We start from the raw sequence: 56,715 nt of genomic DNA, 5'->3' as shown, positions 1-56,715 counted from the left end.
GCTGGAGGCCCGCCTCCACGGCCGCACCCACCCGCTGTGGCTGCTCTTCGCGGGCAACGGCACCTACCACCGGATGGGCGTGATGTCCGGCCGCCGGATGGATCTGGCCGACGGGCAGCTGGACGTCCGGGTGGTGCACGGCGGCCGGCGTCCCGCGCTGCGGCTGCTCTCCGCGGCGCTGGCCGGTCCGCTGACCCGCTCCCCCGCGCACGCCGCGGTGCAGGTGCCGTACCTGCACATGGACCAGGTCTCCCCCGGCACCCTGCTGGCCTACGACGGTGAGGTGACCCACGTCGAGGGCAGGGTGACGCTGCGCAAGCTGCCGCGCGCCCTGACGGTCTACCGTCCGATGCCCTGACCGCACCGCCGGGCGGCATCTCGCCCGCATCGTGAGACAGGTATCTCATGATGCGAGCGCTGCGGATACCGTGACGGCTTCGGCACGGTTCTTCGCCAAGGGGGCGCGGCATGGGCAGGGCTCAGGAGACGGCGGTCTACACGCACGGGCACGGCGAGGCGGTGCTCCGCTCGCACCGCTGGCGGACGGCGGCCAACTCGGCCGCCTACCTGCTGGGTTCGCTCCGGCCGGGGATGCGGGTGCTGGACGTCGGCTGCGGGCCGGGGACCATCACCGCCGACCTGGCGGAGCTGGTGCCGGGCGGCGTGGTCGTGGGGCTGGAGCGCGCCGCGGCGGTGCTGGCCGACGCCCGCGCCGAGGCCGCGCGACGAGACGTGCGCAACGTGGAGTTCGCGGTGGGCGACGTGCACGCGCTGCCCTACCCGGACGGCGCGTTCGACGTGGTCCACGCCCATCAGGTGCTCCAGCACGTGGGCGACCCGGTGACCGCGCTGCGGGAGATGCGGCGGGTGACCCGCCCGGGCGGGCTGGTGGCGGCGCGGGACTCGGACTACGGCGCGATGAACTGGACGCCGGCCGCCGCGGGGCTGGACGAGTGGCAGGCGCTCTACCGCCGCACGGCACGCGCCAACGGCGGGGAGCCCGACGCGGGACGTTTCCTGGTTGGCTGGGCCCGTGAGGCGGGGTTCGACGAGGTCGCCGCCTCCTCCTCGGAGTGGGTCTACACCGGCGCCGAGGACCGTGCGTGGTGGAGCGGCATGTGGGCGGACCGCACCCTGGCGCCCGGCTACGCGGGCCGGGTGCGGGAGCTGGGGCTGGCCGACGGGAAGGCGCTGGAGGCGGTGGCGGCCGCGTGGCGGGAGTGGGGGAGCCGGCCGGAGGGGCGGTTCACGGTCCCGCACCAGGAGATCCTCTGCCGCCGCGCGGCCTGAACCTCCGAGGACCCGCCGCCGGCCCGGGCCTCGGTCACACGCCCGACGGGGGCCGGGCCCCAGGGGACCGGCCCCAGGCTCCGGGCCTCAAGGCCAGAGGCCTCGTTCGGGGACCGGGACCGGGGCCTGGACCGGGGAACCTGCGCCTCGGGGCGGCTCCGGCCCCGCCGGGCCGGCCTCAGCCGCCTCCGCCGAGCGCTCCGAACGAGTACGGTGCCCAGGGGCCGGTCAGGTGGATCCGGACGCCGCCCTCCGGAAGGTCCTCCCGGGCCTTGTCGACCATCTCGACGAAGCCCCCGGACTGCCGGCGCGGCACCAGGTAGGCGGCGTCCAGCACGTTGCCGCCCCAGGCGCGCTCCTCGGTCTCGGTGACCTTGAGGGTGCGGTGCGGATGCAGCCGGGTCTCCTCCGCGGCGGCGCGCAGTTCCTCGTGCAGGCGGGTGGCGAGGCGCTCGGCCTCCGCCCGCCGCTCGCCGCCCGCGTAGACGCGGACGCTCCACTCGACCCGGCCCGCGAGCCGGTCGAGGACGGCGCGGATCTCGGCGGCGTGCGTCTCCAGCAGGACGCGCACGGCGCTGTCGTCGGGCAGCACGGTGGCGAACGGCAGCGGGAGCGGGGTGGTGACGGTGGTGAGGGCGTCGATCACCTGCTCGTGGGCACGGGCCGTCGCGGTCAGCCACGCCCGGTCCTCCAGGCGCTGCCGCAGCGGGCCCTCGTCGAACTCGACGGCCGGGACGGTGCTGACCACGGCCACCAGGCCCTGGTGGTGGACGGCCGTGGGCGGGCAGCCGGCCACACCGCCCAGCTGGGCCTGGAGCGCCGCCTCGAACGGGCGGCAGACCGCGTAGACGTACCGCAGTCCGCTCATCGTCTCTCCTCCTCGCCGTGGGGCCGGGCGGGGCCCGGGCGTGCGGCCGGGGCACGGGGTCCGGGCACGCGGTCCGGGCGTGGAAGCCCGTACCTCCACCCTGCCCGAGCCCGGGCCCCCGCTCCAGTTCCCCCGCCCGGGACACGGGTCCCGGGCGGCGCGGCAGCCGGCGGGGGCGGGGGCGGGCGCTCAGGCCGGTTCGATCTCCTGGCGGCCGCCGCGCTCGGCGGGCAGCTCGTCCTCGTCGGCGTCCGGGTCGCCGTTCCCCGCGCGGGCGTCGTCGTCCGACCCGCGGGTGAACATCTTGCGGACCGCCGAGTCGTCCCACCAGGCCGTGGCGGCCCCGGCGGTGCGGACGCCCTCCATCAGCAGCCGCCGCCCCTGGCCGGCCAGGTAGGCGCGGGGCTCCTCCCGGCCGGCCAGCACGATGGCGACGGCGACCACGAGCGGCAGCGTCCGGGTGCGCCCCACGACGTAACCCGCGGTGGCCGCGAGCCCGAGTTCCCAGCGCCGGGCGGCGTTCATCCGAAGCCACCTCCCCGCTGCTGCACCCCGGCCGCGGCCTCCAGCCGCTCGAGCAGTTCGTCCTCACGCCGGTCGAACTCCTCGTCGTCGATCTCGCCTGCTTCCAACTGCTCCTCCAGACTCGCCAGTTCGGCGCGGATCGTGGCGGGGTCGTAGTAGATGCGCTCGGCCTCACGCATCACCTGGCGGATCACCCAGGCGCTGCCGCGCACCGGCGCGAGCGGCAGCAGCAGCACCTCGGAGAGGAGTCCCACCGTGTCACTCCACGGCCGTGCCGGCCGCCTGCCCCGCACCCTGCGGCGCGTGGTCGGCGGGACCGGGCTCCACGAAGCTGTAGGGCGGCAGCGGCCCGTTGACGCGGAGCTGGAGGTGCGGGTTCTCCTCGCGGAACCGCTCGACGGCTCCGAGGAACTCCTCGGCGGAGTCGGCCGCGACCAGCAGGGACAGGTTGGTGATCCAGCCGGTGGACTCGGCTCCGGTGGCCACGGCCGTGGCCGTGGGCTCCAGGGCCTGCTGGAGCAGCGCCGCGTCCACGTCCTCGCGGGCCTTGACGGCGGACACCACCAACTCGCCGAGCCTCAGCTTGTCGTCGTGGGTGCCGCCGCCGGCCTGGCGGTTGGCCTCGGCCATGGCGCGCAGTTCGGCGTCCTCGCCCATCACCAGGTGGAGCACGGCCTGCTCGTCGTGGTTGGCCTTGACGTTGTACTCCGCCTTGCCCTCCAGGGCGCGCAGCCGCTCCGTGTAGTGGCCGGCGCGCTCCGCGAGCACCCGCAGGACGGAGTCGTCGTCGGGGGCGACGTTGCCGAAGCGCATCGGCAGCACGGTGCCGCCCGCGCCGGCCTCGGCGAGGATCGTCTGGTGGGCGAGCAGGTCACGCCGCTTGGGGCGCAGGTCCTCGGGAGCGTCGCCCGCCACCGCGACCAGGTCGCCCTCCTTGAGCAGCCGGACCGGGTTCGGCGGGTCGCCGACCCCGCCCATGCCCTCGGGCAGCGACGGGTGGGACGCCGAGGCGATCCCGTAGACGTAGGTGCTCACTCCTTCTCCTCCTTACGCCGCGCGGTCGCGGGCTCCTTGCGCTCCTCGCGCCCCTGACGGAAGGCGTCGGAGATGGTCTCGGCGGCTCCGGAGAGCGCGCCCTTGGACTTGCCGCGGGCGCCGGACTCGGTCATCTCGCCGACCAGGTCGGGCAGTCCGGGGTTCTTGCGCGGGCCGGACTCCAGGTCGAGGCGGTTGCAGGCCTCGGCGAAGCGCAGGTACGTGTCGACGCTGGCGACGACGACACGGATGTCGATCTTCAGGATTTCGATGCCGACCAGGGAGACGCGGACGAACGCGTCGATCACGAGGCCCCGGTCGAGGACGAGTTCGAGAACGTCGTAGAGGCCGCTGCTGCCGCCCCCACCGCCGCTCTGCTGTGCCGGTACAACCGTCACGGGTGCTCCTCACTGTTTCCGGGCACGGCTGACCGCCGTCGCGGGCAGACCTGCCCTGTCACGGGAAGTCGGGCGGACGTCTGTGGCCTTCGAACCGCCTTGTCAGCGGCGGTTGCTGTCCGAACGTCCGCGTTCGTAGCGCCGGATGCGCTTGTAGCCGGTGAGCATGCCGTCCGGGTCCAGGTCGACCCGGTAGGTCGACAGCAGGCTCATCGTGTCGGGGACGCGCTCGAGTTCGAGCACCTCCACCTCCAGCGACCAGCCGTCCTCGGTCCTTTCGAAGGACGACACCGACTCGGCGGCCATCCCCGTCAGCTCCTCGAGCTGGGCCCGCGCCTCACGCAGCACTTCGGTGGGGCGCGGACGGCGCTGATCCGGTTCGTTCTGCTCGGTGTTCTCGGCTTTCTCGGTGTTCTCGGTGTTCTCGGTTTCTGACTTCTGCTTCGGTGTGTTCGTCATGGCCACCTCTGTGAGTGCGGATGACCGGTGACCCTGACGCCAAACCTCCCGATGCACACCGACCGATCTTGTCCGCGTGCTTCCCGTGACAACCCCATGGCGGTCCTTCACGCATGGGTGGGGGCCGTGCCGGCCGGGTGACGGCGCGACGCCTCAGGCCGGCACGCCCTGCCCGGTCAGGAGCCGCACGGAGGCGGCGATCGACCGCGCGTCGACGCCCGCCTCGCGCAGTTGCTCCTCAGGGCTCGCCGACCCCGGCATGGAGCGCACCCCGAGCCGGACCAGCCGCGGCACCGGCGACCCGTCGGTGAACGCGGAGGCGACGGCGTCGCCGATGCCGCCCTCCTCGTGATGATCCTCGACGGTGAGCAGGCACCCGGTCTCCGCGGCCGCCCGACGCAGGGTCTCCCCGTCGACGGGCTTCACCGAGTACAGGTCGACCACCCGCACGGCGATGCCCTCCGCCGCGAGTTCGTCCGCGGCCCCCAGCGCCTCGTGGACGGTGACGCCGGCCGCGACCAGGGTCAGCCGGTCCTCGGCGGAGGAGCGCAGCACCTTGCTGCCGCCGACCGGGAACTCCTCGTCGGGCCCGTAGAGCACGGCGTTCTTGCCGCGCGAGGTGCGCAGGTAGCGGATGCCCTCGAGGCCGGCCATGGCGGCGACGAGCTTGGCCGTCTGGTTGGCGTCGCACGGGTAGAGCACGGTCGAGCCGTGCACCGCGCGGAACATCGCGAGGTCCTCCAGTCCCATCTGCGAGGGACCGTCCTGGCCGATGGACACGCCCGCGTGCGAGCCGACCATGTTGATGCCGGCCCCGCTGACCGCCGCCATCCGCACGAAGTCGTAGGCGCGGCTGAGGAACGCGGCGAAGGACGAGGCGTACGGAATCCAGCCGCGGGCGGCGAGCCCCACCGCGGAGGCGACCAGCTGCTGTTCGGCGATGTAGCACTCGAAGAACCGCTCCGGGTGCTCCTTGGCGAACGCCTCGGCCCGGGTGGAGTCGCTCACCTCGCCGTCCAGGGCGACGACGTCGTCCCGCGCGGTGCCGAGCGCGGCGAGGGCCGCGCCGTAGGCGTCCCGGGTGGCGACCTCCTCGCCCTCGCTCCAGCGCGGCAGCCGGGGCGTGCCGGTGCGCGCGGCGGGCCGGGCGGCGGCCTGCCAGGGCTCGCGGACCCGGACCCGCAGGTCGCGTTCACCGCCCAGCTCGGCGATCGCCGCCTCGGCGTCCTTGAGCGGCTTGCCGTGCAGGCCCTCCTTGTCCTCGGCCGCCGCCACACCGCGCCCCTTGAGGGTGCGGGCCAGCACCACCGCGGGCTGCCCGACGGTGGAGCTCGCCTCGCCCAGCGCCCTCTCGACCGCCTCGACGTCGTGGCCGTCCACCTCGACGGTGTGCCAGCCGAACGCCTTGAACCGCCGCGCGTAGGCGTCCAGGTCGTGGCCGTGGCGGGTCTCCCCGCGCTGTCCCAGCCGGTTGACGTCGACGATCGCCGTGAGGTTGTCCAGGTGCTCGAACGAGGCCTGTTCGGCGGCCTCCCACACGGACCCCTCGGCCAGTTCGCTGTCGCCGCACAGCACCCACACCCGGTACGGGGCGCGCTCCAGCCTCTTGCCGGACAGCGCGATGCCCACGCCGACGGGCAGGCCCTGGCCGAGCGACCCGGTGGCGGTCTCCACCCAGGGCAGCCGGCGCGGGGTGGGGTGGCCCTCCAGGCGGCTGCCGTGCTCGCGGAAGGTGAGCAGCTCCTGGTCGTCGATGGCTCCGGCGGCCTTGTACGCCGCGTAGAGCAGCGGCGAGGCATGCCCCTTGGAGAGCACGAAGCGGTCGTTGCCGGGGGCACCGGGGTCGGCGAAGTCGTACCGCATGTGGCGGGCGAGCAGCACGGCCATCAGGTCGGCCGCCGACATGGAGGAGGTCGGGTGGCCCGACCCGGCGGCCGCGGAGGCGCGCACGCTGTCCACCCTCAGCTGTTGTCCCAGTTCGGCGAGGTGGGCCAGTTCGGCGGGATCGGGAGCTCGGTCGTCGGTGTGCATGGGTCCCCTCGGGATCGCGTTCCGCGTGACCCCCTCCGCGTCCCCCCGGCCGGGTGGCCGAAACGGCCCCGGCCCCACGGGCGGGCCGCCCGGCCACCGCGCCCGGGCGGTCCCGGGCCCCGGCGCCTCCCCCGGCCTCCCTCCCCGCGGCTCACGCCCGGGACCCTCCGCGGGACCCACGGCCGGGCCCTCCCCGGGACTCGTTCCGGGACTCGTTCCGGGACTCGCTCCGGGCGCCCTTGCCGGGGCTCACCCCGGGCTCACTCCGGGGGGCGCATCCGGAAGTCGAGGCGGTCCGGCAGCGGCTCGTCGGTGCAGGCGGCCCACAGCCGGCTGATGGTCTCCGAGCCCTCCCGCAGATCGGCGACCTCGAAGCCGTCCTCGAACACGGCCCGGGCGTCCGCCGCGCGCCCCTCGGCGAGCAGCAGCTCCACCTCCAGCAGCCGGAACCGTCCGCGCGCCCGCGCCGTCCCGGGCAGCCGCTCCCACACCTGGCGGGCCTCCGCGGCCCGTCCCACGCCGAGCAGCGCCTCCAGCGCCTCCCGCCCCAGCGCGGCCACGGCTGCCTCCCACCGGCCCGGGTCCGTGCCCTCGGCGGCCACCCGGCACAGCGCGTCGAACGCCTCGCCGTAGCGGTCCGCCGCCCGCTCGGGGTGGTCCTCCTCCTGGTCCGCCACCGCCGTGCACCGCAGGAAGGCCCAGTGCCCGGGCGCGAGCTTCAGGCCGCGCTCCCAGCTGCGCACCGCCTGCGCGCGGTCCCCGGCGTGCCACTGGGCGAGCCCGAGGTGGTACTCGGCGGTGGCGGTGGCGTCCGCGGTCTCCAGCATGTCCCGCCAGTGCGGTGCGACGAGTGTGGCGTGCGGCGGTCCGGCGTCCGGGTCCTCCTCGGGCAGCGCGCCCTGCCGGAGCAGTTCCAGCCAGGGCCGCTGCTCCTCCCCGAGCGTCTCGGGGGCGAACGGGGTGCCGGGCAGGGCGAAGCCTGCGCGCAGCACCTCCAGCGCGCCCCAGCCGGAGCCGGTGGCCAGCCGCTCGCCGGGCTCGGTGTCCGCGCCGGCCGCCCACGCCGCGTAGGCGGCGTCGACCTGGGCGCGCGGCAGCACCGCCTCCAGCCGCGTCTCGGCGGCGTCTAGGGCGGCCGCCCAGTCCTCGCCGTGCGCCGCCCCGGGGTCCACGTCGAGCGGGCCGTACGCCTCCAGCCAGGAGACCTCGCTCTCCGCGTCGAGCCTGACGTGCTCCAGCTGGGTACGGGCGAGCCCGGCCTGTATCTCGCAGTAGCCGCCGGTGCCGGGTTCGGTCAGCCACTCCTGCCAGCGGCGACCGCCGGGGCCGCCGCCCCACACGAAGAGCTTGCGGCCGCGCAGCACGTCCGTGGACGTCTGGGCCAGGCCGTGGCCGGCGTCGTCGAGGGCGGCGATCCACCGGCGGCGGCCGTCGGGGACGTCGTAGAAGTAGTCGGCGGGGAAGACGCTGTTCAGAGGGCGGGTCCGGTCCACGCCCTCGTACGCGGGCACGGTCACCTGGCGCAGCCGGCGGTGGTAACCGAAGTGCCAGGCCGAGTCGGCAGGGGCGAGCACCCGGCGCTCCTCGGGGACGGCGATGTTGGACCACCAGTAGGTGGGCACCGGGCGCTCGTGCGGGTTGCGTATCCGTACGCCCACGTAGAGGAAGTCCGAGCCGTCCGGCAGCCACAGGTCGACCTGGAACGGCAGGTCGCGCAGCCGTTCCCACTCCCACAGCCGCAGCATCACCCCGCCGTCGGGCGCGGTGACCCGGGCGGCGTGCAGCGGGGAGCAGGAGAGCGCGGTGTGGCCGGTGGCGCCGATGTTCCACTCGACCCCGCCGGAGTACCAGGCGCCGTTGAGCGCGAAGCACGCGGGCTGGAGCACCGGGTTGCGGTAGAGGAGTTCACGCCCGGTGGGCTTGTGGACCAGGGAGGCGATCCGGCCGCCCAGGGTGGGCAGCACCGTCGCGCGGAGCCGGTCGTTCTCCACCACGATGGCCTCCACCGGCCGCGGGGCGCGCCGGCGGTCGTAGCCGTCGCGGACGCGCTCCGGCAGCAGCCCGGTGAGCGGGGCGTATCCCATCTGCCGGGCCATGTCCCGCGGCAGACCCTGGCGGTCCCGGTCCTCGACCTGGTGCACCTCGTCCAGCGGTCGGAGCGGCGGAAGCGGGTTGTCGGGGCCCAACTCGGCTGCGGGCAGCGTCAGTACCTCACGGCGGATCGTCGTCACGCGACCATGGAAGCGGGCGGACGGCGATCGCGCCAGAGGCCGGCGTGCTCCGGTCCCGGTCCTCTGGCCCCGGGTTCGTCACCTGGGGACCATCTCCGCGGTGATCGCCCAGCGTTCGTGGTCGCGCCACGCGCCGTCGACGTGGAGCATGCGCGGGGAGAAGCCCTCCTTGGCGAACCCTGCGCGGCGTGCGAGGGCGACGGAACGGGCGTTGCCCGGCTGGACGTTGATCTCCAGCCGGTGGAGGTTGAGCGGTGGTGCGAAGGCGTGCCGGACGAGGGCCTTCAGGGCGTCGGTCATCAGGCCGCGGCCGGCGGCGTGCGCGAACGCGCCGTAGCCGAGGGCGCCGCTGCGGAAGGCGCCGTGCACGATGTTGTTGATGTTCACGTAGCCGGCGATGGCGCCGTCCGCGCGGTCGCAGATCAGGTACCCCTCCTTGTCGGGGCTCTCGATCAGCCGCGTCGCGTAGTCCAGGTACGCGGAGGGGCTGTCCGGGGGGAACAGCCACGGGCGGTGCAGGTCCCGGCTCTGCCGCGCGCGGGCGGTGAACTCGGCCTCGTCGGCGAGGGTGAAGGGGCGCAGACCGATCCGGTCGGTCACGGCCAGATAGGACACCTCGGGCATGAAGATCACCTTACCGCCGCGACCGGCGTGCCCCGGCCCGGCCACACGTTTCGCCTTCACCTGTACCGGCCGCGACATTTGGCGATTCAACCGGAAGGGGCGTACGGGCAGCGCCTTTGAGGGACGTGCTCGCGCGCCTACTGTGGAGGAAGGGGCCGAAAACGCCATTCGCGTGACCGACGGGAGGACCGTCATGACCGAGGCCTCTTTTCCCAGGAACACCGCGACCGCCGTGTGGTCGCAATTCTGCGCCGTCAGCCCCAGTCCGGAGGTGCGGGAGAGGATGAAGGAGGAGCAGCGAAGGCTCCAGGACGTGTCGCCGGCGGCCCGGCAGTTCGTGCCCGCCGGACACCCGCGGATGCGGGGATTCGACGACAACATCATCCTCCCGCCCGAGATGTTCACGGCCGGCACCTCCTCCGGGGCCCTTCGCCGGGCGGCAGCCGAACGCGCGCCGCTCAGGGGCGCGGTCCGGGTGGTGGCGGTGCTGGTGGACTTCCCGGACAAGGAGATGACCGCGGGCAAGGAACACTTCGAGAAGCTCCTCTTCTCCGAGCGGGAGCTTCCGCACGGCAGCGTGCGTGACTACTACCGGGAGGCCACCCACGGCCTGGTCGACATCGTCGGCGAGGTCATCGGCCCCATACGGATGCCCCGCAAGCTCTCCTGGTACGCGAACGGGAACTTCGGCATCGGCAAGCCGTCCGGGGACCCCCGTGCGCACTTCATGGCACGCGACGCGGCGGTGGCGGCCGACCCGCTGGTCAACTACGCGCCCTACGACAACGACGGCAACGGGTTCGTCGACGCCTTCATGGTGATCCACGCCGGGTCCGGCGGCGAGGCCACCTGGGATCCGGGCGACATCTGGTCCCACAAGTGGGTGCTGCCGAACACCCTCCACGCCGACGGCGCCAACATCTTCGCCTACCTCACCATCCCCGAGGACGCCAGGATCGGCGTCTCCGCCCATGAGCTGGGGCACCTGCTCTTCGGTCTGCCCGACCTGTACGACGTCGACGGAACCTCCGAGGGCGTGGGCAACTGGTGCCTGATGGGCGGCGGATCATGGGGCGGCGGGGGTGACGTCCCGACCCATCCGTCCGCCTGGTGCAAGCTCCAGCAGGGCTGGGCCGACCAGGTCGACGTCACCGGGGACGGCAGTGTCACGCTGCCCAACTCGCAGGTCAGCCACCAGGTGCACCGGGTGTGGACCGACGGGATGCCGGACCAGGAGTTCTTCCTGCTCGAGAACCGCCAGCAGATGGGCTACGACGCCTCGCTGCCCCACCACGGCCTGCTCATCTGGCACGTCGACGAGGGGCAGCCGGACAACACCGCCGAACCGCACTACCTGGTGGGTCTTGTCCAGGCGGACGACGACCACGCCCTGGAGACGGGCGCCAACCGTGGCGACGGCGGCGACCCGTACCCCGGGGACAGCGCCAACACCTCGTTCACGGCGGCCAGCCGGCCCAGCTCCGCGTCGTACGACGGAGTGCCCACCCAGGTGGCCGTGACGGACATCTCGGAGTGCCGCACCCTCGTCACGGCGTCCGTCTCGGTGACCGCGGCGCCCGCGTTCGAGGCCGCGGGGCGGCCCGCGGGCGCCCGCGCCCGGACTGCGGAGCCCGGGCTGCCCGCACTGGCCCGGGACCTCGACGACCTGCAACGACGCCTGACCGATCTGGAGCAGACGGTACGGCGCTACCCGTGGGAGAGCGTCGAGGCCTACCTGAGGGAGTCGTCGTACTCCGCCCCGGCCAGGAACGAGCCGGCCGAGGCGGCGAGCGGCGCCGCTCCCGGACGCGCGTCCCGTTCCGGCTCCCTGCGCGGCCGCTGACCGGCAGGGGCGGTACGCCGTGGTCCAGGTGATCGAGAACCGTACCGCCCTGACCGTGCGGTTGCTCTCCAGGGAGGTCCACCCCCGCCTGGCGGGCTGGGACCGGGTGGTGACGCGGGTCCTCGCGGCCGGGCCGGTGCCGGGCTTCGCCGACCTGCTGTCCCGGCACGTCGGGGAGCGCCTCGAGCTGGCCGTGCGCGGTGAACTCCTGGCCGACGCGCGGCCCGGCGACACGATACGGCTGCGGGCCCGGGTGACCGGGCCGGGTCAGGTGGTCGCCGAGAGCGGCCCGGAGCCCGGGGACTCCGCCGTCGAACCCGGGTAGACCTCGCCTCTGTCTCCCTCTCCGTCTCCGTCTCCGTCTCCGTCTCCGTCTCCGTCTCCGGGCGGAAGGTTTTCCCCTTCGGAACGCGCGCGGGAGAACCCGGCGCGGAAAGCGTCACCGGATCGGCGCACGCGGTCCTTCCCGGGTGAAGGAAAGGGCCAGAAGCGTGGTTCTCGGCGACTCCTTTTTCGGGACACCCGCGCCGCATCGGGCGTGGTTAGCGTGGGCCCGTATCCCCTTCGCCGAAAGGACACACGGAAATGACCCAGCCGATTCCGCCGGAGAACTGGGGCTCGGCCCTCGACCCCGCGGCGTCCGCGCTGCAGGCGACCGAGCACAGTTTCCCGCCCCGGCCGGAGGTGGTCGTCGTCTCCGAGACCGACCTCGCCGGGCGGGCCGAGGGTCAGAGCGCGAACGAGCCCTACCGGCCCGACGGCGCACCCGTGCGGCCGCTCCCGCAGCTGCTGCGACCGGAGGGCGTCCGCGCCCCGCTGTGGAACCGGGCGCCGGGCGCGCAGGACGAGCGGGGCGAGCCGACCACGGTGTACCCGCCGGACACCCGCACGGTGATCTACGACACCAGCTATCCCTGGCGGACCTGCGGGCGCGTCGCCGTTCCCGGCGGCTCGGGATCCGGGGTCATGGTGGGGCGCCGCCACATGGTCACCGCGAGCCATGTGGTGCCCTGGCGGGCGGGCGGTGGCGCCGACTGGATGACCTTCACCCCGATGCAGTACGACACGAGCGCCCCCTTCGGGTCGGCGCACGTCACCCGCATCTACTCCTGGCAGCGGGTGAACGACGCGGACGGCATCTCGTCCAACGAGGCCGCCTTCGACTACGTGGTCTGCGTGCTGAGCAGCCCGCTTGGGGACGCCACCGGATGGATGGGCAGTGCGCACGACTACGCGCCCGCCTGGAACGACCAGGCGCTGTGGTCGCACATCGGCTACCCCGGTGACATCGGTGCCGGTGTCCGCCCGGTCTACACCTCGAACGGGGCCATGTACAGCGTGGTCAACGAGACCTTCGCGGGCCGGACCGGGCTGCGGATCATGCACCGCAACGACGTCCGCCGCGGCCAGTCCGGCGGCCCGTACTTCGGCTGGTGGAACGGCGAGGTCGGCCCGCACGTGGTCGCCGAGCAGAGCGCCGAGAACTGGGGCATGGCGGGCGGACCGAACGCCGCAGGAGGCGGTCCCGCCCTGAGGGAGCTGGTCGCCCACGCCCGGACGGTCGAACCCTGACCCCCGCCGCCGCCCGGAAAGCCGTCAGCCGCGCGTCGGCTCCCCCTTGTCGTCCCGCTGCCCGGGAGGACGCCGCCACCCGGGCCGCGGCTCTTGTCCGGGCCCCGGCTGCGGCACCGGCCGGGGCCGCGCCCCTTCCGGCGGTCCGCTGCCCGGATGTGCGGCGTTGCGGTCCTCGGCACCACCGGTGTCCCCGGTGTCCCCGGTGTGCCCCGTGTCCTCGGCGTCTGCGACATCCTCGGCGTCTGCGACGTCCTCCGGGCCCTCGGTCCGGGTGACCTGGACGACGTCCGGTCGAGGAGGCGCGGTGTCGTCGGGCGCCGGCCGGGGGCCGGAGCCGAAGTGCTCCTCCCAGTCGGCGGGCGGAACGGGATCGGACATCGTCGCCTCCTGGGGGATGCGGGGCCCGCGTCGGCCGGCGTGCCACGCGTACGATTCCAGCGTAGTGACGGACGTGCCCCTGCCGACGGGCCCAGGTCGCCGACGCGCGCCGCGGCGGGGCGGCGTCAGGCCAGGGCCGGGCGGTCCAGGGTGAGGGTGCGCGCCTCGGTGTCGAGTTCGGCGCGGACACCGAAGGGGATCGTCAGCGCCCCCTCGAGGTGGCCGAAGCCGAACTCCTCGGCGACCGGCACGCCCAGGCCGCCCAGCCGGTCGGCGAACAGGGCCCGCAGCTCCTCGTAGGGGCCGCACTTGTGCCAGGAGCCGAGGGCGACACCGGCCACCCCGTCGAGCCAGCCGGCGCGCAGCAACTGGGTGAGGATGCGGTCGAGCCGGTAACGCTCCTCGTCGATGTCCTCGATCATCAGCAGCCCGCCCCGCGCCCCCGTCCGCGCGTGCGGGGTGCCCAGGTCCGCGGCGATCAGGCTGACGCAGCCGCCCAGGGTGACCCCGCTCGCCCGCCCCGGCACGAGGGCTCCGCCAGAGCCCTGGATCACGCGCGTCGACTCCGGTGCGAAGAGGGTGGCCCGCAGGTGCTCGCGGGCGTGCTCGTTCTTCAGGAAGTCGATCGCTCCGGCCATCGGGCCGTGCAGGGTGACCAGGCCCATGCGGGTCGCGAACGCCTCGTGCAGCGCGGTGATGTCGCTGAACCCGACGAACACCTTGGGCCCCGCCGCGCGCAGGGCGGACCAGTCGAGGAGGTCGACCATGCGCTGCGCGCCGTAGCCGCCGCGGGCGCAGATCACCGCGTCCACGTCCGGGTCGCACCAGGCGGCCTGGAGGTCGGCGGCCCGGTCGGCGTCGGACCCGGCGAGGTACTCGAACTCCGGGTGGCGTCCCAGCACATGGGGCATCACCACCGGATCGAGCTCCCAGCCGCGCAGGAGCTCCAGACCGGCCTGGACCCTCTCCTCCGGCACCGGTCCGCTGGGCGCGACGACGGCCACCCGCGCCCCGGGCGTCAGCCGCTTCGGTCTGGTCAGCTCCCGCACGTCGTCCCCTACTTCCGCAGTTCCAGCACCGGCACGCCCGGCGCCTCGAATCCGAACACCTGGGCGTACAGCGAGAGTTCCGACTCCAGGGCGCGGATCATGGTCTCCGCGCGCCGGAAGCCGTGGCCCTCGCCCTCGAAGGCGAGGTAGGCGTGCGGGACCCCGCCGGCCTCACGGATCCGGTCGAGGAACCGTTCGGTCGCGGCCGGCGGGCAGACCGGGTCCTCCAGCCCCTGCAGCAGCAGGAAGGGTGCCCGGATGCGCTCGGGGTGCTCCCCGGGCGAGCGCTCCCGGTACCGCTCGGGCACCTCGGCCAGCGGCCCGACCAGCGACTCCAGGTAGCGGGACTCGAAGTCGTGGGTCTCCCCGGAGGCGAAGGCGGTCAGGTCGAGGACCGGGTAGATGATGGTGCCGCAGGCGTAGACGTCGGTGGAGGCCAGCGAGGCGGCGGCGGTCCAGCCGCCCGCGCTGCCGCCGCGCACGGCGAGCCTGCGCCGGTCGGCGGTGCCCTCGTCGGCGAGGGCGAGCGCCGCGGCCGCGCAGTCCTCGACGTCGACCACGCCCCACTGCTCGCGCAGCCGGTTGCGGTACTCGCGGCCGTAGCCGGTGGACCCGCCGTAGTTCACCTCGACGACGCCGATGCCGCGGGAGGTGAAGTAGGCGATCTCCAGGTCGAGCACCATGGGCACCCGGCTGGTGGGGCCGCCGTGCACCCACACCACGTACGGCGGCAGCTCGCCCTCGGGGCCGGTGACCTCCGGGTGGTGGGGCGGGTACACGTGGGCGTGCACCTCCCGGCCGTCGGCGGCGGTGAAGACCCGGGCCCGGGGTTCGGGCAGGTAGGCCGGGTCGACGGAGTCCTGGTGGGCGGAGCCGATCACCCGGGCGCTGCCCAGGCGGGTGTCCAGCTCGACCACCTCGAAGGACCGCGCCGGCCCGCCGCCCACCGTGGCGACCCGGTCGCCGTGCACGGCCAGCGTGGACGCGAACTCGGTCCAGGGGCCCGCGGCGTCGACCACCTCACAGGTCTCCGGGTCGAGGACGCCGAGCACCTGCGCGCCACGGCCGTGCAGGACGGCGACCAGTCCGCACTCCAGCGGTGCGAACCAGCGGCTGCCCGGCACCCACAGCGGTCCGCCGAACTCCTCCTCGCGGGGGCAGACCGGCTCGCCGTCGCGGTAGAGGTTCCACCATCCGCCGCGGTCGCTGCTCCACAGCAGCCGGCCGTCGGCGGTCCACTCGACCTGGGCGACGGACTCCTCCTCGCCGCCGGCCACGGTGCGCGGCGCGCCGAGGACGCCGTCGGCCGTGAGGTCGGAGACGAGCAGTTCGGTGCCGTCCCAGGGCATCCGGGGGTGGTCCCAGGCCAGCCAGGCCGCCCGGGTCCCGTCCGGGGAGATCCGCGCGCCCGTGACGAACCGGTGTCCGTGGCCGGAGAGTTCGCGCAGGGCGGCGCGGTCCTCGGCGGCCGAGCCGTCCAGCGGCACGGCCACGTGGAGCCGGCGCACGTCGGAGGGGCCGTCGCCGGTGAACTCCTCCAGCACGCACCAGACCTCGTCGCGGCCGTCCCGGCCCGCCCGTACCTCGGGCTCGACCCAGCGCAGTCCGCCGCCGACCGCGGAGAGCGGCGTGAGCGGCTGCGGCTCTGCGCCGCCGTCCGGATCGTGGCGGTAGAGCCGCTGGTCGGCGAAGTTCACGAAGACGATCACGGCCCGGCCGTCCCGGACGGTTCCGGTCCAGGGCAGGCCGCCGTACTCCATCACCCGGCTGCGCACGTTCCACGGCGGGGGCAGCACCGATTCCTCGGTGCCGTCGGCGCGGCGGCGCACCAGGGCCCGGCGGCCCCCCTCGGCGGGCCTCGGCTCGGTCCACCAGACCTCATCGCCGACGAAACCCGGGTACTGCGGCGCTCCGTCGTGGTCGGCGGCGAGCGCCGCCCCGATCGGCGAGGGCCATGTCCCGTAGGCCTGTGTCCGCACCTTGTCCCCCATCTCTGTCACGCCGTCCGCAGGAAACGGTCCAGCACCCGGACGCCGAAGTGAAGTCCTTCGACGGGAACCCGTTCGTCCACTCCGTGGAAGAGCGCCTGGTAGGCGAAGCCCTCGGGCAGCCACACGGGGGCGAAACCGTATCCGGTGATGCCCAGCTTGGCGAACTGCTTGGCGTCGGTGCCGCCGGACATGCAGTACGGCACGGTGTGTGCCTCGGGGTCGAACTCCTCGACGGCGGCGCGCAGTTTGGCGAAGGTCGGGGAGTCCACCGGGGCCTGGAGGGCGCCTTCGCGGTGGTAGTACTCCCATTCGACGTCCGGGCCGGTCAGCTCGTCGAGGGTGCGCTCGAAGTCCTGCTCGCCGCCCGGCAGGAAGCGTCCGTCGACGTGGGCGCCCGCCTCGCCGGGGATCACGTTGACCTTGTAACCGGCGTCCAGCATGGTCGGGTTGGTGCTGTTGCGCAGCGTCGGCTCGACCAGGGCGGCGGCCGGGCCGATCTTCACCAGCAGCTCGTCGACCTGGTCGGAGTCGGCGAGGTCGTACCGGGAGGCGTCGATGCCGTAGAGCGCGGCCAGTTCGGAGACGGCCGCGCGGACGGTCGGGGTGAGGTGGAGCGGCCAGCTGTGCTCGCCGAGGCGGGTGACCGCGGCGGTGAGGCGGGTGACGGCGTTGGAGCGGTTGACCTTGGAGCCGTGCCCGGCCCGCCCGCGCGCGGTCAGCCGCAGCCAGCCGGTGCCGCGTTCGCCGGCGCCGATCGGGTAGATCCGCCCGCCGGAACCGTCGTGGAAGGTGTAGGCGCCGGACTCGCTGACGCCCTCGGTGCACCCCTCGAACAGCCCCGCGTGCTGGTCGGCGAGGAAGCCGGAGCCGTCGACGGCGCTGTCCTCCTCGTCGGCGGTGAAGGCGATCACGATGTCGCGGCGGGGCCGTACGCCCTCGCGTGCCCAGGAGCGGACCACGGACAGGATCATCGCGTCCATGTTCTTCATGTCCACCGCGCCACGCCCCCAGAGCACGCCGTCGCGGATCTCCCCGGAGAACGGGTGGACGCTCCACTCGGCGGCGTCGGCGGGCACGACGTCGAGGTGGCCGTGGACGAGGAGGGCGTCCGCCGAGGGGTCGGTGCCCTCCAGGCGGGCGACCACGTTGGTGCGGCCCTCGGTCCGCTCCAGGAGGGTGGGTTCGAGGCCGGCCTCGGCGAGCCGGGCCGCCGCGTACTCGGCGGCGGGGCGTTCGCGGCAGTCGCCGCCGCCCCGGTTGGTGGTGTCGATGCGGATCAGGTCGGACGCGAAGGTCACGACCTCGTCGAGGGCCTGCTGGTCAGCCATACGTCTCCTCCACCGCGGCCGAGACGATCGTGGTGACCGCCTTGAAGGTGCGGATTGCGTCGTACATGGTTCCTTCCGTGTAGGCGACCTTGCGTTCTCCGACACGGCCCACGCCCGGAACGACGGTCGCGGCATCGGCCAGATGCTCCGCGTCGAACTCGACGGCCACGGTGTGCGGGCCCGCCGTCACCGGCTCGTGACGGACGGCCAGGGACACCGCCTCCTTGGCGGCGGCCCGGATCTCCCCGTGGGTGCGGGAAGGGGTGCGGCACACCGCCGCGTAGCGCGAGACGTGGTCCTTCACCGCGACCTTCCGCGCCTCGGGTGCGTATCCGAGGGCGTCCTCGCAGGCCACGTCGTCGCCGGTCACCAGAATGACCGGTACCCCGTATTCGGCCACCACATGGGCGTTGAGCAGGCCTTCGCTCGCCCGGACGTCGTTCAGCCAGACCCCGGTGAGCTGGTTGGCGAGGTAGGTGTGGGCGAGGACGCCCTCCATCCCGGCGCCCGCGTGGTAGCCGATGAAGGCGATGCCGTCGACGTCGCCGTGCTGGACGCCCTCGACCATGGAGAGCGCCTTGTGCCGTCCGGTGAGCATCTCCACGCGCTCGTCGAGGCGTTCCAGGAGCAGGTTGCGCATGGTCCAGTGGGCCTCGTTGACCAGGACCTGGTCGGCGCCGCCGTCGAAGAAGCCGAGGGCGGCCGCCTGGACGTCGGAGGTGAACAGGGACCGGCAGCGTTCCCACTGGGGTGTGCCCGGCAGGACGTCGGCCGGCCAGGTGACGCCGGTGGCGCCCTCCATGTCGGCGCTGATGAGGATCTTCACCCGTCGCTCCGTTCTTCCGGCCGCACGCACGCTTGGGGCGTGAGTGTAGACCGAGGCGGCGGCGAGGTGATCTTTCACCGGTCCGGACCTCTGGCGCCGGGGCCCGCGGACCGTGTCGGCCCCGGCGCCGGAGGTCCGCCGTTCAGTCCTGGTGGCCGAGCTGCAGGTCGCGCTCGGTGCGGCCGCCGCCCGCCACCTGGAGGACGGTGGCGACCGGCGGGTAGCCGGCGGCGATCACCGTGTACTCGCCGGAGGACAGGTCGACGAAGCGGAAGGTGCCGTCGGAGCCGGTGGTGAGGGTGTCGACGACGTTCCCTGCGGCGTCCAGCAGGGTGACCCGGGCCTCCTCCACGGGCCGCCCGCCGCCGCCGCGGACCACGCCGCGCAGCACCGCGCCGCCCGCGAGCTCGATGTCCTGCCGGGTCTCCCGGGAGGCCTGCACGGTGACCGGCAGGGCGGTGGGCCGGTAGGCGTGGGCGCTGGCGGCCAGGGTGTACTCGCCGGCCACCAGGTCGCTGATCACGTAGCCGCCGTCGTATCCGCTGCGGGAGGCGGAGACCACCTCGCCGTGGACGTTCGTGAGGGTCACGGTGGCGTCCCGGACCGGGGTGCCGTCGGCGGTGGTGACCGCCCCGGCCAGGCGTCCGGCCCCGCCGAGGACCACGTCCATCTCGACCGGCCGCTCCCCCACGGTGACCTGCACGGCCTGTGGCTGGTGCCCGCCCGCGGCGGCGATCAGCACGTAGGAGCCGGGGCCCGGGGTGGCCAGCGCGTAGCGGCCGTCCTCGCCGCTGGCGCCGCGCCCGACCTGCTGCCCGGCCCCGTCGATCAGGGTGAGCGCGGCGCGCGGCACCACGGTCCCGTCGGCGTGCCGGACCGCCCCGCAGACGGCGATGCCGCCGCCGTAGGGGGCCCGGGCGCCCGGCACCGAGGCGGTCACCTCCACGGTGAGCGGCGCGGACGCCGCGTAGGCAGCGGCGGCGGCCGGGGCGGCCGCGGGCTGGGACTCGTCGGCGGCGGGGGCGTTGTGGGACACCAGCGGTTTCTCCTTGAGGAAGAAGGCGATGATCAGGCCGAGCACGAGGACCGGCACCAGGTAGAGGAAGATGCGCGGCATGGCCTCCGCGTAGGCCGCGATGTAGGCGTCGCGCTGGGGCGCGGGCAGCGCGTGGACCATTTCCGGGCTCACGGACTCGGTGTGCGGCGCCGCTGCCGCGCCTCCGGGCAGTTGGGGCAGGCGCTCGGCGAGGGCCTCGGTGAACCGGTCCGCGAAGAGGGTGCCGAAGACGGCGGCGCCGACGCTGCCGCCGATCTGCCGGAAGTAGTTGTTGGCGCTGGTGGCGGTGCCCAGGTCGGAGGGGCGCACCGAGTTCTGCACGGCGAGCACCAGGACGGGCATCACCAGGCCGATGCCCGCCCCCAGCACGAACATCCAGACGCTGTAGGTGACCCGCCCGGTGCCGGTGTCCAGGAACGACAGCAGCAACATGCCGACGGCGGAGAGGAGGCCGCCGAGGATCGGGTAGATCCGGTAGCGGCCGGTGCGGCTGATCAGCTGCCCCGAGACGACGGAGGCTCCCACCACCCCGCCCATCATGGGCAGCATCAGCAGGCCGGACTCGGTGGCGGTGGCCCCGTCGACCATCTGGAGGTAGCTGGGCAGGTAGCTGGCCGCGCCGAACAGCGCGATGCCGACCACCATGCCGGCCAGGGCCGTGACGTTGAAGACGGAGTCCCGGAACAGCCGCAGCGGGATGAGGGGTTCGGCCGCGAACCGCTCGGCCACCACGAAGAGCGCCGAGGAGAGCACGGCACCCGCGGCCAGGCCGAGGATCTCGCGGGAGCCCCAGGCGTACTCGGTGCCGCCCCAGCTGGTCAGCAGCACCAGGCAGGTCGAGGCGGTGGCCAGCAGCACGGTGCCGAGGACGTCCAGCCGGGGCCGGACGGCGGGCTTGGGCAGCTTGAGCACGAAGGCCACCACGACCAGGGTGACCAGGCCGAACGGGACGTTGAAGTAGAAACACCAGCGCCATGAGACGTGGTCGGTGAAGTACCCGCCGAGCAGCGGTCCCGCCACCGACGCCAGGCCGAAGGCGGCGCCGATCAGGCCCATGTAGCGGCCGCGCTCGCGCGACGGCACGATGTCCGCGATGATCGCCTGCACGCCGATCATCAGGCCGCCCGCGCCGATCCCCTGCACCGCGCGGAACGCGATCAGCTGGTCCATCGTCTCCGCCCGCCCGCAGGCCGCGGAGCCCACGACGAAGACGACGATCGCGAAGAGGAAGACGCCCTTGCGGCCGAAGAGGTCGCCGAGCTTGCCGTAGACCGGCAGCACCACGGTGGAGGTCAGCAGGTAGGACGTGATCGCCCAGGACATCTTGTCCATGCCCTGGAGGTCGCCGACGATCCGTGGCAGCGCGGTGGCGACGATCATCTGCTCGAGCGCCGCGAGCAGCAGGGCGAGCATCAGCCCCGCGAAGACCAGCCGGACGCCGCGCGGGGTCAGCCGCGGGCCCGTCCCGGCGGAGTCCCGCACCGCGGGGAGGGGGACGGTGTCCGCGTCCTCCGGCGCCGGCGGTCCCCCGGTCTCGTCCCGCAGCAGAGCGGTCCCGCCCGTCACGCCCACTTGCGCCCTCCCGTTCGTCGCACGTCACCAGGCGAACGGCAGCAAAGGATTCCGGTTACGCAAGTCACTCGAAACGGTGAGACCAACAGGGTTGTGACGGTGGGGTGTTGACCGTCCGGCCCGGCCGGAGGGGATCCCCTCCGGCCGGGCCGGCACCCGCGGGCCGGGGGACCCGCGGGTGCCGGCCCTCGGGTGCCGGCCCGCGGGTGCGGGGACCCGCGTCACTCGACCTCGGAGGCCAGCCGCGCCAGCACGGCGTCGTAGATCCGGGCCAGGCCCTTGGGCGCGAAGGTCCTCTCGAAGAAGCCGCCGATCCCGCCGGCGCCGTTCCAGACGGCGGTGACGACCACCCGCGACCTGCCCTCGCCGGCCGGGGTGACCCGCCAGGTGGTGACCATGGAGGAGTTGCGGTCCTTCTCGCGGAGCTCCCCGGAGGAGGGCTCGGTCACCTCCAGCAGGCAGTCCCGCACGCGCTTCTCGGTCGCCTGAAGCCTCCAGTGGACCAGGGTGCCCGCGCCCTTGCCGCCCTCCCGCACCTCGTACTCGCTGAACTGCTCGGGCAGCAGCTTCGCCCGGGTGCCCTCGTAGTCCGCCAGGGCGGCGTACACCTGCTGCGCGTTCGCCGCGACGACCCGCTCGGTCGTGGCCTCCACCTGCGCCATTGCTTCCTCCAGCTCTAGGGTCCAGCCGATCCGGCGCCAGCAAACCACCCCGGCCCACCCCCGCCAAATCGACGGCCCGGCGGGGTCGAGAGGTGCCGTTCGCACGATCAAGGGAACACGTGTTCTATTATCGCTGTCCGAAACGACCGACAAGCGAGGCCTGCAATGCGCTGGGAGAACCTCACGCCGGAGTCCGAGCAGAGGGACCCCGCCCTGTTCGGGGCGGACTCGGTGACCACCCGCACCTTCGACACCCCCGAATTCCGCGGCATCACCTTCCACGAGATCCGGGCACGCTCCATCGTCAACCGGGTACCGGGCGCCTCCCGGATGCCGTTCGAATGGACGGTCAACCCCTACCGGGGCTGCTCGCACGCGTGCGTCTACTGCTTCGCCCGCAAGACCCACAGCTATCTGGACCTGGACACCGGCCTGGGGTTCGACTCGCAGATCGTGGTGAAGGTGAACGCCCCCGAACTGCTGCGCGCCAAGCTGGCGTCACGGACCTGGCACGGCGAGCACATCGCCATGGGCACCAACGTGGACTGCTACCAGCGGGCCGAGGGGCGCTACCGGCTGATGCCGGGGATCATCGCCGCGCTGCGCGACCACGCCAACCCGTTCTCCATCCTCACCAAGGGCACCCTGATCCTGCGCGACCTCCCTCTCCTGGAGCAGGCCGCCGAGGTGACCGACGTGGGCGTCAACGTCTCGGTCGGCTTCGTCGACCGGGACCTGTGGCGCACGGTGGAACCAGGCACTCCCGCACCGGAGCGCCGGCTGGACGTGGTCCGCACCCTCTCCGGGCGCGGCATCGGGTGCGGGGTTCTCATGGCGCCGGTGATCCCCTTCCTCGGCGACCGGCCCGAACAGCTCCGCGCCACCGTCCGGGCGATCGCCGAGGCCGGCGCCACCTCGGTGACCCCGCTGGTCCTGCATCTGCGGCCGGGGGCGCGCGAGTGGTACATGGCCTGGCTGGCCGAGCACCACCCGGGGCTGGTCGCGCGGTACGAGCGGATGTACGCGGGCGGGGCCTACGCGCCGACCTGGTACCAGCGGCAGATCACCCGCCAGGTGCACGAACTGGCCCGCGAGTACGGCATCGGCCCCGAGAGCGGCGCGGCCCGCCGCCGCATCCCCTCCCCGCGTCCCGCCCCGGAGACCGAGGGGCCGGTGCAGCTCTCGCTGCTCTGACACGGCCGGCCCGGGCGCCGCACGTGCCCCGCCCGGCGGCATCCACACGACCCGAAGGGGTCATCTTCACCCGAAACGCGTTCTTTCTCCCCCGATCGGCGGCACGATGCGCCCTGGACCGTGGCACGCACGGCCCGCCGACCCCGGGGAGACCGGATGAAGAAACGCGCCGCCGCCCTCTGCGGCACCGCCGTCGCGCTGGCCTCGGCCCTCACCTCCGTACCGCCCGCCCAGGCGGCGCCGGGGCCCGCCCCGCAGGGCGTGGCCCGGCCGGCCTGGAAGAAGTGCGCGACCGAGCAGGCCCCGACGCTCCAGTGCGCCACGGTCCAGGTGCCGCTGAACCACGCCGACCCGGGCGGCCGGAAGATCACCATCGCGCTCGCCCGCGTCCCGCACACCGCGAAGACGTCGCTCGGCCCCCTGCTGGTGAACCCGGGCGGTCCCGGGGGCAGCGGAGTCGACCTCACCGGCTTCGTCGCCGGTTCCCTCCCCAAGGACGTCGCCGCCCGCTACGACGTCGTCGGCTTCGACCCCCGGGGGGTCGGCAGGTCGCGCCCCGCCCTCGACTGCCTGCCGGGCCACTCCCGCCCGGTCCGCCCCGACACGGTGCCGGCCACGCCCGCCCTGGAGGAGACCAACCTCCGGCGGGCCCGCGCCTTCGCCGCCGCGTGCGGCGGGAAGCACGGCGACCTGCTTCCGTACATCGACACGGTGAGCGCGGCCAAGGACCTGGAGGTGATCAGGCGCGCGCTCGGCGCCAAGAAGATCAACTACTTCGGCTACTCCTACGGCACCTATCTCGGCGCGGTCTACGCCAGGCTCCACCCCGACCGGGTGCGGCGGATGGTGCTGGACTCGGTGGTCGACCCCACCGGCGTCTGGTACGAGAACAACCTCCAGCAGAACATCGCCTTCGAGGAGCGGCACCGCGCCCTGATGACCTGGGTGGCTCGGCACGACAAGGTCTACGGCCTGGGCACGGACCCGGCGCGGGTGGAGGCCAGGTGGTACGCGATGCGCGCGGCGCTCGCCGGGAAGCCGGCCCAGGGCGTGGTCGGACCCGCCGAGCTCGAGGACCTCTTCCTTCCCGGCGGCTACCAGAACGGCTACTGGCCGCTGCTGGCCCGGGCGTTCTCCGCCTACTCGGTGAAGGGCGAGACCGGCCCGCTGGTCGAGGCCTACCGTGCCGTCGGCGCGGTGGACGCCTCCGGGGACAACAGCTACAGCGTCTACACGGCGGTGATGTGCCGGGACGCGGCCTGGCCCCGGGACTGGGGCACGTGGCGTGCCGACAACTGGGCGGTGCACGAGAAGGCCCGGTTCATGACCTGGAGCAACGCCTGGTACAACGCCCCGTGCGCCTTCTGGCCGGTGGACGGGCTGCGGCAGCCGGTGGACGTCGCCAACGACAAGGCGCCGCCGGTGCTGATCTTCCAGGCGACGGGGGACGCGGCGACGCCGTACGCCGGTGCGGTGCGGACCCACCGGCTGCTGCGGGGGTCCTCGCTCGTCGTGGAGGAGGGCGGCGGCAACCACGGGGTGACGCTGGCCGGCAACGCCTGTCTCGACCGGCACCTCGCCGCGTACCTCACCGACGGCACGGTCCCGCGCCGCTCCGCCGGCGACGCGGACGCCACCTGTCCCTCCCTCCCCGCCCCCAAGCCGGCCCTCGACTCCACCCGCCACGCCACACCGCCCCACCCCTGGCCCCTCCCCCGCCGCTGACGTCCCCCCGCGCGGGCACAGCCGACCGGCTGCGCCCGCGCGGGCGCGAACCCGTCATGCCACCCGCGCGCCGCGCCGCGAAGCGACGCGGGCAACCGCGCGAACACCACCCCGAACCCGCCGCGCCCGGTGCACCGCGCGACCCCCGCACCGGTGGTCGCCGGGGCCCGGGCGGAGCCCCGGTGCCGGGGTGAAGTGGCGAGGGCCGGAAAATCCCGTAGCACCGGAGCCGGGGGACGGCAGGATGGGCGGATGGTCAGAGAGATGAGGGTCGCGGACTGCGCCCGCGTGGCGGAGATACGCATCGCGGGGTGGCGGCACGCCTACCGCGGCCTGGTACCCCAGCCGTACCTGGACCGGATGGACCCCGCCGCCGCGGCGAAGCGGCACCGGAAGCTGCTCACCGGCGCCGGCCCCGGCGTCGTCAACCTCGTCGCCGAACACGGCGGCCGGGTCGCCGGGTGGGCCTGCCTGGGACCGAACCGCGACGCCGGGCCCGGCTCCGAGGTGTACGCCCTCTACGTGGACCCCGCCCACCACCGCACTGGCATCGGCAGCGCCCTGCTGCGCCACTGCCTGCCCGCCGGGCGAACCACCTGCGTCTGGGTCGTGAAGGGCAACACCCCGGCCCGCCGGTTCTACGCTCACCACGGCTTCACCCCCGACGGCACGCAGGAGCCGTTCATCGTGGACGGAGCCGCGATCCCCGAGGTCCGCTACGTCCGCCGCTCACCGGGCGGCCCGCCGAGCGCCTGAAGCGCGGCGCCGGCGGCCGCGGCCAGGTCGTCACGGCCGCAGGCCAGCGCCCGTTCCAGCACCGCCCGCCCCCGGGGATCCCCGAGCTCGCCGAGGCCCTCCGCGCAGGCGAGGGCCACCTCCCGGTGCGGGTCCCGCTCCGCCGCCAGCCGCCGCTCCAGCACCGCGACCAGGGCCGGGACCGCCTCCGGCGCGCGCAGCGCCACCAGCAGCCGCACCGGGTGGAGCGCGTACCCGACCCGCAGCTCGTTGGTGGCGAGCGCCGCCGCCGCCCGCGCGGTCCGCGGATCGCCCAGCCGCGCCAGCGCGTAGGCCGCCGAGGCGCACCGCGGCGGGTCCCGGTGGTTGAGCAGCAGCACCAGCGGCTCGAACGCCCGCCCGTCCCCCGCGAGTCCGAGCCGGAACGCAGCCAACTCCCGCGCCCACAACGGGTGTCCCGGCTCGCCGAGCAGCTCCGCGAGCTCCGCGGGGCCGGCCGTGGACGCCAGCCGCCGGTGGGCGAACCCTCCCCCCGACTCGGACCGCAACCGGTGTTCCAGCAGGGCGAGTTGACCCTCGTCGTCGTTCACCCGGCCAAGCCTACGCAAATCACCCCCGCGCATGGGAGCCGGATCACACATCGCGACGCCCCACACGGTCTGGCGCGCTCACTACTCAGGAGTTAAGCTCATACGAGCGAGCACCCCCTCGCATTCCCTCGCAGCGGCCTGGTGACGCAGCCGCCGCGGGTGCAGTCGGTTCGGTACCGCGGTACCGCAGCATCGCCCCGTACGACCCGGTTCCGGGACAGGACCGGTCGGCACCGGCACGGACCGGCATATCGCTGCCGGCTCGCCAACTCTCACCTCCGCACGCCCCTTGGCCTTCGTCGCCGTCGGCGTGCGTTCCAGCCGTCACCTCACGCCTTCCTGGAGTCCGTCATGGCCGCTCCCTCTTCCCTGTCCCGTTCCGACAGCGCCTCCACCCTCCGCACCGTCGCCGTGGTGGGCCTGGGCACCATGGGCTCCGGCATCGCCGAGATCCTGGCCCGGGCCGGCCGCGAGGTCGTCGGCATCGACACCAGCCCGCAGGCCGCGGCCCGCGCCGTCGCCTCGCTCGAGACCTCCACCGCCCGTTCCGTCGCCAAGGGCAAGCTGACGGAGCCGGAGCGGGCGCTGGTCCTGGGCCGGCTGCGCACCTCCGGCGACCTCGCCGACGCCGCTCCCGCGGACCTGGTGATCGAGGTGGCTCCCGAGTCGTACGACCTCAAGCAGCGCATCTTCCGCGCCCTGGACGGCATCGTCCGCCCGGACGCGATCCTGGCCACCGGCACCAACGCCCTGTCGGTGACCCGCCTGGCCGCCGACTCGGCGCGCCCGGAGCGGGTGCTGGGCCTGCACTTCTTCAACCCGGCCCCCGCGATGAAGCTGGTCGAGGTGGTCTCCTCGGTGCTCACCGCCCCGGGCGCGGTCGCCGCCGTCACCGACCTGGCGGTCGAGCTGGGCAAGGAGCCGGTGAAGGTGGGCGACCGGCCCGGTTTCGTCGCCGACGGCCTGCTGTTCGGCTACCTCAACCAGGCCGCCGCGATGTACGAGTCCCGGTACGCCTCCCGTGAGGACATCGACGCGGCGATGCGCTTCGGCTGCGGCCTGCCGATGGGGCCGCTGGCCCTGCTGGACCTGATCGGCGTCGACACCGCCCGCACCGTGCTGGACGCCATGTACCAGGAGTCCCGCGACCGGCTGCACGCCCCCGCGCCGATCCTCCGCCAGCTCAGCGACGCCGGCCTCAACGGCCGGAAGTCGGGCCGGGGCTTCTACACCTACGAGGCGCCCGGCTCCGCCACCGTCGTCCCGGACGCCCTCACCCCGCGCCACGACGCCGACGCCGGCTCCGGCCGCCCGGTGCGCTCGGTGGGTGTGGCGGGCTCCGGCACCATGGCGTCCGGCATCGCCGAGGTGTTCGCGAAGGCCGGCTACGACGTGGTGATCGCGGCCCGCAGCGAGGAGAAGGCGGCGGCCGCCCGGGCGCGGATCGGCAAGTCGCTCGCCCGGTCGGTGGACAAGGGCCGGATGACGGCCGAGGCCGCGGCGCGGACCCTGGACCGGATCACCCCGGCCGGCACCTACGACGCCTTCGCCGACGTCGACCTGGCGGTGGAGGCGGTCGCCGAGGACCTCGAGGTCAAGCGGCAGCTGTTCGCCGCCCTGGACAAGGTCTGCAAGCCCGGCGCGGTGCTGGCCACGACCACCTCCTCGCTGCCGGTGGTGGCCTGCGCACGGGCCACCTCCCGGCCGCAGGACGTGATCGGCATGCACTTCTTCAACCCGGCCCCGGCGATGAAGCTGGTCGAGGTCGTCCGCACGGTGCTCACCGGCGACGACGTGCACGCCACCGTCCACGAGGTCTGCGCGAGGATCCGCAAGCACCCGGTGGACTGCGGGGACCGGGCGGGCTTCATCGTCAACGCGCTCCTGTTCCCGTACCTCAACAACGCGGTCCGGATGGTCCAGGAGCACTACGCGACGCTGGACGACATCGACGCCGCGATGAAGCTGGGCGGCGGCTACCCGATGGGCCCCTTCGAGCTGCTGGACGTCGTCGGCCTGGACGTCTCGCTGGCCATCCAGAAGGTGTTGCACGGCGAGTTCCGCGACCCGGGACTGGCCCCGGCGCCGCTCCTGGAGCACCTGGTGGCCGCAGGCTGCCTGGGCCGGAAGACGGGCCGCGGCTTCCGCGAATATGCCCGCCGCTGAGCCCCGCCCCGGCGCCGGACCTCCCTCCGGTGCCGGGTCCCGCTCCGGCGCCGGCCGCGCCCCGGGGGACGGGAAGTCCCCCGGGGACTGGGGCGGCCTCCTGGACCGGCCCGGCTTCCCGCCGCCCGGCCCGGCGGCACCCGGTCCGGCGGCGCCCGGCCCTGCCGGCCCTGCCAAGACGGGCGGGACGGGCGGGACGGGCGGGACGCGCGGGGCTTCTCCGGCCGTCGCGGGCCGGGGAAGCCCGGGACGTGCACATCGGGGCGCGCCGATGGAGTACGTTCAGGGCATGTCCCACCCCGCCAAGTCGACACGTACCCCCGCCGCGGCCGACGCCCCGGAGAGCACCGCGGGCAGCCGGGCGGCCGCCCAGCGGCTCAAGATGCGCCGTGAACTGGCGGCGGCGGCCATGGAACTGTTCGCCACCAAGGGGTACGAGGCGACCACCGTCGACGAGATCGCCGCGGCCGCCGGCGTGGCCCGCCGCACCTTCTTCCGCCACTTCCGCTCCAAGGAGGAGGCGATCTTCCCGGACCACGACGACACCCTGGTCCGGGCCGAGGCCGTGCTGAAGGCGGCTCCGGCGCACGAGCACCCGCTGGACACGGTGTGCCGTGGCATCAAGGAGGTCATGCGGATGTACGCGGCCCACCCCGAGGTGTCGGTGGCCCGCTACCGGCTGACCCGGGAGGTGCCGACGCTGCGCGAGGCGGAGATCGCCTCGGTGGCCCGCTACGAGCGGCTGTTCACCCGTTACCTGCTGGGCCACTTCGACGAGAAGGCGCACGCCGACGACGCCAACGACGACCCGCTGCTCGCGGAGGTGGCGGCGTCCGCGGTCGTGACGGCCCACAACCACGTACTGCGGCGGTGGCTGCGGGCGGACGGTCAGGGCGACGTGGAGCGGCAGCTCGACCACGCCTTCGCCATCGTCCGGCGGACGTTCGGCCGCGGCATCGGGGCGGGCCGGGAGGACGCGGGGCAGGGGTCGCCGGACGCGGCGTCGGTCTCCGCCTCCGGCGAGGTCCTGGTCACCGTCGCCCGCGTCGACGCCCCGCTGGACGAGATCATGCACACCATCGAGAAGGCCCTGCGGGACCGCGCCTGAGCGCCCCGGCAGGGCCTTCCCGCGGACGGCCCCACCGTGCTCAGTGGACGCCCGGCCCGACCAGGAGGTCGGCGAGGACCGGGAGGTGGTCGGAGGCACCCGGGTCCAGGCCGACCACGGCGGCCCTGACGACCCGGACGTCGGCGGAGGCCATCAGGTAGTCGATCCGGGCGTGCGGATCGAGCGAGCCGTAGGTGAACCCGTCCCCCTCCCCCGCGGCGCCCCACGCATCGGTCAGGAAGTCGGTCAGGACGCCGGTCTCCGGCGCGTCCGGCAGGGCGTTCAGGTCGCCGGCCAGCACGGTGCGACGGGCGTCGTCGCCGAGCAGCTCACGGACGCTGGCGGCCTGCAGCTGCCGCTCGGGGCTGTTGTCGTGCTGGAGGTGGGTGCCGGCGAACCGCAGCCGGGCGCCCCGCACCTGGATCTCCGCCCGGAGCAGCCCACGCTGCTCGTGTCCGGCCAGCTTGGGCAGCGGGGTGTTCCGCCAGGACAGGATGGGCCACGGGGTGAGGACCGCCGTGCCGTACCGGCGGCGGGGCGCGCCCTCGGCGGGCGGGTCGAGGTCGAGGTTGGCGCCGAAGACGTGCCACATCCCCAGCCGCCGACCGAGTTCGGCCGCCACGTCGGTCCATCCGCTGCGCGCGCCCCAGAACCGGTCCACCTCCTGGAGTCCGACGACGTCGGCGTCGGTCCCCTCGATCACCCGCGCGACCCGGTCCAGGTCGAAGACGCCGTCGGTGCCCGCACCGTGGTGGATGTTGAAGGTGAGCACCCGAACCGGGACCGGCCGGGCGGACGGCACGGCGGCGGGAGCGGTGACGGCCGGGGTGGCGACGGCCGGGGCGGCACCGAGAGCGCCGCCGAGCGCTCCGACGGCGGCGGCCAGCACACCGCGTCGACCGGGACGGGGATGGGTGGCACGGAGTGTCATCTACTCACTCGATTCTGGAGTGGCCGGAAGGATCCGGGCCGAGTGTGGAGCACTCCGGCCAACCTCCGCCGACGATCTCCGGAACATGCTCCGAACCCCCGGCCACCTTGGAAATACTGATCGATCATCGATCGAGACTCCCGGCTGGGCTCCGCTGATCGATCATCGCTCGTCTGCGGGCCTCTTATTTCAGCTGAGCGCAATTAGTGGCACTCAGTGCCTTGTCAACGGTCACACCGTGCCATACGTTGTGGGTGTCCGGACGGCCGCCGCACCGCGAACCCGAGGTGTGGCGGATGTCCCCGCAGGGCGCTGCCCTACGCGTCCGGACGCCTGCGTCACAGGCATCCCACGCGCCACAACGCGCCGCCGCACCACCCGCCGAACCGACGGCAACCACCCCATCAGCACCAGCACGACGTACCCTCTGCGCCCTCGATCGAGCGGGCGCCCGTCGCCGGAGGCAACACCGTGACCGTGAAGGACATCCTGGACGCGATCCAGTCGCAGAACGCCTCGTCCGAGGACTTCGCCGCCATCGAGCTCCCCGAGTCGTACCGCGCGATCACCGTGCACAAGGACGAGACCGAGATGTTCGCGGGGCTCGCCACCCGGGACAAGGACCCCCGCAAGTCGCTGCACCTCGACGAGGTCCCGCTGCCCGAACTCGGCCCGGGCGAGGCCTTGGTGGCCGTCATGGCGTCCTCGGTCAACTACAACTCGGTGTGGACGTCGATCTTCGAGCCGCTGTCGACCTTCGGCTTCCTGGAGCGCTACGGCAGGGTCAGCGACCTGGCCAAGCGCCACGACCTGCCGTACCACATCATCGGTTCCGACCTGGCGGGCGTAGTCCTGCGCACCGGTCCCGGCGTCAACGCCTGGACCCCCGGCGACGAGGTCGTCGCACACTGCCTGAGCGTCGAGCTGGAGTCCTCCGACGGCCACAACGACACCATGCTCGACCCGGAGCAGCGGATCTGGGGCTTCGAGACCAACTTCGGCGGCCTCGCCGAGATCGCCCTGGTCAAGTCCAACCAGCTGATGCCCAAGCCGGCGCACCTGTCCTGGGAGGAAGCGGCCTCCCCGGGCCTGGTCAACTCCACCGCCTACCGGCAGCTGGTCTCCGCCAACGGCGCCAACATGAAGCAGGGCGACAACGTCCTGATCTGGGGCGCCAGCGGCGGCCTCGGCTCCTACGCCACCCAGTTCGCGCTGGCCGGCGGCGCCACCCCGATCTGCGTGGTCTCCTCGCCGGAGAAGGCGGAGATCTGCCGGAGCATGGGCGCCGAGCTGATCATCGACCGCGCCGCCGAGGACTACCGGTTCTGGAAGGACGAGAACACCCAGGACCCGAAGGAGTGGAAGCGCTTCGGCAAGCGCATCCGCGAGCTCACCGGCGGCGAGGACATCGACATCGTCTTCGAGCACCCCGGCAAGGAGACCTTCGGCGCCTCGGTCTTCGTCACCCGCAAGGGCGGCACCATCACCACCTGCGCCTCCACCTCGGGCTACATGCACCAGTACGACAACCGGTACCTGTGGATGTCGCTCAAGCGCATCATCGGCTCGCACTTCGCCAACTACCGGGAGGCGTGGGAGGCCAACCGCCTGATCGCCAAGGGGAAGATCCACCCGACGCTCTCGAGGACGTACTCCCTGGAGGACACCGGCCAGGCGGCCTACGACGTCCACCGCAACCTGCACCAGGGCAAGGTCGGTGTGCTGTGCATGGCCCCCGAGGAGGGCCTGGGCGTCCGCGACCACGAGATGCGCGCCCAGCACATCGACGCCATCAACCGCTTCCGGAACATCTGAGGCAGAGGCCATGTCAGAGCGTCAGAAGGACCGTCCGTGGCTGATGCGTACCTACGCCGGCCACTCCACCGCCGAGGCGTCCAACGAGCTGTACCGGCGCAACCTCGCCAAGGGGCAGACCGGCCTGTCGGTGGCGTTCGACCTGCCGACCCAGACCGGCTACGACTCCGACCACGTCCTCGCCCGCGGCGAGGTCGGCCGGGTCGGCGTCCCGGTGGCCCACGTCGGTGACATGCGCCGTCTCTTCGAGGACATCCCCCTCGAGAAGATGAACACCTCGATGACCATCAACGCCACGGCCATGTGGCTGCTGGCGCTCTACCAGGTGGTCGCCGAGGAGCAGGGCGCGGACGTCTCCGCCCTCCAGGGCACCACCCAGAACGACATCGTCAAGGAGTACCTCTCCCGGGGCACCCACGTCTTCCCGCCCGGGCCCTCCCTCCGGCTGACCACGGACCTGATCACCTACACGGTCACCCACATGCCGAAGTGGAACCCGATCAACATCTGCAGCTACCACCTCCAGGAAGCGGGAGCCACCCCGGTCCAGGAGATCGCCTACGCGATGTCCACCGCGATCGCCGTGCTGGACGCGGTCCGCGACAGCGGCCAGGTGCCCGAGGAGAAGTTCGGCGACGTGGTCGCCCGGATCTCGTTCTTCGTGAACGCCGGCGTCCGCTTCGTCGAGGAGATGTGCAAGATGCGGGCCTTCACCCGCATCTGGGACCGCGTCACCCGGGAGCGGTACGGCATCGAGAACCCCAAGCAGCGCCGCTTCCGGTACGGCGTCCAGGTCAACTCGCTCGGCCTGACCGAGGCGCAGCCCGAGAACAACGTCCAGCGGATCGTCCTGGAGATGCTGGCCGTCACCCTCTCCAAGGACGCCCGGGCCCGCGCCGTGCAGCTGCCGGCCTGGAACGAGGCGCTGGGGCTGCCCCGGCCCTGGGACCAGCAGTGGTCGCTGCGCATCCAGCAGGTCCTCGCCTACGAGAGCGACCTGCTGGAGTACGAGGACATCTTCGAGGGCTCGACGGTGATCGAGGCCAAGGTCGCCGAGCTGGTCGAGGCGTCCTGGGCGGAGATGGACCGGATCCAGGAGATGGGCGGCGCGATGGCCGCCGTGGAGTCGGGCTACCTCAAGTCCCAGCTGGTCGCCTCGCACGCGGAGCGCCGGGCGCGGATCGAGGCCGGCCACGACCGGATCGTCGGCGTGAACGTCTTCGAGTCGACCGAGCCCAGCCCGCTCACCGCGGACCTGGACACGGCGATCCAGACGGTCGACCCGGCCGTCGAGGCCCGGGTGATCGCCTCGCTGCAGGCCTGGCGGGACACCCGCTACCAGCCGCCGTTCAACCACCCGCGCCCGTGCAAGGCGCTGGAGCGACTGAAGCAGGCGGCGCGCGGCAAGGACAACCTGATGGAAGCCACCCTCGAATGCGCCCGTGCGGGGGCGACCACCGGGGAGTGGGCGGGAGCGCTGCGCGAGGTGTTCGGTGAGTACCGGGCACCCACCGGCGTCTCGTCCGCCCCGGTGGCGGTGGCCGCCGAGGACGGCACCGGGCTCGCCGAGGTGCGCCGCCGGGTCGAGGCCACCGCCCGCGACCTGGAGGTCGGCAAGCTCCGCTTCCTGGTCGGCAAGCCGGGCCTGGACGGGCACTCCAACGGCGCCGAGCAGATCGCCGTGCGGGCCCGCGACGCCGGCTTCGAGGTGGTCTACCAGGGCATCCGGCTGACGCCGGAGCAGATCGTGGACGCGGCCCTCGCCGAGGACGTGCACGCGGTCGGCCTGTCCATCCTGTCCGGCTCGCACGCCCAGCTGGTGCCCGACGTCCTGAACCGGCTGCGTACGGCCGGGGCGGACGACATTCCGGTGATCGCGGGGGGCATCATTCCGGGGGCGGACGCCGAGGAGCTCCGGGCCGCCGGAGTGGCCGCGGTGTTCACCCCGAAGGACTTCGACATCACCGGGATCATCGGCCGTATCGTCGACGAGATCCGCAAGGCACACAAGCTCGACCCCCTGGAGGTCCCCGCATGACCGCGCCCCAGCCGTCCGTGAACCGCCTGCGCCCCCGGCGCTCCTGCCTGGCGGTCCCCGGCTCCAACCCGCGCTTCCTGGAGAAGGCCCAGGGCCTGCCCGCGGACCAGGTGTTCCTGGACCTGGAGGACGCCTGCGCGCCGCTGGCCAAGCCGGAGGCCCGGCACACCATCGTCAAGTTCCTCAACGAGGGTGACTGGACGGGCAAGACCCGGGTGGTGCGGGTCAACGACTGGACCACGGAGTGGACCTACCGCGACGTGGTGACGGTCGTCGAGGGCGCCGGCCCGAACCTGGACTGCATCATGCTGCCCAAGGTGCAGAACGCCGAGCAGGTCGTGGCGCTGGACCTGCTGCTCACCCAGATCGAGAAGACGATGGGCTTCGAGGTCGGGCGGATCGGCATCGAGGCGCAGATCGAGAACGCGCAGGGCCTCAACAACGTCAACGCGATCGCCGAGGCCTCGCCGCGGCTGGAGACCATCATCTTCGGCCCCGCCGACTTCATGGCCTCCATCAACATGAAGTCGCTGGTGGTCGGGGAGCAGCCGCCGGGCTACGGCGCCGACGCCTACCACTACATCCTGATGAAGATCCTGATGGCGGCCCGCGCCAACGACCTCCAGGCGATCGACGGCCCCTACCTGCAGATCCGCAACGTGGACGGCTTCCGCGAGGTGGCCGGGCGTGCCGCGGCCCTCGGCTTCGACGGCAAGTGGGTGCTGCACCCGGGCCAGGTGGACGCCGCCAACGAGGTCTTCTCCCCCACCCAGGAGGACTACGACCACGCCGAGCTGATCCTGGACGCGTACGACTGGTGCACCTCGGACGCGGGCGGCAGGAAGGGCTCGGCGATGCTCGGCGACGAGATGATCGACGAGGCCAGCCGGAAGATGGCGCTGGTCATCGCGGGCAAGGGCCGCGCGGCCGGCATGAAGCGCACCAGCAAGTTCGAGATCCCGGAGGGCTGAGCCGATGCAGTTCGGGCGCACCTACGAGGAGTTCGAGGTCGGGGCGACGTACAAGCACTGGCCGGGCAAGACGGTCACCGAGTACGACGACCACCTGTTCTGTCTCCTCACCATGAACCACCACCCGCTCCACATGGACGTCAACTACGCGGAGAAGACGACCGACTTCGGCAAGAACGTCGTGGTGGGCAATTACATCTACTCGCTGCTGCTCGGCATGTCGGTGCCGGACGTCTCGGGCAAGGCGATCGCCAACCTGGAGATCGAGTCGCTCAAGCACGTGGCGCCGACCTTCCACGGCGACACGCTCTACGGCGAGACCACCGTGCTCGACAAGTGGCCGTCGAAGTCGAAGAACGACCGCGGCATCGTGTACGTGGAGACCAAGGGCTACAAGCAGGACGGCACGCTGGTCTGCGTCTTCCGCCGCAAGGTGATGGTGCCGACCGGGACGTACATCGAGGAGCGCGGCGGCGAGCAGCCCGGCCGGCCCGAGCTGAAGGAGAAGGAGTCCAAGGGATGAGCCGACTCGCCCGGACCCACGGTCTCACCGAGGTCCAGCAGGAGATCCTGGCCACCGTCCGGGAGTTCGTGGACAAGGAGATCATCCCGGTCGCCACCGAGCTGGAGCACCGCGACGAGTACCCGCAGGCGATCGTCGACGGCCTGAAGGAACTCGGCCTGTTCGGCCTGATGATCCCCGAGGAGTACGGGGGTCTGGGCGAGTCGCTCCTGACCTACGCGCTGTGCGTGGAGGAGCTCTCCCGCGGGTGGATGTCGGTCTCCGGCATCATCAACACCCACTTCATCGTGGCCTACATGCTCAAGCAGCACGGCACCGACGAGCAGAAGGAGTACTTCCTGCCGCGGATGGCGGCGGGCGAGGTCCGGGGCGCCTTCTCGATGTCGGAGCCCGCGCTCGGTTCGGACGTGTCGGCCATCACCTCCAAGGCGGTCCGGGACGGCGACGACTTCCTCCTCACCGGCCAGAAGATGTGGCTGACCAACGGCGGAACCTCCACCTTGGTGGCCGTTCTGGTCAAGAGTGACGAAGGACACCCCGAGGGCACCGCGCCGCACAGGTCGATGACGACCTTCCTAGTCGAGAAGCCGGCCGGCTTCGGCGAGGTCCTTCCCGGTCTGACCATTCCCGGGAAGATCGACAAGATGGGCTACAAGGGGGTCGACACCACCGAGCTCGTCATGGACGGCCTGCGAATTCCGGCCAATCGGGTACTGGGCGGCAAAACCGGCCGCGGCTTCTACCAGATGATGGACGGCGTCGAGGTGGGCCGGGTGAATGTCGCGGCCCGTGGCTGCGGCGTCGCGCAGCGTGCGTTCGAACTGGGTGTGCAGTACGCCCAGCAGCGTCACACCTTCGGCAAGCCGATCGCGCAGCACCAGGCGATCCAGTTCAAATTGGCCGAAATGGCCACCAAGGTGGAAGCCGCCCATGCGATGATGGTTAATGCAGCCCGCAAAAAGGACTCCGGGGAGCGAAACGACCTCGAGGCAGGCATGGCGAAATACCTCGCCAGCGAGTACTGCAAGGAGGTCGTCGAAGATGCTTTCCGGATCCACGGCGGCTACGGCTTCTCCAAGGAGTACGAGATCGAGCGCCTCTACCGAGAGGCTCCGATGCTGCTCATCGGTGAAGGCACCGCAGAAATCCAGAAAATGATCATCGGACGCAGACTCCTCGAGGAGTACCGCTTCCAGGGCTGATTCCGGAAAGATCCGGTTACGGCCCGGCCGATTGTCCTGCTACGGGGTGTTTTCTTCGAGAAGAAGATCACACCCCGTCAGCGCTCCCGGTCCTCGACTCGGCTTCTGGCTTGCCCAGTTGTAGTGCCTGACCGGTACGATTCCGGAAAGCCGCCGTCCCCAAGAACTGCAGCGCGGCACCCTCCCGCTACGAAGGTCTTCCATGCCCCACAGCCAATCCTCTGCACACCGCGACAGCCTCGCCGGCACCCGGCTCGCGCGCGGAGCGTCGCCGTGGCTCGCCCCGACGGTCGCCACCGCCGCCCTCAGCCTGCTCCGGGCGCGCCGTTCCGGCGCGGCCAAGGCCGTCGCCGTGCCCGCCACCGCTCTCGCGGCGGGCATGCTGTGGTTCTTCCGGGACCCGGAGCGCGAGATCACGCAGGGCCGTGTGATCTCGCCCGCCGACGGCGTGGTGCAGAGCATCATGCCCTGGAAGGACGGCCGCACCCGCGTCGCCATCTTCATGAGCCCGCTCAACGTCCACGTCAACCGCGCGCCGCTGGCCGGCACCGTGACGTCGGTCGAGCACGTGCCGGGTGGATTCGTTCCCGCTTTCAACAAGGAGAGCGAGAACAACGAGCGCGTGGTCTGGCACTTCGACACCGAGCTCGGTGACATCGAGATGATCCAGATCGCCGGCGCGGTGGCCCGCCGCATCGTGCCCTACATCCCCAAGGGGACCAAGGTCGAGCAGGGTGAGCGGATCGGTCTCATCAGGTTCGGCTCGCGCGTCGACCTGTACCTCCCGGCAGGAGTGGAGGTCGCGGTGGAGGTCGGCCAGAAGACCGTGGCTGGGGTGACTCGAATTGACCGCGACTGACCAGGATCCGAGTACCGGCTGGGCGCCCCAGGCGTCCACCCGTGCCGGCCTCGACGAGGCCGAGGACGAGGAGATGCCGCTGTCACTGCGTCTGTCGATAGCGGACACGCTGACCCTCGGCAACGCCACCTGCGGCTTCATGGCGGTGTACTTCACCACCACCGGCATCCTGATCCCGCACCTCACCGGCAGCCAGGAGACGGGCATGGCCCGCCACAGCGCGGCCACCGCGGTGATCCTGATGCTGGCCGCGGCGATCTTCGACCTCTTCGACGGTCAGGTCGCCCGGAAGCTGCGGTCCTCGCCGATGGGCGCGGAGCTGGACAACCTGTCCGACCTGATCAGTTTCGGGCTGGCTCCGGCCTACTTCGTCCTGGTGTACGGCATGGTCGCCGACGACGCGCATCAGCGGGTCGCGGCACTGGCCGCGATCATGGTGCTGCTGGCGGTGGTGCTGCGGCTTGCGCGGTTCTCCATCGTGACGGTGCCCAACGGCACGTTCCAGGGCATGCCGTCACCCTTCGGGGCGTTGACGGTGGTCTCCATCGTCCTGCTCGAGCTGCCGTTCGTCGCCACGCTGCTGGCGGTGCTGGGCACGGCGTGGCTGATGGTGAGCCGCGTCGAGTACCCCAAGCCGCGTGGGCGGTCGGCCGTGGCGATGCTGGTCTGGATCGTCGCGTCGATGGGCATGCTGGTCGCCTGGGCGGCCGGTGCGCCGAGCGGTGAGCTGCTCCTGCAGACCGGCTGCGCGCTGCAGCTGGTGCTGGGCGCCGTGATCCCGCTGTTCGCGACGGCCCGCCGGGTGAACAACTTCCGTGACAACCGCCGTGAGGCGCGGGCCGCGCAGCTCCAGTAGCCGCGCCGCACGCCGCCCCGCACGCCCGCACCGGCCCCCCGAGCCCTCACCCGGCCCGGGGGGCCGTCGGCGTTCCCGGGGGCCGGTGCGGGCCCCGGCGTCCTGTCCGGCGAGGTCCGGCCGTCCTGACCACGGGGCGCCCCACGCCTCGCACGGGGCGCCCAGCGCCTCAGGAGCCCGGGGCGAGCCAGTCGTGGGCGAGGCCGGCGGCGACGCGCTCCAGGAGGGGGCCGGCGTTCGCCACGCTGCGGGCGACGTCCTGCTCCAGCGCTGCGAGCGGGTAGGCCCGCTCGATCCCCGCGGCCCGCAGTTCCTCGGGGGAGAGCGCGAGGCGTCCGCAGACCGCGACCACCGGTACCCCCGCCGCGGCGGCGGCCGTCGCGACCCCCGCCGGCGCCTTGCCCCGCAGGGTCTGCGCGTCCAGCGACCCCTCCCCCGTGATCACCAGGTCGGCCCGCTCCAGTTCCGCCGCGAACCCCACGGCCTCCAGCAGCACCTCGATGCCCGCCCGGAACCGCGCGCCCAGCAGCAGCGCGGCGAATCCCAGGCCGCCCGCCGCGCCCGCCCCCGGCGCCTGGGCGAGGCCCCGCGCGCGCGGTCCGACGGCGTGCTCCAGGACGGCGGCGTACCGTCCGAGCGCGGCGTCCAGCGCCGCGACGTCCTCCGGCGAGGCGCCCTTCTGCGGCCCGTACACCGCCGCCGCGCCGAAGGGCCCGGTCAGCGGGTTGTCGACGTCACTGGCGAGCACCAGCTCCACCGTCCCGTCGGCCACCCGCGGGTCCAGCCCGGAGAGGTCGACGGACGCCAGCGCCGCCAGGGCCCCACCGCCCGGCCCGAGCTCCTTCCCGTCCGCGTCGAGGAGCCGCGCGCCGAGCGCGGCCAGCATCCCCGCGCCGCCGTCCGTGGTCGCGCTGCCGCCCACCCCGAACACCACCGTCCGCGCGCCCGCGTCCAGCGCGGCCCGCAGCAGCTCCCCGGAGCCGTGGGTGGAGGCGGTGAGCGGCGCGAGGGTGCCGCCCGGCAGCCGCTGCAGCCCGCTCGCCTCGGCCATCTCGACCACGGCGGTGTCCCCGCGCACCGCGAACGCCGCGGTGACCGGGTTGCCCACCGGCCCGGTGACCCGCGCCTCCCGGAGTTCGAACCCGGCGGCCACCACGGCGGCGACCGTGCCGTCCCCGCCGTCCGCCACCGGCAGCGAGGCCGTCGTGACACCGGGCGCGACCTGCCGCAGCCCGGCCGCGACCCGCTCGGCCACCTGCACGGCCGTGAGCGACCCCTTGAACTTGTCCGCCGCGATCAGCACGCGCCTCCGCCGGGCCGTCTCCACCACAACGCCTCCGCTTCCGTTCCGGGCATCCGTCGCAGTGACCCTAGACGCCGGTGGCCCGGACCCGCCATGGTCGCGCGTCCGCCTCGCTAGGCTGGCCGGGTGACCTCCACCGCCGAGTCCTACGCCACGTACATCGCCGGCCTCCCCCGTGTCCTGTGCGGCGCGGCCACGCTCTTCCGCGACACCCAGGGACGCGTCCTGCTGCTGGAGCCGAACTACCGCGAGGGCTGGGCGCTGCCCGGCGGCACGGTGGAGTCCGACGACGGCGAGACGCCCCGTCAGGGCGCCCGGCGGGAGACCGCCGAGGAGATCGGCCTCGACGTGGCCCCGGGCCGGCTGCTCGCCGTGGACTGGTCCCAGGGACCGGCCCGCCCGCCGATCGTCGCCTACCTCTACGACGGCGGCGTGCTGGACCAGGAAGCGATCGACGCGATCCGCCTCCAGGAGGAGGAACTGCTGTCCTGGCGCCTGGTCCCCCGCGAGGAGCTGCCGGCGTACCTGCTGGGCGCGACCCTCGGCCGGGTGGAGACGGCCCTGGACGTGCTCGCCGACGGATCCGGTCCGGCGGAGCTGGAGAACGGCCGCCGGGTCGACCGGGGCTGAGGCCTCCGCCCGCCGTTAACCGATCGCGATGGCGCGCCCCGCCGCCCTACCCTCGGGCGCATGCCCACGCCCACCTCGCCGCCGGTCCGCTCCCGCCTCCCGCTCGTCGCGATCCTCAGCGGCGCCGGGATCTCCACCGATTCCGGGATCCCCGACTACCGGGGGCCGAACGGCGTGTGGCGGCGGGACCCGGACGCGGAGAAGCTGGTCACCTACGACCACTACATGAACGACCCGCGGATCCGGCGCCGTTCCTGGCGGATGCGCCGCGACCTGCAGGCCCTCGAGGCCGGGCCGAACGCCGCGCACCTGGCCGTCACCGACCTGGAGCGTTCCGGCGTGCCGGTGCGGGTGATCACCCAGAACGTCGACGGGCTCCACCAGCGGGCCGGGATGCCGGACCGCAAGGTCCTGGAACTGCACGGCTCCGCGCGCACCGTGGTGTGCACGGTCTGCCACGTGCGCGGCCCCATGTCCGAGGCGCTGGCACGGCTGGAGGCCGGCGAGGAGGACCCGCGCTGCGCGGCCTGCGGCGGCGTCCTGAAGCCGGGCACCGTCATGTTCGGCGAACGCCTGGACCCGGAGGTGCTCGGCCAGGCCCTGGCGGTCACCAAGGCCTGCGAGGTCTTCGTCGCCGTCGGGACCAGCCTCCAGGTGCAGCCCGCCGCCGGGCTGGCGGGGGTGGCCGCCGACCACGGGGCACGGCTGGTGATCGTCAACGCGGAGGAGACCCCGTACGACGACCTCGCCGACGAGGTCGTCCGCGAGCCCATCGGCACCGCGCTGCCGCGCCTGCTCCGGCAACTGCGTCCCTGACGCGCCGGGGCGGCCGCCCCGGCGGCCGCTCACCGGCCGCTCACCGCCGCTCACCCGGGCAGCGGCACCGCGCCCCGCTCGAAGGCCAGCAGACGCTCCTTGCGCTCCAGCCCGCCGCCGTACCCGGTGAGGGATCCGCCCGCCCCGATCACCCGGTGGCAGGGCACGATGATCCCCACCGGGTTGCGTCCGTTGGCGAGCCCCACGGCCCGCGAGGCGCCGGGGCTGCCCAGCTCCGCCGCGAGCTGCCCGTACGAGCGGGTCTCCCCGTACGGGATCGCCCGCAGCCGCTCCCAGACGGAGCGCTGGAAGGCGGTGCCGTTCATGCGGAGCGGCAGGTCGAACTCCCGCAGCTCGCCCGCGAAGTACGCCTCGAGCTGTTCCACCGCCGCCGGGAACGGCTCCTCGTCGACCCCGACCCGGGTGCCGAACGTCTCCTCGCCCGGCCGGTGCCGCTGCTCCGTCATGTACAGCCCGCACAGGACCCCGTCGTCGGCCACCAGCGTCAGGACGCCGTAGGGGCTCTCCACCACCGTGTGCTGCTTCATCTCTCTCATCCTTCGAAGTCCCTCATACCGGGAGGAAGTTGATCGGGTGACTGTCGGTCGCCCACAGGTACTGCACCGCGTACGCCCGCCACGGACGCCACGCCTCGGCCCGCGTGGTGAGCGCGCCGGGGGTGGACGGCAGGCCCAGCTCCCGGGCCGCGCGGCGGATCCCGAGGTCGGTGGGGAGGAACGCGTCCGGGTCCCCCAGCGCGCGCATCGCGATCACGTCGACGGTCCAGGGCCCGAAGCCCGGCAGTTCCAGCAGCCGCGCCCGCGCCTCGGGCCAGTCGCTGTCCACCCCCAGCCTCAGCGTCCCGTCGGCGAGCCGTTCCACCAGGTTGGTCAGGGTCCCCCGGCGGCTGCGCGGCATGGCGAGCCGCTCCGGGTCGAGCGCGGCCAGCGCCCCCGGCGACGGGAAGAGGTGGGTGAGGCCGCCCTCGGGGTCGTCGACCGGCTCGCCGTGCGCGAGGACCAGCCGGGCGGCGTGCGTACGGGCGGCCGCCGTGGACACCTGCTGCCCCAGCACCGCGCGGACCGCGAACTCCGCCTCGTCCACCGTGCGCGGCACCCGCCGGCCTGGCGCCTTGTCGACGTACGGCTGGAGCGCCGGGTCGGCGCGCAGCTGCTCGTCGACGGCGACGGGGTCGGCGTCCAGGTCCAGCAGGCGGCGGCAGCGGCTGATGGCGACGGTGAGGTCGCGCAGATCGGTCAGGGTCAGCCGGCACGCGACGTGGTCGGGACGCGGCGCCAGAGAGACCACGCCGTGTCCGTGCGGCAGGCGCAGCGTGCGGCGGTAGGCGCCGTCCCGCCACTCCTCGACGCCCGGCACCGCGGTGGCGGCGAGGTGCCCGAAGAGGTTGTCCGGATTGAGCGGCGCCCGGAACGGCAGCCGCAGGGACAGGGTCCCGCCGGCCGGGCCCTCGGCGGCGGGGGCCGCCTTGGCGCGCAGCTGTCCCGGGGTGAGCGCGTAGACCTCGCGCACGGTCTCGTTGAAGCTGCGCACCGAGGCGAACCCGGCGGCGAAGGCCACGTCGGCCATGTTCAGGGCGGTGGTCTCGATCAGCATCCGCGCCGTCTGCGCCCGCTGCGCCCGGGCCAGGGCGAGCGGCCCCGCGCCGAGGGTGGCGAGGAGCTGCCGCTCGATCTGCCGGGTGCTGTAGCCCAGCCGGGCCGCGAGCCCGGGGACGCCCTCGCGGTCCACCACGCCGTCGGAGATGAGCCGCATGGCCCGGGCGACGACGTCGTCCCGCTCGTTCCACTCCGGCGAGCCGGGGGTGGTGTCGGGGCGGCAGCGCTTGCAGGCCCGGAACCCGGCCTGCTGGCAGGCGGCGGCGCTGGGGTGGAAGACCATGTTCTCGGGCCTTGGCGTCATCGCCGGGCAGCTCGGCCGGCAGTAGATCCCGGTGCTGAGCACGGCGGTGTAGAACCACCCGTCGAACCGCGCGTCCCTCGACCGCACGGCCCGCACACAGCGCTCCGCGTCGAGATGCATTCCGTTCCGCATGCCTCCAGCATCCGGCATCGGCGGGGGCGGGGCTGGCAGGAATCCGACATCGCCCTCGGCGGGCGCGGGCCCTGCGCGGAGCTTCGGAAGTGAAGCGTCAGAAGGGCGGCTCGTCCCCCGGCGGGGGCGGCGGGTCGTACGCGGGATCGAGGACGTGGCGGACGTAGTGACGCAGGCCGCCCTCCGCCAGGCCGACGTGCCGCAGCCAGGGCAGTTCGTCGAGGGAGCGCGGCACGGCGTCGTCCGGCAGCCCGGCCAGGACCGGGCGGAGCGCCTCGGGAGCGGTCCGGGCCGGTCCGAAGCAGAGCCGGGCGAGGGCGGCGGCGATCCTGACCTCGGCGGGGCGGGCGGGGTCCGGGTGGAGGGCGTCCAGCCAGGGGGCGGCGTCCTCCCCGTGCCGGTGCGCGTGCTGCGCGGCGGCCAGCACCAGGCTCGCGGCGACCAAGGGCACCGCCTCGGTCGCCACCCGGCGGCGCAGGGCGGCCGCCGGGGCGGGCCCGGAGGCCATGGCGAGGGTGTACGCCGCCATGAGCCGCACCTGGTGGTCGCCGTCGTCGAGCAGGGGCTCCAGGGCGTGGAACCGGGCGGTGACGGCGGTGTGGACGGCTTCCATGGACCAGTTCGCCGGGTAGCCGCCGGTGTCGTACGCCCAGGCGCCCCGGGCGCCCTCGGTCAGCCACAGCACGTCGTGGGTGTGGCTCAGGACGTTGGCGCCCCGGGCGCAGGCCGCGACCAGGGCGAGGACGCCCTGCCGGTCGTGGGTCCGCGGAAGGGCCGCCAGCCGCAGCAGGTGGGGCGCGGCGAGCGCGGCGGAGGCGTGGACGGTGCCCTGGTGGCAGAGGGAGTCCCAGAGGGCGTCCAGCGCCTTGCCCGCGACCCCGGGGTCCGCCGAGGCGAGGCCGGCGAGGTGGCCGGGGACCTCGACCGCCGGGCCGTGCGGGCCCGTGAAGCGGCCCCACGGCGCGTCCGCCGGGTCGGCGGACAGCCGGGGCACGACGGCGCGGACGTCGAACTCGGTGCCGGCGTACCTGCCGGGGTCCTTCTCGTGGGCGAGCAGGTCCGCGGCGGTGGGCGTGCGGGCGCCGCCCACGGGCGGGCGGGCGCCGCTCACGCGAACGGGGGCCGGTGGTCGAGGGAGATCGAGCGGCGGCCCGCCCAGCGCCAGAGGCGGCCGGCCGCGTCGCGGTCCTCCTCGGTCACCAGGTTGCCCATCCACCGCAGCGCCAGCCGCATCAGCAGCTGGGAGCGCATGCCGACCGGGCCGAGGGCGGGCAGCAGGCGCGGCACGGTCACCAGGCCGGCCAGCCGCCGGGCGACGGAGAACGCCTCGCCGTAGTGGCCGCGCAGGACACCGGGCCACACCGCCGACAGGTCGTCGTGCTCCTGGAGGACGTCGGCGATCAGCCGCCCGGTCTCCAGGCCGTAGTCGATGCCCTCGCCGTTGAGCGGGTTCACGCAGCCCGCGGCGTCGCCGATCAGTGCCCAGTTGGGACCGGCGACCCCGGAGACGGCGCCGCCCATCGGCAGCAGGGCGGAGGTCTCGGCGCGCAGTTCGCCGCGCAGGCCGAAGCCGTCCCGGCACTGCTGCGCGTAGTGCCGCATCAGCGGCTTGATCGCGACGTCGGCGGGCCGCCTGGCGGTGGCGAGGGTGCCCGCGCCGAGGTTCACCTCGCCGTTGCCGAGCGGGAAGATCCAGCCGTAGCCGGCGAGCGCGGCGCCCTTCTCGTCCCGCAGCTCCAGGTGGCTGCTGATCCACGGGTCGTCGGACCGGTCGGAGGCGACGTACGACCTGCCGGCCACGCCGTAGACCGTGTCACGGTGCCACTCGCGCCCGAGCGCCTTGCCGAGCGGGGAGCGCACGCCGTCGGCGACCACCAGGCGGCGGCAGAGCACCGTCTCGACCGGCGCGTCCTCGCCCTTGCCCACCCGGAACCGCACGCCCCGCACCCGTCCGCCCTCCATGACGGCGTCCAGTGCGCGGACGCCGTCCTGGGCGGCCGCCCCGCTCTTCATGGCCACGGTGCGCAGGTGGTCGTCGAGTTCGGTGCGGGGGACGGCGGAGCCCCAGTCGGGCAGGGTGCCGCCGGGCCAGCGCAGGTGCAGGGTCTGCCCGAAGCCGTGGGCGCGCAGGCCCTGGTTGACGGTGTGCGTGCGCAGCCAGTCCTCCAGCCCGAGGCGGACCAGCTCGGCGACGGCCCGCGGGGTGAGGCCGTCGCCGCAGGTCTTGTCACGGGGGAAGGTCGCGGCGTCGGTGAGCAGGACGTCCTTGCCGGCGCGGGCCAGCCAGGCTGCGGCGGAGGAGCCGGCCGGGCCGGCGCCGACGACGAGGACGTCCACGGAGGTCGGGAGAGTCACGGGGTCATCCTCCCATCCCGCTCCGTGACGGCCGAAGGACCCCGTCCCCGTCCCGCCGGGAGCTGCCCGGCAGCCGTCACCGGGTCTCACATCACGAGACGGCATTGCCGGTAAATGAGACGAGCATGAGATCGTGCAGGAGCAGAGCGGAACGCACCCTTCCACCGGAACGGCGCGTTCCGCCGCGCGGGCCGCCGACGACGGCGCCGGTGGCCTTCCCCCTCGTGCGAAAGACCCGAGAGAACGACATGCCCGAAGCAGCCCCCGCCCCCACAGGCTCCGCCCCGACACCCGTCAATCCGCGGTCGCGCGTTCTCATCGCCAGCCTCATCGGCACCACGATCGAGTTCTACGACTTCTACATCTACGCGACCGCCGCCGTCCTGGTCTTCCCGACGCTCTTCTTCCCGAGCGACGACCCGACGACCGCGCTGCTCTCGTCGTTCGCCGTGTTCGGCGCGGCGATGGTGGCCCGCCCGATCGGCGCGATGATCTTCGGTCACCTCGGCGACCGGCTCGGCCGCAAGGGAACGCTGGTGGCCTCGCTGCTCACCATGGGCATCGCGACCTTCCTGATCGGTGTGCTGCCCACCTACGCGCAGATCGGCTGGGTCGCCACCGCGCTGCTGGTGGTGATGCGGCTGGCCCAGGGCTTCGCGCTGGGCGGTGAGTGGAGCGGCGCCGCGCTGATCGCCACCGAGAACGCGCCGAAGGGCAAGCGGGCCCTGTTCGGTACCTTCCCGCAGCTGGGCGCCCCGCTGGGCTTCATCATCGGCAACGGCCTGTTCCTGATCATCGGCGCGGTGCTGCCGTCCTCCGCCGGCGCCGACCCCTCGCAGCCCTCCGAGGCGTTCCTCAGCTGGGGCTGGCGGATCCCGTTCCTGTTCTCCGCGGTGATGGTCGCGATCGGCCTGTGGGTGCGGATGCGGCTGGTGGAGTCGCCCGTCTTCGCCAAGACCCGCGACGCGGGCCTGGTCCGCAAGCTGCCGCTGGCCACCGTTTTCCGCGGCCACTGGAAGCAGCTGGTCCTGGGCACGTTCATCATGCTCGCGACGTACGTCCTCTTCTACCTGATGACGACCTTCTCGCTGAGCTTCGGCCGCACCCCGACGGACGCCGCCGTCCCGGGCCTCGGTTACAGCTACACCACCTTCGTGCTGATGCTGATCTTCGGTGTGCTGTTCTTCGCCGCCTTCACCCTGATCTCCGGGCCGCTGGCCGACAAGTACGGCCGCCGCGGCACGCTGATCGCCGTCACCGCCGGCATCGTGGTCTTCGGCCTGGCCTGGGTGCCGCTGATCGGCCTGGGCACGCTGGGCGTGGTGCTGTGGCTGGTGCTGGGCTTCTCGCTGATGGGCATGACCTTCGGCCCGATGGGCGCGCTGCTGCCCGAGCTGTTCCCGACCAGCGTCCGGTACACCGGCTCCGGCATCTCCTACAACGTCAGCTCGATCCTCGGCGCGGCGGTCGCCCCGTTCATCGCGGTGGCCCTGTGGGAGGCCGGTGACGGTTCGCCGTGGCTGGTGGGCGTCTACCTCTCCGCGATGGGCGTGCTGACGCTGGTCGCCCTGCTGCTCGGCAAGGAGACCAAGGACGTCGCCCTGGAGGAGGGCGAGACCCCGGCCGCCGAGGACTCCGGCGAGCCCGCTCCGGCCGTCTCCGCGACGGTCTGACCCGCACGGCCCCGACGGCGCCCGTCCCCTACGCACGAGGGGGCGGGCGCCGTCCTTTCCTGCCCTGCGGGCCGGGCCGTGGGGGTGGCGATCCGCTCGTGGACGGCCGGCCGGTGACGGGGGCGGGACCGGCGGTGGTGACGGCCCGGTACGAGGCGCACCATGGAAGGAGAGGGCGTGCGACGCGGCCGGACGCCCGCCCGGCCGCCACCCCGCGGGCCGGGGGGATGCCTCCCCCGACGGACCGACGACCGCGCCTCGTGCCGCACCGCGCCCTCGGAGACGGGACGGTGGGAGCCAGCCATGGGAGTCACGGACACAGCGCGCGACGAGCGGATCGGCCAGGCGGCCGCGGCGGCCGCGCGGTACGACGAGAGCAGCGAGAAGCGCCGGGAGGTCGAGCGGCGGCAGCACGCGGGGGTCGGCTTCCCCGACTCCCCGGCGGCTCTGGCGGCGCGGACCGCCCGTCTGCTGGAGCGGCAGGCGGTGCCGGCGGCGCTGGTGGTGGAGGCGGTCCGCTCCGAACCGCTGGCGGCGCCCGACGCCTTCGAGCGCATCCTCGGGGTGTCCAAGGAACTGCAGGCGTGGAGTTTCCTGCCGCGCGGCGCGCGGGCCGCCCACAGCGTGGCCCGGATCTCGGCGCGGGAGAACGGCCGTGAACTGCCGGTCGGCACCGGGTTCCTGGTGTCCCCCCGGCTGATGATGACCAACCACCACGTCCTGCCCGACGCGGCGACCGCCCGTGACTGCTTCGTGGAGTTCGACGCCCAGGTCACCGTCGACAACACGCCGCAGGCCCCGGTACGGCTGGAGTTCGAACCGGACGGCTTCTTCGTGGCGGACAAGCGCCTCGACTACGCCCTGGTGCTGGTCGCGCCCGGCCCCGACGGGAGGCCGCCCGGGGAGACGTTCGGCTGGAACCGGCTGAGCCGCCGGCTGGGCAAGCTGGTGGTCGGCGAGCCGGTCAACGTCATCGGCCATCCGATGGGGCGCCTGAAGGAGATCGCGGTACGGGACAACGCCCTCCAGGTGCGCCTGGACGACTTCCTCCACTACCGCACCGACACCGAGCCCGGGAACTCCGGCTCCCCGGTCTACAACGACCAGTGGGAGGTGGTCGCCCTCCATCACAGCGGGGTGCCCCGGACCGACGGCCAGGGCCGTACGGTGCGCCGGGACGGCGAGCTCTGGCGGCGGGGCGACGGCGAGGACTCGGTGGACTGGGTGTCGAACGAAGGGGCGCGCGTCAGCGTCGTCCTGAAGCACCTCGCCTCCCTGCCGTTCACCCCCGCGCAGCGGGAGCTGCTGGCCGGGATGGGTGCCGAGTCGGGTCTCTCCGGCGACGGCGCGGCCACCGCGTCGGACACGACGGCCACGGCGGCCGGGGGTCTCGCGACCGCGGGGGGTCTCGCCGGACCCGTCCCCGCCACCAGGGACGGCGTCGCCGCCGACGGCGTCGCCCCTGCCGCCCTGGTCCCCGGCGCGGGGGGCGCGGACGCGGCGGCGGTTCCCCCGGCCGCCACCGCCGCCACCGCCGCTCCTGCCGCTTCCGCGGCCCGGACGTCCGCGGAGGCGGTCGGGCGACGGCCCCGGGGCGTGCACGCGCGGGACGGCGCGTTCGGCGGCGGCCGGCACCTGGTCTTCCTGCACGGCCGCTCCCAGCAGGGCCGGGACCCCGAGGTGTTGCGCCGTGAATGGGCCGCGGGCCTCAACCAGGGCCTGGTGCGGGCGGGCCTGCCGACCGTCGCCCCGGCGGACGTCTTCTTCCCGTACTACGGCGACCGGCTGGCGGACGCCCTGGACGCGCGCGAGTCGCTCGCTCCGGCCCTCGCGCCCACCCCGGCCGCCGGCGGGCCACCGGCCGTCGTGCCCGCCGACCCCGGTACCCGCGCGGTGTACGAGGAGATGGTCGGCGAGGCCGCCGCGAAGTGGTACGCCCCGCCCGGCGAGCGGGAGGGCGTGGAGGCCTCCGAGGGCCTGGGACTGGACCCGCTGGTCGGCGCCGTGTGGCGCAGGCTGGGCTGGCTGGCCGCCCGCAGCGACGTCGACGCGTGGACCATCTCCCTGATCTTCCGGGACGTCGCCGCCTACCTCGACGACCGGGACGTCCGCGAGGAGGTGCTGAGCTGCGTCCTCGAGACGGTGCCGCAGGACGGTGAGCTGGTGCTCGTCGCGCACAGCCTGGGCACCGTCGTCGGCATGGACCTGCTCACCCGGCTGTCGCCCGGCGTGCAGGTCGTGCACCTGACGACGGCGGGCAGTCCGCTCGGCATGGACAGCGTGTACCGGCGGCTGCTGTCGGGCGGCACGGGCCGGCCGGGCAGGGTCGCGGACTGGCTGAACGCCTGGTGCCCGACCGACCCGGTGGCCATCGGGTGCCCGCTGGCCGACCGGTGGCCGGACGGTCCGTCCGACCTCGCCGTCGTCAACGCCCGGGACCGGGCCCACGACATCGACCAGTACCTCGCACACACCGAGGTGGCCCGCTCGATCGGCGACCGGCTCGCCGTGTGAGAGGCCACCGCCCCGTCACGCCACAGGAAGCGGTACCGATCATGACGACTTTAGGAACGTTCCATGCCGTCGAGGGCATGGAACGCGATCCCCGACCCGGACAGGACACCGACTCGTGCAGGGAGGAACCGGACAACCTCATCGTCGGATCAGACGGACGGCCGAAGGCGCCCTTCGCCGGGCGCTGGAGGCCCCAGCGAAAGGAGATGCTCCATGGCGAGCGACGTATGCAATTTCACGAACGAACGCCCGAGGCTGGAGCGCGGCTCGTCGGGGACCGCCGTGCAGCAGGCCCAGTGCTATCTCAACAGCTCCTTACCTTCTTGGCGGGTCGGTTCCGCTCATTCGTACGATCGGGAGGCCCAGGGGCGCCGGGTGTGGCTCAAAAAGCTCATGCCGAGGAAGTGGCTTTCAGTGATTGGCCGCCCGGCGCCCCGCGACGACACGGCCACTCATTGGGATGCGCGAACACATCGCTTCGTAAGGACACGTCGGCGTGGTCGTCTGCCGGGACCAGGAAGACCGACCTCGAGGAGGCACAGTGCCGCAACTGTGGGCGGGAGTGGACGCGGGCAAGAACGAGCATCACTGCACGGTGATCGACACCGAGGGCGAGCGGAGGCTGTCACGGCGGGTGGTCAACGACGAGACGACTCTGCTCGAGCTGATCGGCGAGGTCCTCGAATTGGGCGAGGGCGAGCCGGTGACCTGGGCCGTCGATCTCAACGCGGGCGGCGCCGCACTGCTGATCGCGCTCCTGGCCGCCCACGGACAGAAAGTCTTCTACATCCCGGGCCGGACCGTCCACCACGCCTCCGGCTCCTACCGGGGCGACGGCAAGACGGACGCCAAGGACGCATACGTCATCGCCGACCAGGCCCGCATGCGCCGCGACCTGCACCCCTTGCAGGAACAGAACGAGATCGCCGTTGACCTGCGGATCCTCACCGCCCGCCGTTACGACCTCACCGCAGACCGCACCCGCGCGATCAACCGGCTGCGCGCCCAGCTCCTGGAGTACTTCCCCACCCTGGAACGCGCCTTCAACTACAGCGCTTCCAAGGCAGCGCTCGTCCTGCTGACCGGCTACCAGACGCCGGCGGCCCTGCGCCGGACCGGCCAGTCCCGCCTGATCACCTGGCTGGCGAACCGCAAGGTGCGCAACGCTCCAGCAGTTGCGGCCACTGCGCTCGAAGCGGCCCAGGCCCAGCACACGGTGATTCCCGGCGAGAAAACCTCGGCGGCCATGGTCCGCGTCCTGGCCGCCGAGGTGATGGCCCTGGACGAGGAGATCGCCCGCACCGACGCGCTGATTGAGGCACGGTTCCGCGAACACGCTCACGCCGCGGCGATCACCAGCATGCCCGGCATGGGAAACCTGCTGGGTGCGGAGTTCGTCGCCTGCACCGGCGGTGACCTGGACGCCATCGGCAGCTCTCGCCGCCTGGCCGGCATCGCGGGCCTGGCACCCGTTCCCAAGGACTCCGGACGCATCAGCGGCAACATGCGCCGACCACACCGCTACCACCGCCGTCTCCTGCGCGTCTTCTACCTGTCCGCCCAGATCGCCGCCCGCTGCTGTCCGACCTCCAGGGCCTTCTACGAACGCAAGAGGACCGAGGGCAAGTCGCACAAGCAGGCCGTCCTCGCCCTCGCCCGCCGCCGCCTCGACGTGTTGTGGGCCCTCATACGCGACCAGCGGACCTTCACCGCCGAACCACCTCAACGCGGCCCCGCAGCGGCATAGCGCAGTCACCGTCCGCTGCCGAAGCCCTTGACGAACCTGATTGGGAATCACTGACCGGTGACGGACTCGACGTCGACGGGGAGTTCGGCCCCGTCACCGAGAAGGCACTGCGGCGGTTCCAGGGGTGCGCGGACATCACCGTCGACGGCATCTGCGGCGCACAGACCTGGTCCCACCTGACCCTGTGGGCCAACGGCCCCGACTTCGCCTGCTGACCGTCAGGGGAGCACCGGGAACGTCACGGGAGCACCAGGACGGCGTCTCCCACCGGTCGTTCACCGGCCGCGTCCGACGGGGTGTTGATCACGCGCCCGCCGGTCACCATGGTGGTCGAGCCGCCGCCGTCGAGGTTGAGGGCGTCACGCATGCCCAGGCCCTGTGCCACGGCGGCCGCCTCCGCGATCGACAGGCCGAGGCTCGTGGTGGCCCGGCCGTCGACGGTCGCCAGCAGGATCCGCCCCCGCGCGTCGACCCCCGCGATCGTGCGGGGGTTCCGCTTGGTCACCCAGCCGTAGTGGAAGCTCGGGTCGCCCGGCCGGACCATGCCGTCCGCGGCGGCGGTGACGTACCGGCGGCCGTCGCGCACCAGCTGCGGGCCGCCGTTGACCACGTGGTCGGCCACCGGTCCCCGCACCCGGCTCCTGACCCTCAGTCTCTCCCCCGGTACGGCCAGCTCCGCCAGCCACGCCGCCCGAGCGCCGGTCGCCTGGACCGACCGGCTCCCCGGCGGGAGCCCGCCGCCCCGTGGGCTGCGGACCGCCGTCACCCGGTCCTGGGCGTCGACGACCGCCTCGACGCCCTCCCCGGACGGTGTCGAGGTGCCGAACTCCGGGGTGAAAGCGACCAGTTCGCCCGCGTCCACGCATGTCGTGTCGTGCAGGGGGAGGTCGGTGGGGGTGTCGCCCGTGCCGCCGCAGTTGCGGATCAGTCCGGGCACCCGGTTCAGGCCGTCGAGCGGGAGCGTCCTGCCCCGGCCGGAGACGGAGCCGGTCCAGGTGTGGCGGGCCACCGCCGCCCGGTGGCCGTCGGAGGAACCAGCGACGGGCGGCCGTTCACCGGCTCGCTCAGCACCCGGCCGTCGTACACGCCGAGCCCCGCGGGGTCGCCGGGCGCGCCGGCCGCCGGGTCCAGCACGAAGAACCCCGCGTTCACCGCCGCCGTCGCACCCCGTCGGGCGGCAAGTTCGCTGGTCGTCTCCCTGCGTTCCAGGTCCGGCCCGAAGTCGCCGGCCAGCTCGCCCCGGAAGGTGCGGGGGTCGACGGTCAGCACCCGCACCACCCACGGGCCGCGGTCGGTCGCCGCGCCGTCCCAGCCGGTGAAGACGGTGGACGCCGTGAGGCCCGCCGCGCGGATCCGCGCCCGCTCGGTCTCGGCCGCGGCCCGGTCGGGGTGGCTGCCCACGCGGACCCGGAAGCCCAGCGTGCCGCCGGCGAAGTCCGCCGTGGGCGGGGTCGTCACCTCCTCGACCCTCGGCGTCACGCCCGCCGCCCGCAGCGTCTTGGCCAGCCGGTCCGCGTGCGCGCGGTCCGCGACGGCGGTCGGCGGCGCGTCCGGGTCCGGCGAACCGCTGCCGCCGGGCACGGCGACCTCGACCGTCCAGGTGTGCGCCGGGTCCTCGGCGCCGCGGACGACGGTGGTCAGGGTGACGCCGGGCCGGAGCGTCTCGGTGGTCCGGACCTCCGGGAGGTCCGGGGGGCCGAGCGGCAGCCCGGGAGGTGGCCCGTCCGGGGACGCGGCCACCGGCTGTGCCGTGAACGAGGCCGCCAGCAGCATCGTGCCCGCCCACACCGTCAGTCTCCTGATCGCCATGGGTGGGACTCAACCACTCGGCCCCTGGGGGCGGTAGTGCTCGCACCCGACGTTCACCCAGGCTTCGCCGGCCAGGAACCGCGCGGGTTCCCGCAGCACCGTGCGGGCGCCGTCGAAGCCGGCGAGGCGGGAGATCACCGTGGCGACGGCACGGTGATCCCGGGGAGCGCGACGTGGAACGCGGGTCAGCGTGCGGCGTACCCGAGGAAACCGGCCCAGGCGGACGGGGAGACGGCGAACCGGGGACCGTCGATGTCCTTGGAGTCCCGGACGTGCACGGCCCGCGGCGTGCGCGCGACCTCCACGCAGTCGTCGCCCTCGGACCCGCTGTAGCTGCTCCTGAACCAGTTCAGCTCACCCGTGGTGTTCATGAGGTTCCTCGCATCCGCCGCAACAACTCCGCCGAGTCCGCCGGGGACAGGGCCTGTGAGCGCATCTTGGCATAGCGCATCTGCATCACGCTGACCGCTTCCCGGTCGGAGATCAGCTGTCCGGTCTTCTGCCCCTCCGAGTAGCCGAGCCACTGGCGTTCCGGGGTCTCCAGGAGCCGCATCGGCCCGTCCGGGCCGGCGTGGTGCGGCTGCCGCAGCGGCATGATCTGCAGCTCCACGTTCCACAGCTCCGTGCACGCGAGGAGGTGGTCGACCAGCTCCCGCGTGACGTCCTCGCCGCCGGTGTGCCGCAGCAGCACCGACTCCTCGACGACGAAGCTGAACGCGATCGGCGGGGTGCGCCCCAGCAGTTCCTGGCGGGCCTGCCGCGCCGCGATGCGCTGCTCCAGCTGCTCCGCGGTGGGCGGGGGCGGCACGTTGAGCATCACCGCCCGCGTGTACGCCTCGGTCTGGAGCAGCCCCGGCACCACCCGGCACTCGTACGTGCACAGGCTGACCGCGGTCTCCTCCCACTGCGCCCACTCCCGGAACCAGACCGCCAGCCCGCGCTGCCGTCCGACGTGCCGGACCATGGCCCGCAGCACGCCGAACGCCTCCAGCGCCTCCTCCGCGCGCTCGACGAACTGGGCGGTCGGCATCCGCCGTCCCTGCTCGACCGAGGCGACGGAGGCGTGCGAGTAGTTGAGCCGTTCGGCGAGCTGCTCCTGGGTGAGCAGGGCGCGTTCCCGGAAGGTCTTCAGAGCCGCGCCGAACGCCTTGAGGCTGTCGGACGACTCGACGGTACTGCTGCTGTTCACCATGGACACCGGCCCCCTTGCCGCGCTGGTGGCACACCTTGCGGTCGTACAACGGCGCGGCAGGCGGGCCGGGTTACGCCCGAGGCCCGGCCGGAACCCGTACAAGCGGGCGTGTACGGGCGGTTGTCCGGCGGGGAGGGGCAACACCGAGGTGAGCGCCCAGGATCCGTGCCGTCCGGTCAGGCGGAGACAGCCTCCCGCGCCGCTCCGCCCGCCAGTTCGCGCAGTTTCTCCCGGGTCTCCGGGTCGGTGGAGTACACGACGGTGCCGACCATGCCGCGGGTCAGCAGGACCTTGTAGGTGTTGCGGATCAGACGGTCCACGTCGGCGTCGGGGGTCGCCTTCCTGAAGACCGGGTCCTTGGAGGCGGTGCGGTCGGTGATCCAGCGGTCGCCGCGCCAGAGCAGGTCGGGGCCGACGATGACGCCGGACCAGTCGTACTCGAAGCCCTGGGCGGTGTAGACGCAGCCGACCTGGCCGAAGCCCGCCGGGTCGGTGGCCCACAGCGCGGCCGGGGGCGCGCCGGAGACGGAGCGGTCGCCGCGCAGGTTCCAGGGGCGGGCCCAGTCCCCGATCACCACGTCCGCGGGCAGCGGGTCGCCCGGTCCGGGTTCCGGGGACCAGCGCCAGCAGTAGCCGGCGGACATGCGGGCGCCGTATCCCTGGGCCCGTCGGGCCTCCAGGAACTCCTCCATCTCCTGCGGGCTGTCGGCGACCAGCAGCCGCATCCGGCCGTCGGGCTCCCAGACGACGGGGCCGCCCGCCTCCAGGCCGAGGAGCCGGACCACCCACCGCAGGTAGGCGTCACTGCCGCCGCACCGGAACTGGCTGTCCAGCGGGACGACGTGGCACGGGATGTCCCGCTTCGCCGCCGCCTCCTTGATCTCGGCGACCGTGCCCATCTCTCCGGGCCGCACGACCTGGTGCTCGTCGAGGAAGAAGACGGGCACGTGGGCGACGTCGATGAGTTCGTCGATCTGCGCCCGGCCGGTGCGCTGCGCGGCGCGGGTGTAGCGGTTGGCCGAGGTCTCCCGGATGCGGTGGGCCTCGTCGCAGACCAGGGCGGCCAGACTGTTCTTCTCGGCCGTCATGAAGCTGTTGAAGTACTTGAAGAGGTCCTGGACCTCACGCTTGCGCGCTCCTGCGACCTTGCGCATCGTCTTGGTGAAGGACTGCGAACCGGTGGCGTGCAGCGCGGGGACGCCGCGTCGGTAGAGCTCGCCGAGGAGTTGGAGGGCGATCACGCTCTTGCCTGTGCCGGGACCGCCGGTGACGACGACGACTTCCTTGCGGTCGGCGTGCTTGGCCTTCTCCACGGCGTTGAGCACCATGCGGTAGGCGACCTGCTGCTCGTCGAGGAGCACGAACTCCTTGCGCTCGCGCACCTCCGCGGCGGCCACGGACATCAGTTGCTTCGACGGCACGGTGGCGCCCGCGCACAGTTCGTCCGCCGCCCGGGCGCCGGGGTGCCGGCCGCTCAGCCGCGCCCGGAGGTGGTCGAGGAACGCTCCGCGGCGTTCGGCGGTGAAGAGCAGTCCGTGACCGTCGCGCTCGATCTCACGGAGACCGGTCACACCGAACTCGGTGGCGTTGTGCAGGTACGCCACGCCGCTGATCCGGTCCGCGTGCTCGGCCACCGCGCCGTTGAAGTTGACGAGGTACGCGCAGTAGCGCCGCACCTGCTCGACGGGGTTGAGGACGGGATGGGCGTAGGCGTCGACACGGCACAGGGTCGGGTCGTCCTCGATCGGGAACGCCTGGCTCCACTGCTTCAGTTCGACGACGACGTACGACGGCTCACCGGTGGCCGGGTGCACACCGGCGAGCACCGCGTCGGCGCGCTTGCTGTTCAGCGGCAGCGCGTACTCGAGCATGATTTCCACCTCGCCCAGGCCCGCTTCGTTGAGCGCGGCGGCCAGGACGGGGATGCTGCGTTCCCAGGAGCGCGCCTCCGAGGCGGAGGGGCGGTGGCCGTGGGCGTGGGCGAACTGGTCGGTGAGGTGCAGGAACAGCGAGCCGTCGAGTGCCATGGCGGCGACGGTCTTCGCGGAGGCGCGGAACAGCAAGGACTTCCCCCGGGCAGCACGAAATGACTCGTGCGGGTGGGGGCATGTCCTTCGAGACTCCGCCGGAGCGGAGCGGAAGCCCGTCGGGCCGCGTTGACGATGCGTC

The 56,715-nt window shown here is 73.3% G+C and carries 50 protein-coding genes and 1 pseudogene (1 of these 51 only partly in view); 23 read left to right on the top strand and 28 right to left on the bottom strand.

From position 1 onward, the window contains the following. Together GBN72_RS03915 and GBN72_RS03910 are read left to right on the top strand one after the other, a co-directional pair. Nucleotides 1-358, top strand: partial view of a bifunctional phosphatase PAP2/diacylglycerol kinase family protein gene (locus tag GBN72_RS03915; RefSeq protein ID WP_151770190.1) — the end only. The gene continues 1,070 nt to the left of window position 1, outside the view; 358 of the gene's 1,428 nt are visible here — the last part of the coding sequence; its start codon lies off the left edge, out of view; it ends in the stop codon at nt 356-358. Between the two features lie 110 nt (nt 359-468). Further along, entirely contained in the window at nt 469-1,290 is an 822-nt protein-coding gene (locus GBN72_RS03910) for a class I SAM-dependent methyltransferase (protein ID WP_151770189.1), read from the top strand. A 178-nt stretch (nt 1,291-1,468) separates the two neighbouring features. Here GBN72_RS03910 and GBN72_RS03905 read toward each other — a convergent pair whose 3' ends face one another. The 9 genes from GBN72_RS03905 to GBN72_RS03865 all read right to left on the bottom strand — a co-directional run bounded on the left by GBN72_RS03905 (nt 1,469) and on the right by GBN72_RS03865 (nt 9,461). Beyond that, the gene (locus GBN72_RS03905; RefSeq protein WP_151770188.1) at nt 1,469-2,158 is read right to left on the bottom strand and encodes a GvpL/GvpF family gas vesicle protein; all 690 of its coding nucleotides are present in this window, start codon (nt 2,156-2,158) and stop codon (nt 1,469-1,471) included. 189 nt (nt 2,159-2,347) lie between these two features. Beyond that, nucleotides 2,348-2,683, bottom strand: coding sequence for a hypothetical protein (locus tag GBN72_RS03900; protein WP_151770187.1), 336 nt, complete (start codon nt 2,681-2,683; stop codon nt 2,348-2,350). Further along, nucleotides 2,680-2,937, bottom strand: a complete 258-nt coding sequence (locus tag GBN72_RS03895) for a gas vesicle protein GvpG (RefSeq protein WP_151770186.1) — start codon at nt 2,935-2,937, stop codon at nt 2,680-2,682. The genes GBN72_RS03900 and GBN72_RS03895 overlap by 4 nt, the downstream gene beginning before the upstream one ends. A 4-nt stretch (nt 2,938-2,941) precedes the next feature. Beyond that, nucleotides 2,942-3,718 carry a GvpL/GvpF family gas vesicle protein gene (locus tag GBN72_RS03890; RefSeq protein WP_151770185.1) on the bottom strand — a complete coding sequence of 259 codons (777 nt, stop codon included), beginning with the start codon at nt 3,716-3,718 and terminating at the stop codon, nt 2,942-2,944. Next, the gene (locus GBN72_RS03885) at nt 3,715-4,116 is read right to left on the bottom strand and encodes a gas vesicle structural protein GvpA (RefSeq protein WP_151770184.1); all 402 of its coding nucleotides are present in this window, start codon (nt 4,114-4,116) and stop codon (nt 3,715-3,717) included. The genes GBN72_RS03890 and GBN72_RS03885 overlap by 4 nt, the downstream gene beginning before the upstream one ends. 102 nt (nt 4,117-4,218) lie before the next feature. Next, a complete protein-coding gene (locus GBN72_RS03880) occupies nt 4,219-4,575 on the bottom strand; it encodes a gas vesicle protein GvpO (protein WP_151770183.1) in 357 nt (118 codons plus the stop codon). A 153-nt stretch (nt 4,576-4,728) separates the two neighbouring features. Next, complete coding sequence (locus GBN72_RS03875; protein WP_151770182.1) at nt 4,729-6,606, bottom strand: transketolase; 1,878 nt, start codon at nt 6,604-6,606, stop codon at nt 4,729-4,731. A 260-nt stretch (nt 6,607-6,866) separates the two neighbouring features. Then, entirely contained in the window at nt 6,867-8,837 is a 1,971-nt protein-coding gene (locus GBN72_RS03870; protein ID WP_151770181.1) for a DUF5107 domain-containing protein, read from the bottom strand. Between the two features lie 78 nt (nt 8,838-8,915). Then, nucleotides 8,916-9,461 carry a GNAT family N-acetyltransferase gene (locus GBN72_RS03865; protein ID WP_151770180.1) on the bottom strand — a complete coding sequence of 182 codons (546 nt, stop codon included), beginning with the start codon at nt 9,459-9,461 and terminating at the stop codon, nt 8,916-8,918. Nucleotides 9,462-9,654: 193 nt separating this feature from the next. Here GBN72_RS03865 and GBN72_RS03860 point away from each other — a divergent pair, with 193 nt between their 5' ends. The 3 genes from GBN72_RS03860 to GBN72_RS03845 all read left to right on the top strand — a co-directional run bounded on the left by GBN72_RS03860 (nt 9,655) and on the right by GBN72_RS03845 (nt 12,876). Further along, nucleotides 9,655-11,304 carry a M6 family metalloprotease domain-containing protein gene (locus tag GBN72_RS03860; RefSeq protein WP_151770179.1) on the top strand — a complete coding sequence of 550 codons (1,650 nt, stop codon included), beginning with the start codon at nt 9,655-9,657 and terminating at the stop codon, nt 11,302-11,304. A 28-nt stretch (nt 11,305-11,332) separates the two neighbouring features. Then, a complete protein-coding gene (locus GBN72_RS03855; RefSeq protein WP_246212238.1) occupies nt 11,333-11,629 on the top strand; it encodes a hypothetical protein in 297 nt (98 codons plus the stop codon). Between the two features lie 260 nt (nt 11,630-11,889). Further along, nucleotides 11,890-12,876, top strand: coding sequence for a trypsin-like serine peptidase (locus tag GBN72_RS03845; RefSeq protein ID WP_151770176.1), 987 nt, complete (start codon nt 11,890-11,892; stop codon nt 12,874-12,876). Nucleotides 12,877-12,900: 24 nt separating this feature from the next. On the opposite strand, the gene GBN72_RS03840 is transcribed toward GBN72_RS03845, so the two are convergent. The 7 genes from GBN72_RS03840 to GBN72_RS03810 all read right to left on the bottom strand — a co-directional run bounded on the left by GBN72_RS03840 (nt 12,901) and on the right by GBN72_RS03810 (nt 21,742). Next, entirely contained in the window at nt 12,901-13,257 is a 357-nt protein-coding gene (locus tag GBN72_RS03840; RefSeq protein ID WP_151770175.1) for a hypothetical protein, read from the bottom strand. A 125-nt stretch (nt 13,258-13,382) separates the two neighbouring features. Further along, nucleotides 13,383-14,306, bottom strand: a complete 924-nt coding sequence (locus GBN72_RS03835) for a S66 peptidase family protein (protein WP_151770174.1) — start codon at nt 14,304-14,306, stop codon at nt 13,383-13,385. Between the two features lie 8 nt (nt 14,307-14,314). Continuing rightward, nucleotides 14,315-16,297, bottom strand: a complete 1,983-nt coding sequence (locus tag GBN72_RS03830; protein WP_151770930.1) for a dipeptidyl-peptidase 5 — start codon at nt 16,295-16,297, stop codon at nt 14,315-14,317. Nucleotides 16,298-16,302: 5 nt separating this feature from the next. Beyond that, nucleotides 16,303-17,625, bottom strand: coding sequence for a M20/M25/M40 family metallo-hydrolase (locus GBN72_RS03825; RefSeq protein ID WP_151770173.1), 1,323 nt, complete (start codon nt 17,623-17,625; stop codon nt 16,303-16,305). Continuing rightward, on the bottom strand, nt 17,618-18,451 hold the full coding sequence (locus GBN72_RS03820) for a M55 family metallopeptidase (RefSeq protein ID WP_151770172.1): 834 nt from the start codon (nt 18,449-18,451) through the stop codon (nt 17,618-17,620). The genes GBN72_RS03825 and GBN72_RS03820 overlap by 8 nt, the downstream gene beginning before the upstream one ends. A 142-nt stretch (nt 18,452-18,593) precedes the next feature. Continuing rightward, nucleotides 18,594-20,921, bottom strand: coding sequence for an MFS transporter (locus tag GBN72_RS03815; RefSeq protein WP_439959738.1), 2,328 nt, complete (start codon nt 20,919-20,921; stop codon nt 18,594-18,596). Nucleotides 20,922-21,301: 380 nt separating this feature from the next. Then, on the bottom strand, nt 21,302-21,742 hold the full coding sequence (locus GBN72_RS03810) for an SRPBCC family protein (protein WP_151770171.1): 441 nt from the start codon (nt 21,740-21,742) through the stop codon (nt 21,302-21,304). Nucleotides 21,743-21,907: 165 nt separating this feature from the next. Here GBN72_RS03810 and GBN72_RS03805 point away from each other — a divergent pair, with 165 nt between their 5' ends. From GBN72_RS03805 to GBN72_RS03795, 3 genes are all read left to right on the top strand, one after another. Next, nucleotides 21,908-22,936, top strand: a complete 1,029-nt coding sequence (locus GBN72_RS03805) for an Rv2578c family radical SAM protein (RefSeq protein ID WP_151770170.1) — start codon at nt 21,908-21,910, stop codon at nt 22,934-22,936. A 156-nt stretch (nt 22,937-23,092) separates the two neighbouring features. Further along, the gene (locus GBN72_RS03800) at nt 23,093-24,661 is read left to right on the top strand and encodes an alpha/beta hydrolase (protein ID WP_151770169.1); all 1,569 of its coding nucleotides are present in this window, start codon (nt 23,093-23,095) and stop codon (nt 24,659-24,661) included. 252 nt (nt 24,662-24,913) lie between these two features. Further along, nucleotides 24,914-25,417, top strand: coding sequence for a GNAT family N-acetyltransferase (locus tag GBN72_RS03795; protein ID WP_151770168.1), 504 nt, complete (start codon nt 24,914-24,916; stop codon nt 25,415-25,417). Here the strand turns inward: GBN72_RS03795 and GBN72_RS03790 are convergent. Further along, a complete protein-coding gene (locus tag GBN72_RS03790) occupies nt 25,378-26,019 on the bottom strand; it encodes a HEAT repeat domain-containing protein (RefSeq protein WP_151770928.1) in 642 nt (213 codons plus the stop codon). The two genes, GBN72_RS03795 and GBN72_RS03790, sit on opposite strands and share 40 nt — an antisense overlap. A 318-nt stretch (nt 26,020-26,337) precedes the next feature. Between GBN72_RS03790 and GBN72_RS03785 the strand changes: the two genes are divergently transcribed. Both GBN72_RS03785 and GBN72_RS03780 read left to right on the top strand, forming a co-directional pair. After that, nucleotides 26,338-28,152, top strand: a complete 1,815-nt coding sequence (locus GBN72_RS03785; RefSeq protein WP_151770167.1) for a 3-hydroxyacyl-CoA dehydrogenase family protein — start codon at nt 26,338-26,340, stop codon at nt 28,150-28,152. 289 nt (nt 28,153-28,441) lie between these two features. After that, nucleotides 28,442-29,260, top strand: coding sequence for a TetR family transcriptional regulator (locus tag GBN72_RS03780; RefSeq protein WP_218042016.1), 819 nt, complete (start codon nt 28,442-28,444; stop codon nt 29,258-29,260). Nucleotides 29,261-29,300: 40 nt separating this feature from the next. On the opposite strand, the gene GBN72_RS03775 is transcribed toward GBN72_RS03780, so the two are convergent. Beyond that, on the bottom strand, nt 29,301-30,191 hold the full coding sequence (locus GBN72_RS03775) for an endonuclease/exonuclease/phosphatase family protein (protein WP_151770165.1): 891 nt from the start codon (nt 30,189-30,191) through the stop codon (nt 29,301-29,303). Between the two features lie 477 nt (nt 30,192-30,668). On the opposite strand from GBN72_RS03775, the gene ccrA reads away from it, so the two are divergent. From ccrA to pssA, 7 genes are all read left to right on the top strand, one after another. Further along, the gene (ccrA, locus tag GBN72_RS03770) at nt 30,669-32,006 is read left to right on the top strand and encodes a crotonyl-CoA carboxylase/reductase (protein ID WP_174887084.1); all 1,338 of its coding nucleotides are present in this window, start codon (nt 30,669-30,671) and stop codon (nt 32,004-32,006) included. A gap of 10 nt (nt 32,007-32,016) precedes the next feature. Further along, nucleotides 32,017-34,044, top strand: coding sequence for a protein meaA (locus GBN72_RS03765; protein ID WP_151770163.1), 2,028 nt, complete (start codon nt 32,017-32,019; stop codon nt 34,042-34,044). Beyond that, entirely contained in the window at nt 34,041-35,015 is a 975-nt protein-coding gene (locus GBN72_RS03760; RefSeq protein WP_151770162.1) for an HpcH/HpaI aldolase/citrate lyase family protein, read from the top strand. Before GBN72_RS03765 ends, GBN72_RS03760 begins: the two co-directional genes overlap by 4 nt. Before the next feature lie 4 nt (nt 35,016-35,019). Then, entirely contained in the window at nt 35,020-35,538 is a 519-nt protein-coding gene (locus GBN72_RS03755) for a MaoC family dehydratase (protein WP_151770161.1), read from the top strand. After that, nucleotides 35,535-36,740: an acyl-CoA dehydrogenase family protein gene (locus tag GBN72_RS03750; RefSeq protein ID WP_151770160.1), complete on the top strand. Its 1,206-nt coding sequence runs from the start codon at nt 35,535-35,537 to the stop codon at nt 36,738-36,740. Before GBN72_RS03755 ends, GBN72_RS03750 begins: the two co-directional genes overlap by 4 nt. Before the next feature lie 202 nt (nt 36,741-36,942). Continuing rightward, entirely contained in the window at nt 36,943-37,599 is a 657-nt protein-coding gene (locus GBN72_RS03745; RefSeq protein WP_151770159.1) for a phosphatidylserine decarboxylase, read from the top strand. A 73-nt stretch (nt 37,600-37,672) separates the two neighbouring features. Then, on the top strand, nt 37,673-38,455 hold the full coding sequence (pssA, locus tag GBN72_RS03740) for a CDP-diacylglycerol--serine O-phosphatidyltransferase (protein WP_151770927.1): 783 nt from the start codon (nt 37,673-37,675) through the stop codon (nt 38,453-38,455). A gap of 169 nt (nt 38,456-38,624) precedes the next feature. On the opposite strand, the gene GBN72_RS03735 is transcribed toward pssA, so the two are convergent. Then, nucleotides 38,625-39,785, bottom strand: a complete 1,161-nt coding sequence (locus tag GBN72_RS03735) for a glycerate kinase (RefSeq protein ID WP_246212235.1) — start codon at nt 39,783-39,785, stop codon at nt 38,625-38,627. Nucleotides 39,786-39,884: 99 nt separating this feature from the next. On the opposite strand from GBN72_RS03735, the gene GBN72_RS03730 reads away from it, so the two are divergent. Then, complete coding sequence (locus GBN72_RS03730; protein ID WP_151770158.1) at nt 39,885-40,388, top strand: NUDIX domain-containing protein; 504 nt, start codon at nt 39,885-39,887, stop codon at nt 40,386-40,388. Nucleotides 40,389-40,448: 60 nt separating this feature from the next. Then, nucleotides 40,449-41,204, top strand: coding sequence for an SIR2 family NAD-dependent protein deacylase (locus GBN72_RS03725; protein ID WP_151770157.1), 756 nt, complete (start codon nt 40,449-40,451; stop codon nt 41,202-41,204). A gap of 50 nt (nt 41,205-41,254) precedes the next feature. On the opposite strand, the gene GBN72_RS03720 is transcribed toward GBN72_RS03725, so the two are convergent. The 4 genes from GBN72_RS03720 to GBN72_RS03705 form a co-directional block, all read right to left on the bottom strand. After that, entirely contained in the window at nt 41,255-41,752 is a 498-nt protein-coding gene (locus tag GBN72_RS03720; RefSeq protein WP_151770156.1) for a methylated-DNA--[protein]-cysteine S-methyltransferase, read from the bottom strand. 22 nt (nt 41,753-41,774) lie between these two features. After that, entirely contained in the window at nt 41,775-43,256 is a 1,482-nt protein-coding gene (locus GBN72_RS03715) for an AlkA N-terminal domain-containing protein (RefSeq protein WP_281371387.1), read from the bottom strand. Nucleotides 43,257-43,353: 97 nt separating this feature from the next. Further along, nucleotides 43,354-44,367 (bottom strand): hypothetical protein, encoded by a 1,014-nt coding sequence (locus GBN72_RS03710; protein ID WP_151770155.1) that lies wholly within the window; start codon nt 44,365-44,367, stop codon nt 43,354-43,356. Next, on the bottom strand, nt 44,364-45,611 hold the full coding sequence (locus GBN72_RS03705; RefSeq protein ID WP_218042015.1) for a geranylgeranyl reductase family protein: 1,248 nt from the start codon (nt 45,609-45,611) through the stop codon (nt 44,364-44,366). Before GBN72_RS03705 ends, GBN72_RS03710 begins: the two co-directional genes overlap by 4 nt. A gap of 248 nt (nt 45,612-45,859) precedes the next feature. Here GBN72_RS03705 and GBN72_RS03700 point away from each other — a divergent pair, with 248 nt between their 5' ends. The 4 genes from GBN72_RS03700 (at nt 45,860) to GBN72_RS36000 (ending at nt 51,760) form a co-directional block, all read left to right on the top strand. After that, nucleotides 45,860-47,284, top strand: coding sequence for an MFS transporter (locus GBN72_RS03700; protein ID WP_151770153.1), 1,425 nt, complete (start codon nt 45,860-45,862; stop codon nt 47,282-47,284). 303 nt (nt 47,285-47,587) lie between these two features. After that, a complete protein-coding gene (locus tag GBN72_RS03695) occupies nt 47,588-49,798 on the top strand; it encodes a trypsin-like peptidase domain-containing protein (RefSeq protein ID WP_151770152.1) in 2,211 nt (736 codons plus the stop codon). Between the two features lie 541 nt (nt 49,799-50,339). Further along, nucleotides 50,340-51,545 carry an IS110 family RNA-guided transposase gene (locus GBN72_RS03690; RefSeq protein ID WP_151770151.1) on the top strand — a complete coding sequence of 402 codons (1,206 nt, stop codon included), beginning with the start codon at nt 50,340-50,342 and terminating at the stop codon, nt 51,543-51,545. Beyond that, the gene (locus GBN72_RS36000) at nt 51,476-51,760 is read left to right on the top strand and encodes a peptidoglycan-binding domain-containing protein (RefSeq protein ID WP_151770150.1); all 285 of its coding nucleotides are present in this window, start codon (nt 51,476-51,478) and stop codon (nt 51,758-51,760) included. The genes GBN72_RS03690 and GBN72_RS36000 overlap by 70 nt, the downstream gene beginning before the upstream one ends. Before the next feature lie 23 nt (nt 51,761-51,783). Here GBN72_RS36000 and GBN72_RS03680 read toward each other — a convergent pair. From GBN72_RS03680 to GBN72_RS03665, 5 genes and pseudogenes are all read right to left on the bottom strand, one after another. Beyond that, a pseudogene (locus GBN72_RS03680) lies at nt 51,784-53,354 on the bottom strand (phosphodiester glycosidase family protein). 9 nt (nt 53,355-53,363) lie between these two features. Beyond that, nucleotides 53,364-53,492, bottom strand: coding sequence for a hypothetical protein (locus GBN72_RS35810; RefSeq protein ID WP_281371384.1), 129 nt, complete (start codon nt 53,490-53,492; stop codon nt 53,364-53,366). A gap of 47 nt (nt 53,493-53,539) precedes the next feature. Next, nucleotides 53,540-53,725, bottom strand: coding sequence for a DUF397 domain-containing protein (locus GBN72_RS03675; protein WP_151770149.1), 186 nt, complete (start codon nt 53,723-53,725; stop codon nt 53,540-53,542). Beyond that, a complete protein-coding gene (locus tag GBN72_RS03670; protein ID WP_151770148.1) occupies nt 53,722-54,546 on the bottom strand; it encodes a helix-turn-helix domain-containing protein in 825 nt (274 codons plus the stop codon). Before GBN72_RS03670 ends, GBN72_RS03675 begins: the two co-directional genes overlap by 4 nt. Nucleotides 54,547-54,722: 176 nt before the next feature. After that, complete coding sequence (locus tag GBN72_RS03665) at nt 54,723-56,609, bottom strand: DUF2075 domain-containing protein (RefSeq protein ID WP_151770147.1); 1,887 nt, start codon at nt 56,607-56,609, stop codon at nt 54,723-54,725. Between the last annotated feature and the right edge of the window lie 106 nt (nt 56,610-56,715).

Origin of the sequence: Streptomyces abyssomicinicus (assembly GCF_008974245.1) — a bacterium.
GTDB classification, from domain to species: domain Bacteria; phylum Actinomycetota; class Actinomycetes; order Streptomycetales; family Streptomycetaceae; genus Streptomyces; species Streptomyces abyssomicinicus.
This window is presented reverse-complemented; position numbering and strand designations above follow the sequence as displayed.

What these genes read in the sequence shown, in the direction of transcription:
- GBN72_RS03910 (WP_151770189.1), top strand. Translation starts at nt 469, where the DNA reads ATGGGCAGGGCTCAGGAGACGGCGGTCTACACGCACGGGCACGGCGAG.
- GBN72_RS03905 (WP_151770188.1), bottom strand. Translation starts at nt 2,158, where the DNA reads ATGAGCGGACTGCGGTACGTCTACGCGGTCTGCCGCCCGTTCGAGGCG.
- GBN72_RS03900 (WP_151770187.1), bottom strand. Translation starts at nt 2,683, where the DNA reads ATGAACGCCGCCCGGCGCTGGGAACTCGGGCTCGCGGCCACCGCGGGT.
- GBN72_RS03880 (WP_151770183.1), bottom strand. Translation starts at nt 4,575, where the DNA reads ATGACGAACACACCGAAGCAGAAGTCAGAAACCGAGAACACCGAGAAC.
- GBN72_RS03875 (WP_151770182.1), bottom strand. Translation starts at nt 6,606, where the DNA reads ATGCACACCGACGACCGAGCTCCCGATCCCGCCGAACTGGCCCACCTC.
- GBN72_RS03865 (WP_151770180.1), bottom strand. Translation starts at nt 9,461, where the DNA reads ATGCCCGAGGTGTCCTATCTGGCCGTGACCGACCGGATCGGTCTGCGC.
- GBN72_RS03860 (WP_151770179.1), top strand. Translation starts at nt 9,655, where the DNA reads ATGACCGAGGCCTCTTTTCCCAGGAACACCGCGACCGCCGTGTGGTCG.
- GBN72_RS03845 (WP_151770176.1), top strand. Translation starts at nt 11,890, where the DNA reads ATGACCCAGCCGATTCCGCCGGAGAACTGGGGCTCGGCCCTCGACCCC.
- GBN72_RS03840 (WP_151770175.1), bottom strand. Translation starts at nt 13,257, where the DNA reads ATGTCCGATCCCGTTCCGCCCGCCGACTGGGAGGAGCACTTCGGCTCC.
- GBN72_RS03830 (WP_151770930.1), bottom strand. Translation starts at nt 16,297, where the DNA reads ATGGGGGACAAGGTGCGGACACAGGCCTACGGGACATGGCCCTCGCCG.
- GBN72_RS03825 (WP_151770173.1), bottom strand. Translation starts at nt 17,625, where the DNA reads ATGGCTGACCAGCAGGCCCTCGACGAGGTCGTGACCTTCGCGTCCGAC.
- GBN72_RS03815 (WP_439959738.1), bottom strand. Translation starts at nt 20,921, where the DNA reads ATGCTCGCCCTGCTGCTCGCGGCGCTCGAGCAGATGATCGTCGCCACC.
- GBN72_RS03810 (WP_151770171.1), bottom strand. Translation starts at nt 21,742, where the DNA reads ATGGCGCAGGTGGAGGCCACGACCGAGCGGGTCGTCGCGGCGAACGCG.
- GBN72_RS03805 (WP_151770170.1), top strand. Translation starts at nt 21,908, where the DNA reads ATGCGCTGGGAGAACCTCACGCCGGAGTCCGAGCAGAGGGACCCCGCC.
- GBN72_RS03800 (WP_151770169.1), top strand. Translation starts at nt 23,093, where the DNA reads ATGAAGAAACGCGCCGCCGCCCTCTGCGGCACCGCCGTCGCGCTGGCC.
- GBN72_RS03795 (WP_151770168.1), top strand. Translation starts at nt 24,914, where the DNA reads ATGGTCAGAGAGATGAGGGTCGCGGACTGCGCCCGCGTGGCGGAGATA.
- GBN72_RS03790 (WP_151770928.1), bottom strand. Translation starts at nt 26,019, where the DNA reads ATGCGCGGGGGTGATTTGCGTAGGCTTGGCCGGGTGAACGACGACGAG.
- GBN72_RS03785 (WP_151770167.1), top strand. Translation starts at nt 26,338, where the DNA reads ATGGCCGCTCCCTCTTCCCTGTCCCGTTCCGACAGCGCCTCCACCCTC.
- GBN72_RS03780 (WP_218042016.1), top strand. Translation starts at nt 28,442, where the DNA reads ATGTCCCACCCCGCCAAGTCGACACGTACCCCCGCCGCGGCCGACGCC.
- GBN72_RS03775 (WP_151770165.1), bottom strand. Translation starts at nt 30,191, where the DNA reads ATGACACTCCGTGCCACCCATCCCCGTCCCGGTCGACGCGGTGTGCTG.
- GBN72_RS03765 (WP_151770163.1), top strand. Translation starts at nt 32,017, where the DNA reads ATGTCAGAGCGTCAGAAGGACCGTCCGTGGCTGATGCGTACCTACGCC.
- GBN72_RS03760 (WP_151770162.1), top strand. Translation starts at nt 34,041, where the DNA reads ATGACCGCGCCCCAGCCGTCCGTGAACCGCCTGCGCCCCCGGCGCTCC.
- GBN72_RS03755 (WP_151770161.1), top strand. Translation starts at nt 35,020, where the DNA reads ATGCAGTTCGGGCGCACCTACGAGGAGTTCGAGGTCGGGGCGACGTAC.
- GBN72_RS03750 (WP_151770160.1), top strand. Translation starts at nt 35,535, where the DNA reads ATGAGCCGACTCGCCCGGACCCACGGTCTCACCGAGGTCCAGCAGGAG.
- GBN72_RS03745 (WP_151770159.1), top strand. Translation starts at nt 36,943, where the DNA reads ATGCCCCACAGCCAATCCTCTGCACACCGCGACAGCCTCGCCGGCACC.
- pssA (WP_151770927.1), top strand. Translation starts at nt 37,673, where the DNA reads ATGCCGCTGTCACTGCGTCTGTCGATAGCGGACACGCTGACCCTCGGC.
- GBN72_RS03725 (WP_151770157.1), top strand. Translation starts at nt 40,449, where the DNA reads ATGCCCACGCCCACCTCGCCGCCGGTCCGCTCCCGCCTCCCGCTCGTC.
- GBN72_RS03720 (WP_151770156.1), bottom strand. Translation starts at nt 41,752, where the DNA reads ATGAAGCAGCACACGGTGGTGGAGAGCCCCTACGGCGTCCTGACGCTG.
- GBN72_RS03715 (WP_281371387.1), bottom strand. Translation starts at nt 43,256, where the DNA reads ATGCGGAACGGAATGCATCTCGACGCGGAGCGCTGTGTGCGGGCCGTG.
- GBN72_RS03700 (WP_151770153.1), top strand. Translation starts at nt 45,860, where the DNA reads ATGCCCGAAGCAGCCCCCGCCCCCACAGGCTCCGCCCCGACACCCGTC.
- GBN72_RS03695 (WP_151770152.1), top strand. Translation starts at nt 47,588, where the DNA reads ATGGGAGTCACGGACACAGCGCGCGACGAGCGGATCGGCCAGGCGGCC.
- GBN72_RS03675 (WP_151770149.1), bottom strand. Translation starts at nt 53,725, where the DNA reads ATGAACACCACGGGTGAGCTGAACTGGTTCAGGAGCAGCTACAGCGGG.
- GBN72_RS03670 (WP_151770148.1), bottom strand. Translation starts at nt 54,546, where the DNA reads ATGGTGAACAGCAGCAGTACCGTCGAGTCGTCCGACAGCCTCAAGGCG.